Origin of the sequence: Pseudomonas endophytica, from assembly GCF_001411475.1 — a bacterium.
GTDB lineage: Bacteria > Pseudomonadota > Gammaproteobacteria > Pseudomonadales > Pseudomonadaceae > Aquipseudomonas > Aquipseudomonas endophytica.
Map to the genome: position 1 here is coordinate 1 of NZ_LLWH01000162.1, position 42,970 is coordinate 42,970.

26 protein-coding genes and 1 pseudogene are annotated in these 42,970 nt (G+C 55.6%); 12 read left to right on the forward strand and 15 right to left on the reverse strand.

All coding sequences use genetic code 11. The features are described from left to right. From AQS70_RS23280 to AQS70_RS11150, 11 genes and pseudogenes are all read right to left on the reverse strand, one after another. Positions 1 to 458 (reverse strand): PP2C family serine/threonine-protein phosphatase (locus AQS70_RS23280; protein WP_164488183.1); only part of this gene is annotated, 458 nt, incomplete at its 3' end. Further along, the gene (locus tag AQS70_RS11100) at positions 458 to 1,117 is read right to left on the reverse strand and encodes a vWA domain-containing protein (protein WP_055102823.1); all 660 of its coding nucleotides are present in this window, start codon (positions 1,115 to 1,117) and stop codon (positions 458 to 460) included. The genes AQS70_RS23280 and AQS70_RS11100, both read right to left, overlap by 1 nt. 288 nt (positions 1,118 to 1,405) lie before the next feature. Next, entirely contained in the window at positions 1,406 to 7,741 is a 6,336-nt protein-coding gene (locus AQS70_RS11105) for a DEAD/DEAH box helicase (protein ID WP_055102824.1), read from the reverse strand. Continuing rightward, positions 7,734 to 11,069 carry an STY4851/ECs_5259 family protein gene (locus tag AQS70_RS11110; protein ID WP_055102825.1) on the reverse strand — a complete coding sequence of 1,112 codons (3,336 nt, stop codon included), beginning with the start codon at positions 11,067 to 11,069 and terminating at the stop codon, positions 7,734 to 7,736. The genes AQS70_RS11105 and AQS70_RS11110 overlap by 8 nt, the downstream gene beginning before the upstream one ends. A gap of 537 nt (positions 11,070 to 11,606) precedes the next feature. Continuing rightward, positions 11,607 to 11,939 carry a hypothetical protein gene (locus AQS70_RS11120; protein ID WP_055102827.1) on the reverse strand — a complete coding sequence of 111 codons (333 nt, stop codon included), beginning with the start codon at positions 11,937 to 11,939 and terminating at the stop codon, positions 11,607 to 11,609. Positions 11,940 to 11,951: 12 nt separating this feature from the next. Beyond that, positions 11,952 to 12,924, reverse strand: a pseudogene (locus AQS70_RS24310) (5'-nucleotidase). 106 nt (positions 12,925 to 13,030) lie between these two features. Continuing rightward, the gene (locus tag AQS70_RS11130; RefSeq protein WP_055102828.1) at positions 13,031 to 14,215 is read right to left on the reverse strand and encodes a restriction endonuclease subunit S; all 1,185 of its coding nucleotides are present in this window, start codon (positions 14,213 to 14,215) and stop codon (positions 13,031 to 13,033) included. Next, complete coding sequence (locus AQS70_RS11135) at positions 14,212 to 15,816, reverse strand: type I restriction-modification system subunit M (RefSeq protein ID WP_055102829.1); 1,605 nt, start codon at positions 15,814 to 15,816, stop codon at positions 14,212 to 14,214. Before AQS70_RS11135 ends, AQS70_RS11130 begins: the two co-directional genes overlap by 4 nt. Positions 15,817 to 15,848: 32 nt before the next feature. Then, entirely contained in the window at positions 15,849 to 17,978 is a 2,130-nt protein-coding gene (locus tag AQS70_RS11140; protein WP_241492828.1) for a DNA recombination protein RmuC, read from the reverse strand. A gap of 2 nt (positions 17,979 to 17,980) precedes the next feature. Further along, positions 17,981 to 21,367, reverse strand: a complete 3,387-nt coding sequence (locus AQS70_RS11145; RefSeq protein WP_055102830.1) for a DEAD/DEAH box helicase family protein — start codon at positions 21,365 to 21,367, stop codon at positions 17,981 to 17,983. Positions 21,368 to 21,417: 50 nt separating this feature from the next. After that, on the reverse strand, positions 21,418 to 22,899 hold the full coding sequence (locus tag AQS70_RS11150) for a sigma-54 interaction domain-containing protein (RefSeq protein WP_055102831.1): 1,482 nt from the start codon (positions 22,897 to 22,899) through the stop codon (positions 21,418 to 21,420). A 442-nt stretch (positions 22,900 to 23,341) separates the two neighbouring features. On the opposite strand from AQS70_RS11150, the gene AQS70_RS11155 reads away from it, so the two are divergent. The 8 genes from AQS70_RS11155 (at position 23,342) to AQS70_RS11185 (ending at position 29,833) form a co-directional block, all read left to right on the forward strand. Next, positions 23,342 to 23,716: a hypothetical protein gene (locus AQS70_RS11155; RefSeq protein ID WP_241492829.1), complete on the forward strand. Its 375-nt coding sequence runs from the start codon at positions 23,342 to 23,344 to the stop codon at positions 23,714 to 23,716. An 11-nt stretch (positions 23,717 to 23,727) separates the two neighbouring features. Then, the gene (locus AQS70_RS11160; RefSeq protein WP_055102833.1) at positions 23,728 to 24,537 is read left to right on the forward strand and encodes a ubiquinol-cytochrome C chaperone family protein; all 810 of its coding nucleotides are present in this window, start codon (positions 23,728 to 23,730) and stop codon (positions 24,535 to 24,537) included. Positions 24,538 to 24,568: 31 nt separating this feature from the next. After that, positions 24,569 to 24,712: a hypothetical protein gene (locus tag AQS70_RS23850; RefSeq protein WP_164488184.1), complete on the forward strand. Its 144-nt coding sequence runs from the start codon at positions 24,569 to 24,571 to the stop codon at positions 24,710 to 24,712. Positions 24,713 to 24,740: 28 nt separating this feature from the next. Beyond that, positions 24,741 to 25,970 (forward strand): AAA family ATPase, encoded by a 1,230-nt coding sequence (locus tag AQS70_RS11165; protein ID WP_055102834.1) that lies wholly within the window; start codon positions 24,741 to 24,743, stop codon positions 25,968 to 25,970. A gap of 80 nt (positions 25,971 to 26,050) precedes the next feature. Continuing rightward, positions 26,051 to 27,079: a radical SAM family protein gene (locus AQS70_RS11170; RefSeq protein ID WP_055102835.1), complete on the forward strand. Its 1,029-nt coding sequence runs from the start codon at positions 26,051 to 26,053 to the stop codon at positions 27,077 to 27,079. Next, complete coding sequence (locus AQS70_RS11175) at positions 27,076 to 27,930, forward strand: histidinol-phosphatase (RefSeq protein WP_055102836.1); 855 nt, start codon at positions 27,076 to 27,078, stop codon at positions 27,928 to 27,930. The genes AQS70_RS11170 and AQS70_RS11175 overlap by 4 nt, the downstream gene beginning before the upstream one ends. Continuing rightward, on the forward strand, positions 27,927 to 29,060 hold the full coding sequence (locus tag AQS70_RS11180) for a hypothetical protein (RefSeq protein WP_055102837.1): 1,134 nt from the start codon (positions 27,927 to 27,929) through the stop codon (positions 29,058 to 29,060). Before AQS70_RS11175 ends, AQS70_RS11180 begins: the two co-directional genes overlap by 4 nt. Next, positions 29,051 to 29,833, forward strand: a complete 783-nt coding sequence (locus AQS70_RS11185) for a glycosyltransferase (RefSeq protein ID WP_082428086.1) — start codon at positions 29,051 to 29,053, stop codon at positions 29,831 to 29,833. The genes AQS70_RS11180 and AQS70_RS11185 overlap by 10 nt, the downstream gene beginning before the upstream one ends. Before the next feature lie 6 nt (positions 29,834 to 29,839). Here AQS70_RS11185 and AQS70_RS11190 read toward each other — a convergent pair whose 3' ends face one another. The 4 genes from AQS70_RS11190 to soxR all read right to left on the reverse strand — a co-directional run bounded on the left by AQS70_RS11190 (position 29,840) and on the right by soxR (position 37,408). After that, positions 29,840 to 31,360: a glycosyltransferase family 9 protein gene (locus AQS70_RS11190; protein ID WP_055102838.1), complete on the reverse strand. Its 1,521-nt coding sequence runs from the start codon at positions 31,358 to 31,360 to the stop codon at positions 29,840 to 29,842. A 449-nt stretch (positions 31,361 to 31,809) separates the two neighbouring features. Continuing rightward, positions 31,810 to 34,347, reverse strand: coding sequence for a hypothetical protein (locus AQS70_RS11195; RefSeq protein ID WP_055102839.1), 2,538 nt, complete (start codon positions 34,345 to 34,347; stop codon positions 31,810 to 31,812). Next, positions 34,347 to 36,494: an McrB family protein gene (locus AQS70_RS11200; RefSeq protein ID WP_241492830.1), complete on the reverse strand. Its 2,148-nt coding sequence runs from the start codon at positions 36,492 to 36,494 to the stop codon at positions 34,347 to 34,349. The genes AQS70_RS11195 and AQS70_RS11200 overlap by 1 nt, the downstream gene beginning before the upstream one ends. A 449-nt stretch (positions 36,495 to 36,943) precedes the next feature. Beyond that, on the reverse strand, positions 36,944 to 37,408 hold the full coding sequence (gene soxR, locus AQS70_RS11205; protein WP_055102841.1) for a redox-sensitive transcriptional activator SoxR: 465 nt from the start codon (positions 37,406 to 37,408) through the stop codon (positions 36,944 to 36,946). A gap of 166 nt (positions 37,409 to 37,574) precedes the next feature. Between soxR and AQS70_RS11210 the strand changes: the two genes are divergently transcribed. The 4 genes from AQS70_RS11210 to AQS70_RS11225 form a co-directional block, all read left to right on the forward strand. Beyond that, positions 37,575 to 38,060, forward strand: a complete 486-nt coding sequence (locus tag AQS70_RS11210; RefSeq protein WP_055102842.1) for a DUF2165 family protein — start codon at positions 37,575 to 37,577, stop codon at positions 38,058 to 38,060. After that, the gene (locus AQS70_RS11215) at positions 38,057 to 39,226 is read left to right on the forward strand and encodes an efflux RND transporter periplasmic adaptor subunit (protein WP_055102843.1); all 1,170 of its coding nucleotides are present in this window, start codon (positions 38,057 to 38,059) and stop codon (positions 39,224 to 39,226) included. The genes AQS70_RS11210 and AQS70_RS11215 overlap by 4 nt, the downstream gene beginning before the upstream one ends. Next, on the forward strand, positions 39,223 to 42,330 hold the full coding sequence (locus tag AQS70_RS11220; protein WP_055102844.1) for a MexW/MexI family multidrug efflux RND transporter permease subunit: 3,108 nt from the start codon (positions 39,223 to 39,225) through the stop codon (positions 42,328 to 42,330). Before AQS70_RS11215 ends, AQS70_RS11220 begins: the two co-directional genes overlap by 4 nt. Further along, a partial coding sequence (locus AQS70_RS11225; protein WP_162233900.1) for a TolC family protein occupies positions 42,327 to 42,970 on the forward strand: 644 nt, incomplete at its 3' end. The genes AQS70_RS11220 and AQS70_RS11225, both read left to right, overlap by 4 nt.

Below are 42,970 nucleotides of genomic sequence, written 5' to 3' on the forward strand. Positions count from 1 at the left end.
TAGCGTTCGTTAGAGTCTGCCTGCGCCAAGGTAGTGGTCTGATTGCTGAAGCCCAGACGCCGGCTAGTCAGCACCTTGAACACCCCCAGGCTTCTAACAAGCAGCAAACCATCGCCCACCTGACCAACCACACCTCTCCCAGAAGCATCTACCTGAGCCCAGAGGCATGTTGTTTCATAGTCCCCGTAACGGTCACCAAAGTGGGTAAGCCAAGCAACGCGCAAGGCTGAGGCTATCGCGCCATGCGGCACGCTTTGTCTCTGACGCGCTATTTGCCTGAAGAGCTGAACGACCTTTCGAGAGCCGAAATGGCTGAGTGGGCGACTGCCTAACCCATCTGCCACGGCAATACACCAACCGCCGCGCGCACCGCTGACACAAAGGGCGTCTTGATTAGGCGTACCGTCCAATTGATGCGCCGGACCTCGCACCGACGCCCCGCCTCCCAGCAGGCGCATCAGAACTCCCAGTCTTGGTCGTCTGCGCTTGGTATCAGTAGGGGGGTTGATTGATTGGGCGTAGCCGACTGACTCCGAGCACTGACACTCATGCTCACTGCACGAAAGAAACGGTGAATGTCTCGAGCATTCTCGGCACGAAACAATGGCGCTTCGGGGTCGTTGGCGAAGTCACGAAGCATCTGCTCATCCGCATCAGCGCCAATAGCCATGGCAAAGCGAGTGGCTTTAGAGGAGCGCTCGCCATTGATCAGGCGAGCAAAAGGCACTTCCCAATCATCATTGGGGTAGCCATCGGATACCAATACGACAACCGGTGTATAGACGCGGGTAGAGTCTTCGATCATTTGACTGGCCAGTGACAGGGCTCCACCCAACGGAGTTATACCCTCTGCCACCAATGGTGTGAAGCTCTGTAACTGATGAGCCGGTGTCAGCGGCAAATTCAACTCAGCCTGGCTACCACCAAAAGTGATCACACTAACTTGGATCTCTGCGCGAAGACGGCTCTCGCTGGAGAAGCTGGCGATCATGTCCTTGAGCCCTTTGTTCAAGGCTTCAATCTTGCCATCTACCGCCATGCTGCCGCTGGTATCAGCCAATACGATGATCGGCAACGGGCGTGCAGTTTGGACTTGGAATTTCTTGAGTTCTGACATTCGTATACTTCCTTGGTTATAAAGTGTTTACGTACCTGTAGCGCATTTCATGCCACAAACACAAAACATATAAATTTCAAATGCTTGTGTTCATTCCACTGCATTGAAAGACCGGAATGGAAGTAAATTTATTTATTATTTAGTAACTTATTGATCATTCTCCGTCAGCGCTGAGGCCTCTCCGCAGAACATTTTATGGGCATCCGAGCGCCACGATGCACTCGGGCCGAAGCTGAATCCCCGGCTACGAGTGCACGAGAATGGTGCAAGAAGGAGGCCCCGCGGGGGTTAACCGTTGAGCTCCACAAGCACATCCGTCGACCACTTCTGCTCTGAGTTCTGCACCTGAGCTGTTTCAACCACTTTAGCCATGTGCATCACTTGATCACGGGCCTCGAGATCAAAGTCAAACCATATATCTGCATGAGAGCGAAAACGAACCTGCCAATAGGCAATTCCTTGGTCGAACCTCACCGTTAGGCTTCTGCCATCTTCAAACTCCAAATCAAGTCGGCGCCGATGGGGGATGTCACGGTTTGAGGTCTCAAGCACGAGATTTACGGTTTGACCGGCCATCGCCGATAACCATTTACTGACGAAGAATTCGAAATCGTCTTTTCTGGACCAATCATCAAAAGCCTTGCGGCCTTGCAGCTTTCCAAGCTTGAACAACGTAGAAACCTGAAGCTCGGCATCATCAGCAATACGCCCTTTAAGAAACTTGAACAAAGTACCCAGAATCGCGATTACGGATGGGTTTTGGATATATCGATCCGAGTACCGGATTCTGCAGATGGTTGCAGTTTCCAGCACGTCCGCAATTTGCGCGTTCTCAGCGAGAAGCGCCCAGAAGCGATCGCCAAATGTCAGTAAAGGACCGTTGAGTTCTTGGTGAATCGGTAAGTCTATGATTAGGCTACTGTCGGCGGGTTTACTCCCAACTATTGTAAGGTCAAATGCGTTCCAACTGAGTGCTGGTTGAGACTGGGAAACCACCACCAGCGCATCACTCTGATGCCACCAACGACCTGGCATAGCTGCCAATTCTGAGCGCGAGGCAAGCGTAATTATCTGGCCCGCCTTGCTTGCCTGTACGAGGAAATGGTTTTTGTAATCAGACGAGTAGCAGCCGACACTTACACCAAGTAAAGAAAGGCGCTGCAGGTCCTGCAAAAGATCTTCATCGGTGATGCCATCCGGCACAAGAAGCTCGACCGCCACTTCATCAATATTCAAATAACGCTGGATTGCCTTACGGAATTGCGGGGCAAGTAGATCCCATTCATTCGGATCTCCTGCAGCTACCAGCGTAACCTTCTCCACGCCTTCATTGATCAAGCGACGCAAAACGCTTTCGATACTGCCAGGCGCATATTTTCCATCTGGCAAGGACAGCTTATCTTCCATGGAAAGGCCGACGTAGTGGGCGAAGTCATCGCCCAACCAGTCCTTGGCCAGTTTTCGATCCAGCCTGTCATGATCATGCCGGGTCTGAGAGTCCAATAGGCATTCACTGCAACCGCTCTCACAATGATCGCAATGCAAAGTTTTAACCATCCTGCTCAGCAGATTTTCGACATGTAAGGGAGCACTCGAGGCGAAGCCTGCACCACCACTGATCACGTCATAAAGCTGCAAAATTCTGATGGGCTGGCCGTTTTCCAGCTTGCTTGGTCGGGTTGCATAACCAAGTTCAGAGGCAGAAACCCCTAGTATCTCGGCAAGAGCTGAACGCATGGCCACAGCCAAAGTCATTGCGACACAACGCCCCTGGTCGTTATCTGCGATGTACTCTCCACTTACTGGATGATGCAGCATCAACTCGAACACGTCAGTAAAGGAGGTAACACCCAAGCTGACATTGGGAACGATGCTACCGCTGCCTTGGCAAGGCAGCCTTTTGTTGTCCTGGTCTTTATCAGCTTTGCTAGGCCGTGGTGGAAAGTGTTCGCCGGATGGGGACAGGCTTGGCGGGAACTCATCTGCTGACAGCATTGATGCCGCGCGACCGCAACTCATGCATAGTGCAAAACCAGCACCGTTCTCGCCGGAACTGTGATGAAAAACCTGGCCTTCCGTGCCATAGGCCATTGCTCCCACCGCCGGATTCGGTAGCGGGGTTTTCGCCGCCCTCACAAAAACCCATGCAGTTTCAACGGGTACAAATTTTTGATGCTGGATATCGTTCGACGCAGACTGATATGCATCTGTAATAAAACCAGATGGCTGCAGCACCTTGCGGATATTTGCCGACTTAATGATGGCGAGGCATTCATCGTTGGTACACGTCAGCTCATCACTTTTGACCAAGCCCTCCTCATAGCCGAGCTCGCCGCAGACGTCACAACGCCAAGCGATGTCCATCCTCTGAGCTTCATTGGTATCAGCGTTTAGATTGTGCCAATGCAAAGAAACACCAGCTGATTTAAAGACTCGTCCGTCCAATACAATCTCGGCTCCCGGCGCATACTCTCGAATGGCAATCGCCAGGTTGCGAGAAGGAAGTCCCTTATACCGGGACACATTATCATCACGGTCGCGCTTTACCTTCCTCTCGGCTCCTCCCTCACGGATATAATCCTCAATAGTGAAGTTATCGAAGTTGACTACATCAGTAGGAAACCCGTAGCCCGGTAGGAAGGTGCGAGCAGAAAGGTCACGCAACAGGTACTCATTGCAATGGCGTGCTTTCTCGACCTGAAGGCGCTTGAGGTAAGGGCTGTTAGGTTTTGCCTGCTGCTCTTCTGAAAGCAGATTGCGGTAACTCGCCAACCAGCGGCCTTGTAACGCCTTTAACTGATCTATTGAGCGCCTGCGCAGCTGATCAGGCGTTATCCCTGCCAAGGCGGTTCCCTTGACCAATAGCGAAAGCGCCTCATCCATGTCGCAAACAGCGAGCCCCAAACGTTCAAGAAAGCGGTCGCACTGCGAGCCGCCTTTCGTATCGTCATAGAACCACTGAGCGTTGAGACTGGTCTTCTCAGTTTGAGTCGGGCCAACGACATTGCAGAGGAAGTCAGACAGCACTATTGAATTCACATGCCGCTGCACAAGACGTGCGGAGTTTAGCGCTACCGCGGGCGCAGGGATTTTTGTTTCAAATGGCCAGCTAGGGTTGGCAAAAACCTGCTGGTCATGCGGATTATTTTTGCAAAGTGTATAAGCCAGTGCTCTGGACTCTTTGCTGCGGCCTGCCCGACCAGCACGCTGAAGATAATTAGCCGGATGTGGCGGTACGTTGTTCATCACCACAGCGGAGATGCCGCCAATGTCTACACCCATCTCCATGGTAGTGGAACAATTTAGGACGTTGATCTGCCCCTTTTTGAACATGTCTTCATAGGAGCCGAGGCGCTCGGAAGACTGCTGCGCCGAGTGCTCAGCAGTGCGGTAATAAAAGCCGCCTTCAACTGCCCTGTCATTGATATCTGTCCAAAGATTCCGCGTACGCAATTCGTTGATGGGAGCATCTGCCGCAACCTGGGTCCTGATTTTCGCCAGGCCCGGCGCATAGTCTTCCTGCGAACGATCAAACTCCCAAATACTGGGTAGCTCAACCTGCTCGCAAACAAAACTTTTACGCTTTTCATCTGTAAGCTTCGAAAAGTCCATGTGCGCAGGTAGGTAAGGCGTAAATCCCTTGAAGGTTGTATCAAGCAGTTTGTTAGTAATTGGACAAACAAATGCTCGATCAACCAACAAAAAAAGCATGTGCTCTCTGGGCAAATAGTACCGATTCTCATCAGACTTCAACGCCGCGCCAGGCCTGGTTAACTGTAGCCAGGCGTCTCTTAACCAGGCGTTGACCAAATCAACATCAGATGAGCTTGAGGGATTCAGACCTGCCCCCAACAGTAGTAGCTTAGCCAAGCGGTGTGAGTGGTTGCCGTTACGAATTTGCGGCCAGCGTTTCACTCGATTATCGTCAGCTTCTTTAGATTCGGGGTTGCGCAAAGTTTTGGAAGAGAAACGGCTACCAATCCAGTCTTTCCACTCCTCAGTCATTTGGATGAAGCTGCTTTCGCGCACATAAAAGTCCAGCGCGACCTTCAAGAAGTCGCGCCAATCGTCCGGCCTCAGGCCCTTCTGCTCCCAATAGGCTGGGGCTTCTTGAATTTTTTCTAACCCAAGATAACTGACCTTCACCAGCCCTTGAGTTTCCAAACTGTTTTGGCGCTTAGGCCTGCGCATGAACTCACGGAAAAGCAGCATCTCAGCCAGCTTTTGTGGTCCATCCGTCTGTTTAAATATCTCCGGCTTCTGATACTTGTTCGCAAGCAGCATAGGGCCTTTCTCTTGAAGATCGGCCCGTTGTTTTAGCTCATTCACAAGCTCTGACCAAGCCAAGGACACAAGCTCCGGCCGAACCTTTAACCCAGTGGCCGCAGCAAGCAGCGCCGTAAAGCGCGCGACCTTGTCCTCAGCAACCCTGACCTCCTCCTTGATACCTAGGCTGCGGTATAGCTTCACATCTTCCTTTGCTTTAGCAATTAGTTGCTGTAGAACCTCTGGTTCAACACTACTTGATGGTGTCTGGGCATTGCTGTGGCTTTTCTGATGCCAGTTCAAGATCTCAACAACAAGCCCACGCAACCTGCTGCGCTCGGCCTCTTGCTGCATACGCACTGCCATACGCGCCGTACCTTGGCGGCTATCTGTAAAGGTAATCAGTCTCCGTCCTCGCCCTGGCAAAGACTGCGGGCCAAACTCCGGTTTTTGCTCGTCATCTTGATAGTCTTGGCAATACTCAAGAACCGTCGGTACAGCGTTCGCTACATAAAAAGGGCCGCCCAACATCGCACGACGGAACGGGAAAGCACCTTGATATCCGTTGTAGCTGCAGTCTTTCCGGCTACAAACCACATCGAGGTCGTTCATGCGCAGCGGCACACGCTCGCCGGAGACACCCATAAAAGACCCTGCATGCTTATCGAACTCGACAGGGATATACGACGGGCCGTCACTGTTAACGGTACCGAGCACCAAAGGAGTCTTGGTTAGCAGATTCCCACCAGGACTATCTGCATCTTCCTCAACCGAGGCTTCAGCTTGGAGCGAAAACTCATCCCCAGCTGAACTCTCCCACTGGATTAGCTTTCCGCCATGATCTCGCGCCAGTAGATGGGGCTCATTGCAGTCATTGCAGAAAACCAACTCGAAAACAGGGCTGCCACAGGAGCACGCTTGTCGTTGGTTCACATAGACATAACCAAAGGGCCACTTCTCCCGTAGCGGCGTACCATGTTTGGCTGAACAGTGCTTATCGAAGCAAGCCCAAAGACCGTGGGTGGTGCGCTGGAAGAAGTGGGCCCGCAGTTTCAAGAACGCAGGCTCAGACTCATTGGGTCGAGTGCCAGAGCACAGATCCAACCAGCGCAAAATCTCATCCTGTGTTAACGACTGCCCCTGATATCGACTCATATGGCTGGCCATCTCGGTCAGCTTCAACGGTTTGGGAGCGCTTACCAGAACGTTTCTCAACTCATGAGCTATGGGCGAATGCACAAGCGCTTCATAACGGTCGGGGTGAATCTCCGGATCCTCTTGGTTTGCAGCTGGCATAGACTCGAGCTGCTGCAAAGTAACCGGTTTCTGCCGGCACGATGCAAGCTCAGGAATGACCCGCTTACCACCCCAGACGTCAATCTGAGTGACCGGAACCCCTGACAGATCAGAGAGGAACTGTTTCAGTTGCTCGGCAGCGTCATCGCCGGCGATAGTTGCTGAGGTTGCAACAAAGCGGACATCCTTAGGCATGACACCGAAGGCTGTCATCACGCGTCGTAACTGCAGCGCCAGCTCAGCAGCCTGCGAGCCTACATAGGTGTGAGCCTCATCCAGGACAATCCAGCGGAGCGACTTCTGCTCTCTCGATTTGCGCACTATAGGTGCATCAACCTGACGGACCATCATGTATTCAAGCATGGTGCCGTTGGTAACCAGGATCGGGGCTGGCTGCTCACGCATCAGCTCTCGCGACAGAATTTCGTTGGGCCGTTCAATCTGCTCGGTGCGTTTTTTGGCCTGCAACTCCTCGGTATTGCCGTTATATAAGCAATAACGTATCCCGGAACCAAAGCTCTGTGTCCAGGCATTCAGACGCTCACGCTGCGAGTTGATCAGAGCATTAAGCGGATAGAGAAAGAGTGCTCGAACACCCACAAGCGGCTTACTGCCGATATCGCGGTACTCCCGGTAGAGATCATCGAGTACCGGAACCATAAAGCACTCGGTCTTACCCGAGCCAGTACCGCTGGTGACCACCACTGAGTGCTTCTTTTCCAGCAGGGAGTGCCAACTTGCCAATTGGTGCGTGAACGGCCTCCAAGTCGATCCAAAGCGGTAGCGCCCGTTAGCTTTACCATTAAGCGACGCCACGATCTCTTTGCTAAGTAGCTGCTTTTGAGCCGCCAACTGCGCCATCGTAAAAGGCGACTCTTCCCAGCCGAAGGTCTGCTCAAACAAGGGTGGCGCCAGGAATGAGCCCTCCTTGCCACACTCGGCTCGCATGAGCCCTCCAAGGTGCTCACGCAAGCCCGGATCTGTAATGCTCAAAATACTTAAGGTGGATTCTGTGGTGCGGGACAGCGCCTGCTCGACAAGCGCAGAAAAATACTTATCCATTGACTGGTACCGCCTTATGCATACCCATGACATTGTTCAACAGACAATATTGGTAAATACTGTTAAACCAACTCGAATCAAAATCGCGAACCTGCCGAAGGAAAAATATTGCCTCGACACTATCTTTGAAAACATCGGAAAACTGTGCTTCACCGCTAGCGATAGCAGCAGCGAAAACAGGCAGGTAGACCACAGCATTTCGATAATCCATTTCTAGCCGAAAAGAAATTACCGAATCACTCTGTTTGTTGTGCCAGCGCTCCAACCTCTTGCCACCATATTTAGGCCAAGTGGCGTCACTCCGATCTCGCATCAATTGGATATACCAGCCGTGAATTACAGCCCTGAATGTTTTGAGATCCATGTGGATTTCCGGCCCAACAGGTTTTCCTGAAAGATAGCGCTGCACACTCTCCCCATAGGTTGGGAAGGCCTCCCCTAATCTAGCGAACATTCTGCCAACCAATGCAGATACGGCTTCATCAGCAACGCCCTTAACCTTAAGGAAAGCGCCGAAACGCCTGGCAGCTAAATGAATTTCAGTGACCGGGAGAAACTCCCAGAAAATGGGAAACTCGGACTCAATTCTACTAAGAAACTTCGTTTCCATTTCAAACTTGAACAGCGCCATCGACAACGCACGGGGGTGTCCCACTAGCGCTCTCCAAGCCTCAAACGTCGCTAAAGGAAGATAACCATAACCGTCATACAGCGCTCTAAAGAATTGCCATCCGCTGTGCATGGGGCTCACTGACATGGAATCCAGAACAGGCGCAAAGGAGCTGAAGGGAGAAGCATGATCAAAGGTCAAAACAGCTTTCTGCAAACTATGGACGTCGTCGCTTTGCGGTACAGGTTCCCAACCACCGGCAATAAACAGGGGCCTGAATGACACGGGTGATCCTTGCTTGGGCAACAACAGCCAAGGACCGTTTCTTTCAACCAATCCCGGTAGCTCAAACTCTCCGGTGGGAACACCTTCACTCAAACGCGAACCGAGGTGAACGGCACCACGCATCGGCTCATGCAGCAACATCAAAATCGGCTCAGGTAAGGCGGTATTGCAATCCTGAAGGTTGGAGGCGAGAAGCACCTGACGATCGCGATCCAGCACCATCTCCGTTGCGTACTTGCGAACTCGGAAATTGGCGTCTTGGCCGTTACCAAACACCCGCAGTTCCACGGCCTGATCGATGCCAGACTGCAATGAAAGCAGATCAACAATCTGCTCACGAATGTTAAACAGGCTGATATCTACAGGCTTTTCAGTAGCCGTATAAGACCAACTGTAAGAAGCGTTCTTTGCGGTATTACCCTTGAGAGTCAACTCAAGCCCGAACTTGGTAGGCGCGCCATGGCGACCAAACAAATAAATACGCCCGCCGAGCAGATCATCAACACTGATATCACGCTTGAGCTGCTTACCTCTACCATCAATCGCCAGACAGCCCGAGTTGGGGAAGGGCAGCTCAATCTCAACTGGATCTGACAATAGGCTTGGCGTGACTGAAAGACGGACCCTGATCGGCGGCAAACCCTCTGTCGAAAGTTTTAGCTCGACATGATCCTCCCGCTTGATCTGCTGAGTGTGAAGACCGTCGCCTACTATTCTCAACAAGCAACGCTGCTGGGTATGCACTAGAATGCTGCCCTGACCAGGCCTTTCGCCACTGCGCAATTCAAGACGGAGGTCAGCCGGTAGGATACCGATCTTACGACGCAACAACGTGTCGCCACCGCGGTTGCGAACTGCTACATATTGGGCGCCAAGCATTTCCTGTAATGAGCTGTTACCGGGTTGCTTGCCGCCAACGAAAAGATCCCCACCTTGTGTTTGCAGCTTATCTGTAGCTCCAGGCCATTGCACCTTGGGCAGACCTAAAAAAGTAAGTGCGGGTTTTGTAGCCCAGCCTAACTGGCTACCCGCCAGCTCCAGTCCGAGGCCCGAACCAGCTGAGTGTCCTGTGCGAATTCTGTACAGCCCTTCGCAATCAACTTTGAACTCCGCTTTACCCTGTACGTTGAATGTACGCAGAGCTAGCACCGAAGATATCTCGGTGATGCTGACATCGCCCGGGTCATCTACCTGGCCCAAAGCGCTGTCGGGCGGTAGCACAAGCAATAGATCTTCACTGAGGCTATTGAATGATGCCTGACCACATAGCTGCCAGCGGTCATTCACCGGTTCAAAGCCCACAGGAACCTCTCCTAGTGCTACGGTGCTATTCTCAATGGGTAATGAAGCGACAACCATGCCACCCGCCATAGCCACCAAGCTCAGTGGCAGAGAGCAATCACCACGCCGCCCCATTACCTCACGCTGCCGCAACCTAATCCGGGCGGCACCCTTGTCTACAACTGCATAACCGGGGCCAAGGCGAGCAATAGCCTCACCGCCTTCCAAAATCGTAAGTTCGAAGCGCGTGGTGGACGGCGGTATAGCTAATTGGAAAACCACTTCTGCTGGCAGCGATATCTGAACCTTCAGCACATTGGGTTCTGCTTCGTGCAAAAAGTGTCGACAGGCCCAACCGCTAGATTCTTTGCGACGTTTTCCATCCTCGACCGTGGCAGTCTTCAACAGCCCGTTAAGCAACTCACTGCCGGTTTGGTTATCCAGCGGCAGTGGGAACAGCTCACGCCATTTCGGATTCATGGCATCCAAGCGAGCAACAGGCTCGGCTGCCTGCCCCAAGCCATAGTCGCGCACCAAGGACACCAGCTGATCGGCCATATGCGCAATCAGCTCCACCGAAGTCTGCGAGGCGAATACCTTCGGTAAGTTCGCCTTCTCCAACTGCTGCTCTACTTGCTGCGCCGTGCTATAGCCCAGAATATGCCACTGGTCATACTGCTTGAGGATTCGGTCGAACAATGCGTGAAAACGGCTTCCACCTTCACGTAGTACTTGAAAAGGGAGCCCGCCCTCACTGAACAATGAGCCGAGAAAATCCCTACGCTCAGACTCGTAGAAGTGCATCGGCCGCTTCCAGTAGTGCTCCAACCCTTTTGGAATCGTTTTGCCTAGATCGCCCGGCGATAGACTGAACCCCAGCGTCTTCCATATCGGTTCCCAGCTCCAGCCATGATCGCGCTGGTACTCACGCCGGTACCATTCTGAGCAGAAAAGAACCAAACAGGCGCTGGCAGCTGTGTCATTTACTGCCTTGTCGAAGGTTCCTAACTCCCTGAGCTGGTGCAACAGGTCTAGATACTCTTCATGACTGCAGTGATAGGCGTACAAGCCGCGATAGTCAGGGACCTGAACACCTCGGCGCAGAAGAAATGTACCGAGCCAGCTAGAGAATTTGAATACAGATTGAGGCATGAGCTACTTCCTTGATTGAGCCACGACCTAACAAAGGCGTCGAAACTTGCAGCTCGCTTTACCCCTGTAAACGCCGACGGGCCGCGATAACCCTGCCGTAGGCTCTCACACCCCAGTAATATTGCTTAATTTTCTGGGCCATTAGCCGACGGCGTTCGACCAGGAATACTTCGAATAGCTCGGGTTGGAGGTGGCCGAATCCTCTGGGAGGCAGTTGAAGGCCATGTTGGTTTGAGGTCATCCAAGCGGGTGATCGCGCCATTTCGCGCCATGTCGCGATCACACTAGCAAGCATGTCAACCGCGCCGATGATGTAACCGAGTGGGAAGCATGATCCAGGCTTTCCATTTGGCCACGCACCGTGGAGGTATCCCATAGGGGAGGGCGCTGAATTTCCGGAATGGCGATCTCGCAGGATCAGCTGCTGATTGATGGAATACTTTTGTGAAGACATGAATAACATCCTTGTTGGGCGACTTTGTCAGATTGAGAAATTCAGATCATCAGCGTTTTCGACTACGCACAGCGAATCAACGGTCAAGTCAGTCTAATCCACTCGCCTTCTCCGACCCCTGAGCGAATAGATCTGATCATCTGCTCGACTGCGGCTCGCTCAATTCGCTGGGGATTTCCGGCCTGATAACGGGCTTGAAAATAGTCATGCCCAAGGCGAGTCAGTCGGTAGCCATCAGGTTCGCTTTCGATTCGCCCACCATCCAGATGAGTTTGAAAATTCGCCATGAACCGCTTCAATGGAAACGGTTTTCCCTGGGTCATTTCTGTGACCTCGAGGATGGCAGCCATATATGTCCACAGCCGTCGACCTGCGGGGGTTACGGCAAGCTTGTATAGCCGATTATCGCTGTCCATTCCTGATTCCTTTCACTCCACCGAGCTGGCAATACCTGAGCCGATATTGGGTCTCGTTAAGTATGGCACTTTGCCCGAGGGTACCAGATTTGCCGCCGCTTCCAAGTGCACGTCCTGGTCATCGAAGAAAATGTGGGGGTTGAAGGCCGTCAGCACTTTGGGCTTGCCCACACCGCCGAGGAAGAAAGCTTCATCAACGTACACGCCCCAGGCTCGCAAAGTGTTGATCACGCGCATCTCAGATGGAGAGTTTCGAGCGGTGACGATGGCGATTCTGATCGGTGAATCCTTGCTACCGGTGGGTAAACGCTCCTGCAACTTGGCCAGTTTAATGAGCAGGCTGGCGTAGGGTTTCTCTTCCATCGGCGTATGCTGCAGTGCATCTTCCTGCGCCTGAAAGGCATCCAATCCTGGGGTTTTGTAGACCAGTTCACTGGCGTCGGAAAACAGGACTGCGTCACCGTCGAAAGCGATGCGTACCTGGCCTTTGGGGATTTGCGGAGCGTTGGCTGGAGGCGCCTTTAGGATCGCAGCGGCGCATTGCCGGGAATCGATCACCTTTTGCGCGTCGTCCACGTTGGTAGAGAAACAGATCGACATCGAAGGCATCCATGTAGTCAGCCACTGACTCGCCACCGGTGAACGCCGAACGCGTGATCGCCAACTGATCACGGCGAATGGTCTTGAGTACGCGAATACCCGTGTCCGGGCTGTTGCGAGACATCACCACTACTTCGACCAGAGGGGATAGTTCGCCACTTTTCATATGTCGGTTGAGATCGAGCAGCGCCTTAGCCAAATGATAACCGGTGCCAGGTGACAGCGGCTCGTCCTCGTGCTCCTCCATATAGCGACGATAGCTGTCGATCACGCTTTCGGGGTCAGCCTCAAGCGCCGTCTTGAATATCTGATCGGACTCGCTCATGTCAAAAAGCGCGGTGGCTGAGATGCCCACCACCAGGGTGTTGCTCAAATCAAGTACCATCAAACCCACCCCTTCATAGCGGAAACACGGAGAACAACAGCAATGGCCCTGTAGCTTCGGAAGTGATTGAGCTTGAAAGCCTTGGGGTACATGTGGACTTCCTTATTTACAGCTGACCAGTGAAAGCCTTTTGGCTCATAGACCCAAAGGCATCTCCAGCACGCATAGCCGCTTCCTGCATACCAGCAATGGCTGACTTAACTTTTGCGACCACTTGATTGTATTTAAGAAGTGACGCCGTATCTGGGATCAAAACCTCATAACTTCTAAGCTCGACGGGCGAAATATGAGGAACCGTTGTCTCTGTTGGACAACAGTGCGCTTCAAAAGCCATTGACTTAATGCAAGAATAAACATATTCGGACAACGCTGCTTCCCTAGGTCGCAGACGCGCCACTCGCTGTACCAAGTAGGTATCTTTCTCTCCCCCAGGAAATACACAAACCTTTAATCCGCTTGATATCCACGGACGATCCATAGCCAAAATCACATCACCACTCGAGAGTAGATATCTCTCCAGACCATTAAGCTTATCTTTAGGCCAGTAAGCTGTATCACTCCAATCAAAATAGCTAGTCAGTACATTAGTTCCTCGACAAAGCCGTACAGCATCTACTGAATCACCAATGTAGTCATCACTTTTGAATGCGTTACCAGTGATAATCTCTGCCAACTCGGTGATAGAACCTTTTCTGAGGCCGTACGGATTGGTCACCGAGTCGCCGAAAATATCCAGAAACACTGCGCGGAGGAAGTCGTCGGCGAGCTGGATGGCTTGCTGGCGTTTGCGGCGGATGGTGTCGGCCTTGTCGAGGATGGCGGCGATGCGCTTCTGTTCGGGCAGAGGAGGAAGCGGAAGCCTTAACTCCTTCAGTTTGCTGGAGTTTACCCCAGGTTGCGCCGCACCGCTTGCCATCGTAGATATCTGATGCCAATACATAGACGATTTAAGAAAGTACGATAAGTAAATCGGGTCCAGACTTTGACTAGGCCGAACCCTAATCAAATATGAGGCAAACACTGCTGGCTTGCTCAGGTGTCGTATAAGGAAGCTTTTCCCTGTGGTAGCCCCTGTCCTCGCAAAAACAATATCGCCAACAGCAAGCTTATTCTGGTCATACTCGCGCTCGCTACATTCGCATGACGGCACAGTATCCCAGTCCACCGTATCGTCCTGCATATCGGTAATTCTAAGAAATCGTGGCCCGTGTATCCGCTCAGCCGCAGATGCTGTGAGGCCATAATCCACTTTCTGGCAAACATCTCCCAAATTAACTATTGGCCAACTCACAGCATCCCCTCCAGCGCATCCAGGTCCGCCAAAATTTCCTCTTCCAGCTCTTTTAGCCGTCCCAAAATCACCTTTGGATCTTCGTACTGCTCTTGCTGGTACTCCACCTCTCTATAGCGATTGATAGACAGGTCATACTTGTTAGCAACGATGCCTTCAGCAAGCACGATAAACGCTTTTTTGCGCTTGTCGCCGAATAGGGTGTTGATGGTGCTGGCGCTGACATTGCCATCGACCATCTGACGATATTTGTGCCACTGGGCAATAGCGTCGGGCAGGTCGTTGCCGCCCTCACCTTTGAGCTCAGTGCGTTTGTCGTCCAGCGAGTAGCCGTCGGCCTGGAGGTCATAGAACCATACGCGTTCGGTGGTGCCGCCCTTGGTGAAGATGAGGATGGCTGTGCTGACACCAGCATAGGGTTTGAACACGCCGCTAGGCAGGCTGACGATGCCTTCGAGCTGGTTGTTGTCGAGCAGTTCCTGGCGCAATTGCTGGTGAGCCTTACTGGCGCCAAAGAGCACGCCGTCCGGCACGATCACCGCCGCTCGGCCGCCAAGTTTGAGCGAGCGCAGAATGTGGGCGACAAACAGCAGCTCGGTCTTCTTGGTTTTCACCAGGCCCAGCACATCGGGGTTGGTGTTGCTTTCGTCAAGCGTGCCTTTGAACGGCGGATTGGCGAGCACCACATCGAAGAAGTCCTGCTCCTGACGCGGGTAGTACTCTTTGATGGATTTGCTCAGGGAGTCCTGATAGCGAATGTTCGCGCCATTCACCCCGTGCAGCATCATGTTCATGCTGGAGACGCGCAGCATGGTGGTGTCAAAGTCGAAGCCCCAAAACATTTGTTTGTTGATGTGCTCACGGTACGGCTCAAGCAGGTCACCGCTGTAGTGCGGATTACCGTCCTCATCCTTGAAGATACCGGCGTCACTGGAATGCACTTTGTTGAGGTATTCCATGGTACGAGCCAGGAAGCCTGCGGTGCCGCAGGACGGGTCGCAGATGACATCGGTGGGCTGCGGCGCGATCAATTCGATCATGGCATCAATGATATGCCGCGGCGTGCGGAACTGGCCGTTGATGCCGGCGGTGGTGAGTTTGCTCAGCAGGTATTCGTAGATGTCACCCTTGACGTCGCTCTGGGTCAGCGGCAAGTCGTTGACCATCTCGACAGCGGAGGTCAGTACCGACTCGTTTTTAATCTCCAGGTCAGCGTCCTGCATGTACTCGCCGATATGGCCCAGGCCTTCCAGCGCACTGCCTTCCTCGCCCAGGCCGTCCGCCGCATCGGACTTCTTGCCCAATTTGGCGAAGTACGGATAGACGTTTTGCTTGAGATGCTTGTGCAACTCCTTGCCACTGAGGTGGTGGAAATTCTTCCAACGCAGCAACTGGCCTTCAGGCGTATTGGGGAACAGACGATCGAAAGACTTGCCGGTACGATTGGCCTTACGCTCAGCCACGTCTTCCTGCATGTCGAGCATACGGGCGAACATCAGGTAGCTGATCTGTTCAATCACGGTCAGCGGGTTGGTGATACCGCCAGTCCAGAATTTCTCCCAGAGTTTGTCGATATCGTTACGGATTTTGCCAGTAAGCATTTTTTGCTACTTCTCTTTATCAGAATTCGGAATTACTGCTGGGCGGAGACTTCGCCAGCAACAGGATCATGTGCGCTATGGAGCAAGGGCTCGTTTGACGCAGGGGCGTCTTCAATGGCTTCGAAGATGAGGGACAGTCGCTCCGCCTCGAAATCCATATGTACTGGCTCGAGCTGCGGCAGAGTCTTGCTGACCTTTGCGGACAGTTTGTCAAAGCGCTCTACCTTGCCGTAGAGGCCCTGCTGCCCCGCCAAGGCTTTTACGGTGTTGTTGTAATGATTGCTGGCTGTGTTGAGGCTACCGCCCAATTTGCTGAGGCGCTCGGCAACGATACAAACCTGGTTATAGATTTCCCCGGCCTTTTCACTAATCTCACGAGCATCGGCATTGCTGCGTTCAAGCATCCATAGGTTAGAGACTGTGCGCAGAATTGGGATCAGCGTGGTATGCGAGACCAGCACGATACCCTTCCTGTAACCATACTCAAACAGATCTTTGTTGTGCTTCATGGCCTCGATATAAGCTGGCTCGATGGGCATGAACATCAGCACAAAGCTGGGACTGCGCATACCAATCAGGTTGGTGTAATCCTTGGAGGCCAAGTCGTCGATGTGCCTGCGCACAGACTTTACGTGCTCCACCAATGCCAGTTGATATTCTTCCGGCGTGCTGGCTGAGACAGCCCGATCATAAGCGACAAGCGAAACCTTGCTGTCGATAATCATGTGCTTGCCGTCTGGGATCTTGATCAGGTAATCGGTCTGCTTGCTCTTGCCTTCGGCGTCCTTGAACGCGCTCTGCACTTCGTAGTGCGCCTCCTCGACCAGTCCACTCATTTCCAGGGTGCGACGCAATTGCGCTTCGCCCCAGGCGCCACGTTGCTGGGAATCACCCTTGAGAGCCGAGGTCAGGTTGTTGGCCTCACTGCTCATCTTCAGCCCAATATCCAGCACCTTCTTGATTTCAGCATTTAAGCTGGTGTTGCCTTGCAGAGAAGCATCGTGAACATCGTTGATGCGCTTCTGAAAGCCCTCGATCTGATCACGGAAGGGTTTGAGCATGCCGTCAATGCTGGTCTGGCTAGTCTGGGTAAAAGTTTTACCTTTCTCCTCAAAGATCTTATTAGCCAGATTTTCGAATTCCTGAGTCAGCGATTTGCGGGTATCGGCCAACTGAAGCATCTGCTCCTGGAAATGCTCTTCGCGCTTCTGCAGCGTAGTCTTGAGCTCGGTATGCTCGGACGACAGCGTACTGAGCCGCTCCTGTAGCGCATTGATTGCCTGCGCTCGCTCGATGAGCCCCTGCTTGGCCTCGCCTAACTGCTCGCGCACATCACGCTCGGAGGTTTCCAGCGATTTGGCCCGCTTGCCTTCATTAGCAAGCTCATCCTTGAGGCGGTCACGGTCTGCGTGCAACTGCTCGTTGGTAGTCTGAGCTTGGCCCAGACGATCACGCAGCTCAACCACCACTTCCTCTCGTTTTTGCAGCGACGTATTGAGCTCCGCATGTTGATTGCTAAGCGGCTGGTAACGCTCAAGCAGATCGTTGTATCCCTGAACCTGTGAGGCCAGCTTCTGGCGTGACTCAGCGAGCTGTTCACGTGCCTCACGCTCACTGGTTGCGGCTACCTTGGCACTGGCATCCAGGTTAGCCAGTTCGTCCTTGAGGGTGCCGCGCTCGCTTTGCAGCGAGAGAACGGACGTTTGCGCAGCAGCTAGGCGATCACGCAGATCGGTCACCTGCTCCTGGAGCGCTCGCCCCTCAGCTTGGACGGTATCCAGCCGTTTGGCGGCTTCATGATGCTGCCGATTCGCATCTTCCAACTTCAGCTGCACAGTAGCAGTGGCGTCCTTACTCTGCTGTTGCTCCGTGTTCAACCGAGTCACGTTTTCGAAGGCGGACTGTAGTTGTGCGTTCAACTTGCTTTCTGCAACTTGCAGCTCATGGCTACGTCCTTCTGCCGCTTTGAGTTGCTCCCCGAGAGCAGCCTGCCCTGCGATTGCCGATGCCTGAGTCGCGTGAGCCTGCTCAAGCTGGGCTGTCAGTTGGCTCAACTGCCGACCTTGGCGCAAGGCTGCAACGAAGTACCCAAGCAGCGCAAAGACGACTGCGAGCACCGCAGTGATAACAATGATGTCCGTTGTCCATTGACTGGCTTGCATGGTCACTCCTGAATGCCAGATGGCGAGTTGTTCTCGCGAAGAAATGGTTTGAGCACTGCGACCAACTGATCAATATCCGTCGGCTTGAAAACGCCATCGATTCCCTCATGGGAAATTCTGTTGAAGGGTGCGTCGTAGAGTTTTTCGATAACGATGCTGCCGTGCTGGGCGATGTAGTTCTTCAGCAGGTTCATGAAACTCACCTGCTGAGCAGTGAGGGTTGGGTGGCTGTGAAGAAACTTCTTGAAGTGCTCTTCGATTGCCTGAGCATCCTGTCCGATCATCTCGCGAATCGTGACGTGTAGCTGCTCTGCGGTACGTCCATAAAACTCATTCAGCAAATCTAGGCTTACTCCGGGATGGCTGGTAAGAATAGTCGAGGTCAGGGTTTTCAAGTCTGGCTCAGCGATTGGCTCGCCTTTGTGGATTTTTTGCAGAATCGGATTGGCGGCGAGCATATCTGTGAGAATTTTTTTCAGTCGACCACGATACTGCATCGCCTCACTGGCACCCGAGATCACGACTCGACGCTCCTCAGCCACCACGTTGTCATCCTTGGCCTTGGTGACTCCAACTCCGTAACTGACCGCGCTCCCCGTCTGCCGGTATTTCATGATGCCGCGCAGTTCCTGGCGGGCGTTCTCCAGCTTGCTAATGCTCGGCTGCTGCCAGAAAGCCGCACTGCGCACCTCGGCGAGAATCTCATCCTTCTGGCGCACGGCCTGGATATTCACAGCAAGCTTGTCCAGCTCAGCCAGAAGGGCGATCTTGCCGTCCTCGAAACAACTGGCCTGCTCCACCAGACAGCGTTCAATGTTGGCGACCAGCTTGTCGAGCGCGGTAGCGTGTTTGTCGTGCAATACCCGAGCGGACATCAGCGGGGCAATGGTGTTGCTCAAGAGATGCTGGGTATTGGCCTCGAAACGTTTTAGCAGATCGGTCTGCTGCAACTGGTGCACGTTACGCAGCTCGCGCTTGACCGCCACGTTGGTTTCCGGAAGGTCATTGATGTCGGCGCGCAACAAGTCAATGGCGGCATCGAAAGCTTCGGCATGGTTGAGTGTCAGCGCTGCCTGGGCCAGTTCCAGCCGCGCCTCGAAGGTAGTTTGCAGCAGGGACTTGCTACCAGTGTCTTCCGGCTCCTGGTACTCCTGCTCGAAGAAGTCGAAGTTGCCATAGTGATCGAAGATCAGGAACTCTAGCTTGTCTTTGCCCCGACCAAACAGATTAGGACGCAGACGGGTGCCTCGACCAATCATCTGCCAGAATTTGACCCAGGACTTCACCGGCTTGGCGAACACAAGGTTCACCACCTCTGGCACGTCGATACCGGTGTCCAGCATGTCGACCGAGATGGCTATCCGAAAGTCGTTATCCGGCTTTTTGAATTCCTTGATCAACGAGCCCACATGAGTGATCCCGTTATGGATAACCTTGCAAACCTTGGTCCCGTACTGCGGGTAGAGTTTGCAGAAGAGCTTTTCGAGATGCTCGGCGTGATCCTGGCGCTGAGCGAAGATGATTGTCTTGCCTACCAGAGAGCCGGTTTCATCCTTGATGCCGTTGTCGATCAGGTTTTCCAGAATGATGCGATCGGTGTCTTCACTGAAGATCTTACGGCCAATGTCCTTGCCGGCGATGGTCGTGCGCTGGGCCTCCTCTTCGCCGAGATCTTCCTCAAGCTGGGCCTTTTGTTCGTCACTCAGGTCTCTGTAATGAATGCCATCACGCAGAAAATCGGTGGTTAAATCCTTGACGCGAAACGGCACCAGATAAGGCGGCTCGTTGTTGATGGCGGCATCCAGACCAAACTCAAACGTAGGGTCGGTGGTCTCGCAATCGAAAATATCGAACGTGTTACGGCTGATGAATTTGACCGGCGTGGCGGTGAGGCCAACTTGCAGCGCATCGAAGTAGTCGAAGATATCGCGATATCTGTTGTAGATACTACGGTGGCTCTCATCGGCAATGATCAGGTCGAAGAAGCCCACGTCGAGCTGAGCGAAGCGGTTCATCATTCCCGGGTAAGTGGCAATGAAGATTCGCGCCGTCTGATCCACCTTGCTGGTTTCACCGATGACGCAGCGTGGCTCGCTCGGCAAGTTCTGCTTGAAAGCATCGTCAGCCTGAACACGCAGCTCTTTGCGGTCGCAGAGAAACAACACTCGCTTGGCCCAGCCGGTGCGCAGTAGCAGCTCAGCCAGGGCAATGGCCACACGGGTCTTGCCGGTACCGGTGGCCTGAATGATGAGGGCTTTGCGCCGCTGATTTTGGAAATGCGCGGCAACGGTCTTGATGGCCTCGATCTGATAAGGGCGGTCGGCAATGTTCAAGTCGGGGTTGTGCTGCTCCAGCTCGGCGATACGATACTTGCGCTGATACGACAGGTACTCGAGGCTGCTCTTGCTGTAGAGGCCGTACACCGGGCGGTAGGTATTGTACTGCGCGTCATCCCAGATGAAGGTTTCGTAGCCGTTGCTGCAGAAGATCACTGGCCTCTGCATGCCCATGCGCTCGAAACCATCGGCGTACATGCGCGCCTGCTCGCGACCGGCCTGCAGGCTGACGTTGCCGGTCTTCTTGGCCTCGATCACAGCCAACGGCTGGCCGTTATCACCCCACAGCACATAGTCCGCACGGCCCTTGCCACTGGCGTTGTCAGGGAAATCGACGTCGACCTCCTGCCCAACCTGCGCGGAATCACTCACATCCCAGCCGGCTTGGCGCAGCATTAGGTCGATCATGAGCTTGCGAGTCTTCGACTCGCTCCATTGCAGGCTGTCAGAAACCTGCTGGCTCTGTTGCTGGCGCTTTTCTTGATCGGGCCGGGCTGGCGGATCGAGCTTGTAGAGGTTGCGGACGCGCTCTTGCTCAAGCTTGTCCATCACACGCTGAAGCTCTTCCTGCTGCTGGCTCAGTTCCTTTTCATAGCTGAAAACAGTTTTCTGCAGCGTCGCTAGCGCAGCAGTTGGGTCCTGAACATCGGCAAACTCGGGAATCGCAGCTTGGGCAACCCCGTAGTATTTGATAGCCATGTACATAGCCAGCTGATGGGCAGTTTTCAGCGCCTGCTGGGCGTTATGCAGATTACCTTCCGCACCATGGGCAGTGTCGTTGCCTTGAACGCGCAGAAAATTGATCTGGTGTACAAGAGGCTTGCTGACGCAGTCCGTGAAGACCGAGTTTTTCACCAGGTCGTAGAAGGTTGACTGCGGCATACGCGGCAGCAACTCTTCCTTGTAAACGGATTTGGTAAGTTCCTCAGCGAAGCTGCGAAGGCGAGTCAGCGCGCTGCCCGGATCGATATGCAGCACCGCCTCGGCCAGGCCAGCAAGATTCGCCAGTAATTCATTGCCGGAGCGGAGGAATTCGAAGTTGACTGATTTCATAAAGGCTATTCTGTCCATATCGATCCTATAGCGAGGACCGTGCCAAATTTTTAGTCGATACCGTACTTGCTCATCCAGTTGCTCAGCGTCTGCTGGCTTTTGAGGCCTAGCAGGCCCGCCGCCCGGGTTTTGTTATTACCCGTAATCCTAAGTGCCTGGCGAAGATAATGATCAGCCACGCCAGACATTACTTCTTGCAAATCAATGCCTTGAGATACATCTAGGGACGTTGGACTTTGCTTATCCTGAGGCATCTGAAACAAAGCCTGCTCGATGTCAGCCGCGCCTATCACGCTGCCAGAACACCAGAGCGCTGCTCGCAATAAAGTCGATTGCAATTCCCGAACATTGCCTCGCCAAGGGTGGCGAATAATAAGATTTTTTGCATCTATGGAAATTCTCTTACCTTTAAGGGAATTATCCTGAGCCGTGATTTCCTTCAACAGCGAATCCGCCAGCAGCAGCAGATCTCCCTCTCGCTCACGAAGCGGTGGTAGGTGCAAGACACCTACGGCTACGCGGTAGAACAGGTCTTCCCTGAAGCGCCCGTCCGCCACGGCCTGCATCAGGTTGCGATGGGTCGCAGTAATCAAACGCACATCCACCTTAATGTCCTGACTAGCTCCCACCGGAGTTACAACACCCTCTTGCAGCACCCGTAGCAGGCGTACCTGTGCGTCTGAAGTGAGTTCACCGAACTCATCCAAGAAGAGAGTTCCCCCATGAGCTTGCTGGAAAACACCGACTCGATTCTCGACAGCCCCGGTAAACGCTCCCTTGCGGTGACCGAAAAGCGTGGAGTCGATCAACTCTGGCGGGATGGCACCACAATTGACTGCGATAAAAGGCTCGGATGAACGAGAGCTGGCATTGTGTAAGGCCCTGGCGAAAAGCTCTTTTCCCGTGCCAGTTTCACCATAAATAAGCACCGGAACCTGCTTTTGCGCCAAAATCTGGGCTTGAGATTTTAGAATCAGCATGCGGCTGCTTTGCGTAATAATGCTGTCGAAGGCCGCGTTGAACGGAGCTTGCCCCTCGGAAAGCTGTAGCAGTTTGTCACCGGTGATGGTGTTAGCTGCAGGCACATACTCCGCAGTGATCTCGAATGGAACATCAACTGTCTGAACGCCCTGCTCTAGAGAGGACTGATAAAAGGTAGCTGGATAGCGTGTTTTGCCTAGCAGAATCCAGATTGCCTGCATCGCAGGCGTGCCAGGGCTGATCAGTATTGAAAGATCTGTTCGAGGCGAGGACAGCCGTTCCAAATGCTTATTCGCCGCCTTGTAGATTTCACCGAAATGCACCGGGGAGCTCAGCGACTCATAGTGAAGCTCAATACCTATGTCCACACCCGCTTTAAGCCAGGCAAGGTAAGGCTCAACACGTTCTGCAGGATATGAGCTGAGCAACTCAACACAGTCAAATGACGCCGATTGTAAGGTCGATAAAATCGGGCCGACCTCACCCCCCCCTGGTGCCTTGAGATCATTCCCTCCGACCCAACAAGTCAATACACGCTGCTTCTTGGACACGGTCCTTGTTCCCCCGACTCATACTCCCGCTGGATCCAGACAGGGAAATTTGTGCTGCGACTCATGGGTCGGATACTAAACTATCGGGCCAGGTTGAGCTTCGTAAACCGAAATACCCTCAAAAAACATTGGTAGGGGCTTTCGGGCCCTGCCAAGCCGCGCGGACGGATTAATGGATTGTCTACGCTCCACCTAAATCCTTAGTTCGCCTTACGCCTGCAAAAATGGAGCTCATGCGCTCCACTAGCCTCTTTCAAATCGCCAACCACTTAACTAAAGTGCCATCATCTAATAGCGAGATGATGGCAATGAATACCCTCACGCCGCAATCTACTCAGTTATCACTCAGCCAATGGTTTAGCCGCAATCTGTCCGCCGTTATCGCGGTCGCAGGCGCGCCACGGACCTGAGCACGATCGAGCGTCTTGCCGAGGCTCTAGGTGTGCCACCAGCTTTCCTGTTAATGCGCCCTCAGGACTGGGCACTGCTGGCCAGCGCGATCGACAACAGTGGCGATTACCTGGCTGCAGCTCACAAGTTGGAGGCCGAAGATAGCCTTCAGGCGGTCAATCCAGTGGAGAAGGTCCTGCGCGAATGCAAGGTCCACCCGGATCAGCGCCCCAGCCTTTTGGGCGCCTCGCCAGAAGTTGCCAGAGCCAATGCCCGCGATGAGTGGCGTAGACGCGCCTGTCTCAAGCTCGATGCGCTGATGCTGCGCGAGATTTCAAAATCCGGCCCACGCAAGTGGTTGGCCGCGATAGCGGGCGCCTGGGTCAGCCAGACCACGCCACACGATCCTTCTTCTAGCGAACAATAAGGAGTGCCGGGATGCCGATCATTCACGACCCCGATCTTGCCGATGTATTGATGAGTGCCAGCGCCGACGACGTGGGCCTGTTGATAGATGTGATCACCGACAACGGCAAGGGCCGCATCTCCCTGTCATCTTCAGTCTGTCGTCAGTTGATGGCCGACAAGGACAAGGGTGTCGGCGAGTCGACCCGGGCTATTTTCGCCGAGGAGCTGACTCGCTTTGGCGGCAACTCACTGGTCAACTTGTTCCGCGGCGGCAGTGGTGTGCCGTACCGCGAGCTGTTGGCGGATGTGGCCGGGCACGTCGGCGCGAAGAACAAGGCGAGCGCCAGCTGCGCCGAGATGGAAATGGCAATCATCACCAAGGTATTCGCCCAGTCCCTGGCGCGGATGAGCGAGGAAGACCGCAAAACACTGTTCGAATCCCTGGGCGGACTGGCGTACCGACCCGGCATGGGGCCGGGGGCATTGGCGGCCTTGCTGGCTTCACTCGGTAGTTCCGGGTTGGCTTCCTACAACGTGGCAGCGGTGGTCGCCAGCGCGACCATGAGCAGCCTGGTAGGGCGTGGCGTGGTGCTGGCGGGTTCGAGCACCCTGGGTCGCGGTCTAGCAGTGCTGGCTGGCCCGGTGGGCTGGGCCATCACCGGGATCTGGACGGCATTCGACCTAGCAAGCCCGGCGTACCGGGTCACCGTGCCCTGCGTCATCCAGATCGGACATATGCGCCAGAAGATGTTGCTCAAACCCACCTGTCCCGGTTGCCACGCGATAGTCGCGGCCGACGCCAACTTCTGTGGCAAATGCGGGATACGCCTGGGCGCCTGATGCCCTCTTTAGACGACCAAGGAGTGAGTCCATGAACCCTGTGATTTCCCCTCTCGAATTTCTCCTGACCAACGTCATCTGCTTTGCTGCCGGCGCGGCCACGGTGGTCGCGCTGAACCTTGCGGCGAAAGCCGTGCATGCCTCCGGCAAACGCGCCGCGCAGAGCGCCACCTGAACCAACGGATTGAGTAGGAGCGAGAACCGTGTACAGCAACCATCACGCCAAGCGACTGGTATCCCTCAAGGGGGAAATCATAAAGATCAATGCAGACATCCAGAGTCTGCGTGCCGACCTCGAATGGTTCGAGCGATTCGACCAGGAGAGCAACCATAGCAGGCTCGCTCAGGTGCAACGGGAAACTCTCGCCGCGCGGGAGCAGCTTGCCAGGGTCGAACAGAGCATCAAGGCCAGCCGCGCTGAGCTGAACAGCGCCAAGGGCGTTGCCGAGGCGGGCTGGTCGCCGTTGCACTGGTTTTCCAGTGAACGGTGCGTGGCTGAGCGCCAGGTCAGCACCCTGCTGGAGCGGCTGGCGCAGTTCAAGAGCCGGCAAGAGGGCTTGGTATCCGGGCTCGGCGAAAGCGAACGGGAGCAGCTGCGCCTGAGCGCCAATTCGCGGCGATACCAGGGCTTCGATTCATTGCAGGCCAAGGCCACCATCACGCAACTGGACAATGACGTGCAACGCCTGCAGGGCGTCGCCGACGAAGTCAGAAAGGACAGCGCCCACTGGGAGGCGGTGGCCGGAGAGGTGTATCGCAATTGGAAAATTACTCATGACCAGTTGCGGGCGACGGAGCGGGACCTCATCGATGCCGAATGCTTCATCAACCAGTTGGACAATGCGCAAAGCTCATTCGATAAAAGGATGGCCCATGACGAATGTGAAAACCGCTTTGGTGTCGGGCAACGCAGTCCGGATAGGGTGTTGAAGGATCGGCAATTCCACCAGCGCAAACTGGAACGGGAAGAGGAAAAACGCAAGCGGCGCCTGCGCGACACCATTCGCCTGCTGGAAAACGAAATCCGCAACTTGGTGGTAGATGGCAATAATCTTTGCTACCTGAACGAAGCGGGCGCAAAACGGCGCTTCATCGGTCTGGAGGTGCTCAAGACACTTGTGCCTCACCTGGCCGCGACTTATGGCGTGACCTTGGTCTTCGATCCGGGCATCCGCCGCCAGCTCGATATGAGCGACAACGCACTCCAAGCGATGTTTCCGCAGGCCCGGGTACTGGTTATGCCGCCCAGCCTCACCGCCGACCATCCGGTGCTGGCCGCCGCGGAGTTCGATGTCGAGACCTATGTGATCAGCAACGACCACTACAGCGATTACCCGGACATGGCTGCGGTCCGAGAGGATCGGGTACTGCATACAGTGGTCCATCGCGACTCTGTGCAGATCCCGCAACTGCAGGTATTGCAGCCTTACTGATGCCTCACGCGTCCGGTGCCTACCGGTCATGTACAACCCACGCCTGTGCGCTCGTACAGGCTAGCAACGAGTCAAGAAAGATGGATCTGAAAGGCCACCTGCTGTACATCGATATCACCCAAATCTGCGGCATCGGTTGCGCGTTCTGCATGTACGCCGACAAGCACAAGACGGGGATGAGCATGGAGTTATCGAGCCTCGCCCGGGAGAACCTGGCGGCGCTGATCAACGCCCCCGACGTCAAGCGCATCTCCATCAGCGGAGAGGGCGAACCCCTCAACAACGCCAGAGTCTTCCACGAGATTCTTGAGCTTTCCCAGGGCGGCAAGCGTTTCGAGTTCATCACAAGCGGCTTCTTTCCCCACGAGAAGATGGCGGAGTTCTATGACACCACCAATCGAATCGTGGTCAGCCGGGGCGACACCTGCAATATCAGACTGAGCTCGGACAGCCACCATATCGAAAAGGTGAAATGGCGGGCTCATGGCTTCAGCCTGGATTACCTGCGACGAAACAAACCGGCCGGGCTGAGCTTTTCGTTTCGCTCGATCGACACTGATCGGGAGTTCACCCGCGACTACCTCCGGGAGGAACTGGCGCGCTGGGGCCTCGACGCCGGGATCGTCGCGGGCAATGCCCTGGAAGATACGCTGGTGGTCGGCGAGGAACGGTTCGGTATCGACTACAAGAACCTCGTCCACCCGGCGGCCGACACGCCACCGGGTTACCTGGATCTGCATGGCTACATCGACGCGATCGAAGCCCGGGTCAACAAGCGCTTCACCCTCGGCAGCCTCAACCCGCCTCCCCACGCCAACGGCATGGACCTGACGGTGAAACCTAATGGTGACGTCTACCTGTACGGCATCGAGCACCAGCGCTTGGGCAATATCCACTTTGACCGGATTGGCTGGGAGCGACTGGCCAGCCATGTACGCGACACGCCCCTGGTCCGCGCCCTTTACAGCAAACCGCTGAGGGATCTGCTGGCGCGTCTCGACGACCTCGAACTGGTGCACAAGATCCTGCGCAAGGCGAATAACCCCTACTGGCTGGTCAAGGAACTGGCTAATCACGATGGTCTGTTGGAACGAATGGTGCCGGCATGATCGACTCCCACAGCCATACCTTTTATTCCAAGCATGCCGTCGGTACGGTGGATGAGTTGGTGCGGGCGTCAATCGCCGCCGGAGTGAAGATCCTCACCATCACCGATCACGCGCCGTTCCCGGTGGACAGCGACAATCGCCTGCTGGAGGCGGAACTGGAGCGCTATTTCGCCGATATTGAGCGGGCACGACAGGAGCACCAGGGGAAGATCAAGATCCTGCGCGGACTGGAGTTCGACTACATGCCGGGTGCGAATGCCTACAACCGCGAGATACTGGCCCGGTACGAGCTGGATTTCGCCATCGGCTCGATCCACTACGTCGAGTTGCCGGGCGAGCCCATGGCCAAGGTCTGGGAGTTGCCCCGGCTATCCGCGCCGGCCTTTCTCGACCGTTATTTCGCCCAACTGCACGCCTTACTGGAGTGCGGGTTGTTCGACGCAGTTGGGCATGCCGACACGCTGCTGCGCGGCGTGGCGGAAGACGTAGTGCTGCGCCGGATGGAACCGCTGCTGCCGCTGTTCGCCCGCAATGGTGTGGCCTACGAACTGAATGCCTCGGGTATTCGCAAGTCGAGCCTGTTGCCCGGTTCGACTCGTGAGGTTCAGGGCGTCTGGAGCTATCCATCACGCACCCTGCTGCCCCAATTGATCGCCCACGGCGCGGCCTTCACCATAGGTTCCGACGCCCACGATCCGCTGGACGCGGGGGCCGGCATCCGCACCCTGGTCGATGAACTGCAACCGCTGGGCCTGGACCGGATCAGCTACTTCGAAGGGCGTAGGCGCATCGACATGCCCCTGGATTTCTTCAGCCTGTCGTCTGGCACCGATACAAGGACTGTCCCGTGAACTCCCGATCGAATGACTGGAAACTACTCGCCACGGCTCCTGTCGACGAACAGCTGGCGCGCTTTCGCGAGGCCGTAGCCCGGCCGCAGGCGGAGGACGTGAATAGAGGTCTGCGCGCGTTCGCTGGCGGCTTGCTTGCGCAAGACCTGATCGATATGGACAGCTATGTCGCGGTGCTCGGTGGTCATGCACTGAACTGTCTTACGCCCGACGACACCAACGGATTCCGCGACATGAGCAGTGGTGCAAGCGCCTCCGAGCTTACGGCCATCTATAGCCGTGCCAAGTACGGCAGCCAGAAGGACATCCTTTTTCTCGCCGGCCTGGTGATCAACTATCTGGAGCGGCAGCTGGATGACCCGGAGTCACACTGGGCACGGCTGTTCACCAGCGCGCGGGAGCACGACGACAATGTGGTGCTGATGACCACTGGCTGGCGCAACGTGCCTTCGACGGCCAACGTGCTCTACGACATCGTGGTGGAGGAGATCAACGTCAAGCTCGCCCATATGGGCCTGCCCACCCTGATCAACGTCAAGCTGCCGCGCATCGCCCCTCCCTGCGAGAACTACGCAAGCCTGAGTACTGAAGAGCGTGAGCGGGTCAATCTTGTCCAGGACCATGTGATTCCCTCGGAAAACTTTTATCGATGGAGCGGCGTGCACGTCATCTTCGGTGACGATGTGCTGGTGACGGGATCAACCGCCGACAAGGTGTTGCGTGAGTCGCTGCTAGCCGGTGCCCGCTCGTTCCAGGCGATCTACCCGGTTGCCATCGATCCGCGGGTCGCCCTGACGGATGCCACCGTCGAGGAGCGCCTGAACATGGTGGAAATCAGCCACCAGCTGGACGACACATTGGCCAAACTGCTTGGGGCCGAGGATTACCAACCGATCCTGCGCACGTTGCGTCTACTGTTTTCGACGGAAAATTACCAAGCCTTGCCGGCATTTCTGGCGCGGGTGCCGGCGGCCAATTGGTTGCGGCTGTACAAGGCGGCTCTGGGGAACGAGTTCCTGCGCCAGGTCGAATGCATACCCTCGCTGACGCTGCTGCGGCACTACCTGGAGGACCTCGGGCTGCTGGGCAGTAGCGGCGTGACGGCAGAGAGGACCCCGTTGTGCGTGTGAACTACGTGAGCTACTGGGAAACGGCGGCGGGGCAAAGCATGCCGCCGTGGATCGCCTTGGCCCTGGTCTCCATGCAACGAGCGCTGGGGGACAATTTCACCCTGCTAACCCCGGGCAGTCTGGAGCATTGCATAGATGCTTCTATCCTCGGCAAGAATTGGCGCTTCGAGCCGCTTACCTTCAGCATGGACAAGGGGATCGAGGCGATCGTCGCCAGGAGCGACTTCATCCGCATGGCCTACGTTCATCGCCATGGCGGAGCCTGGATAGACGCGGACAGCATCCTGCTGCGCGACCCGACCTCCCTGTTGTTCCCGACGGGACTCGACGAGCGACTGCACTGGCACAGCGAATGCCTGTTCGCCTCACTGCCGGGAAACGCCGATCTCGCTGAGGCACTGGCGACCGGGCTCGCGGTCGAGACACATGCCTGGGGCAACCCGGGAGGGATCAAGGAGCTTGTCGCCAGGTCGCCGCATCAGCTGGTGCCAATTTCGCCCTCGGTATGCGACCCGGGTTATCGACCGGTTTACAACTTCGACAGTTGCGCGGTGATGAGGCGCACGGACATTGCAGTGAGCGATTTCCTGCTCCACGACGTAAGCCTGCTGAAGCTGTACAACACCTGGTTCAAGCGGACAGTGACACGCGACGAAACGGTGGCGGAATTCCTTGACGAGGGTACCCTGCTGTCACGCATCTTCCTGCATATCCAACCCGATCGTGGCTATTGGCTGGGGGAGAGTGAGCGCTTGATCCAACACTGTGGCTGATAGTGTTTAGATAAGTTCCACCGCATGCGCCGGCATGTGCACGCGGCAACGTTGAGCCCCGTTTAGCTCTAGGCGAGCAGCGATTACCTCGTGCACGGTCGGGGTATGCCAGTGTGGCGAGCCATGGGCGACGTACAGCCAAGCCGGCACGCGGTGGGCAAGGTGGTCGAACTCCAGCTCGATGCGCAGCAAGTCGAACACCTCCTTGGTACGTCCGCTCGGTGTCCAGGCGAGCGGCGCGGTGCGATGATGGGGATTGATCAAGCGCAGCGGCTGTCGCAGTTGCAGGTTCAGTGTGCCGGGATGACAATCGGCGACTTCAGGAAAAGAGCGGCTAATCAAGGGCAGCTGGCGGGCCAGTGTGCCAGTGGCCACACCCAGACCTGAAACGATATGCGCATCCACTGCGAGAGTCTCAGCGATCGACTCTTGCAGCAGTTCGGCGACTGGTTGAATCACGTCAACATCAGTGAATTCGTTCATGTTTTTCTTGCCGGTATGCGTGTGCTGACGTTGTCCCTGGCGACTAAACACAATCCGGGTATGGTGTGAAAGCGGCGGCAGCCAGGGATTGGAAGAGTTGCTGGCCGGATAGATCGCGACCAATGACGCCTTCAGTCCGACGGCCATGTGCACGATGGCAGTATCGACACTCACAACCACTTTGGCCCGCTGGATTGCACCCCCGACCGCGCGGGGCGTATCCAGTTCGACCAGTGTTCGGACGTTGCAGCGGGCGATGGCGTGCTCGAGCTGCAGTGCCTCAGCCCGGCTGGCGGGACTGCACAGAATGCCGATATGGTGCTGCGGCCAGGCATCCGCCAAGGCCCGGACCAGCGAGAGCGCTTTGGCGAACCCAAGGCTTTTATCAGGTCTGCTGGCATAGGGGTTGATCAGGATATGTGTAATGTTGCTGCCGCCCTGCCGTTCCAGGAGCGGGAGCGGGAGCGGGAGCGGGAGCGGGAGCGGGAGCGGGAGCGGGAGCGGGAGCGGGACAATATAGTCGCGGTTGATCAGGGTCGCACCAAGGTCGAGCAGGACCCGGGTGTAGCGCTCGACCACGTTGAGCTGCGCGGTGGCATCACCCAGCTTGCCGCTGACGCAGTGCAAGGCGTCATCCAGCGAGTAGACCCGGGCGGGCTTAAGCAAACGGATGAACAGCATCTCGATGGGTTGGATACGGCCAACTAGGTGGACAAACACATCGACCGATCCCAGTTCCCGTACCAGTGGGCCCAGCCCGGCCAGCGTAGGTGCGCCATTGACAGGTATGACCCGGTCGACGCCAAAATCGAGCCTATGCAGGTCGACCAGCTCCGGTACGGTGAGCACAGTGACCCGGGCACCGAGCTTACGCGCTTCGCGAAAGAAGAATGAGGAAACGATCGCGTCGCCCAGTTTAGCGTCCCAGCGGGGAAGCACGATATGCAGGGGATTGGCAAGGTCGCGAGCTACCAACTCGCGGTCTACCAAGCAGCGCATCAATAGGCGCGCGATAGCTTTCCGATGGTTTTGAATAATCGACATCAGCTTTTACTTTCGGGACTAGCTACCGATGGTATCCGTAGCGCATGGCTACTACCAGGCGTTGGCCTAAGGAGGAATTTGGAACAATAGAACAGCAAGATGTACTCAATCGCCGGCTACTCGAAAAGCATAGGTTCCACTTCAAAAGTGTAAAACGCATGATGCTTGGTGAATGTAGCCCTGGTTTTCAGTCAAGATTTTTGCGGGCACCACTGAGGAAGTCCAGCAGCGGTTAGGTTTAGGCATAGACGCAACTCAATCGTCTCGATCTGTTACCGTATCTTTCCTAAAGGGCAGCGATAGAGGCATTGCTCGCAAGCAAAGACTGGCTAGGGACACGGCTTCGCTTGAGTGTCGGCGGCCTTGTATGAGCCCATATCTCGGACTGCACTGCGAAATATCCCATAGATTAACCTCACGCCAAGCTGCAGATTGCAAATATCCAACATCTACTCAAAATCCTTATCAAAATACGCGCCGCAGCTGGGACAGATCACATTCGTCACTTGATCAGCGATAGTGGTGTGGTACGTCCAGACGGTGCCGTTTTTGAAAAGAGGCGTAGGGCAGGAGTAGCAGTGGGTTCTGGTCGTCCACACACCACAGTGTCTGCAGTCCAGCAACCATCGCATCGCACCACTCTTGGTGCGCTTCGCTTTGATTGATTGATTGTCGTGGCGCTCGCCACAGCCGATGCAGAAGCTTCGGGATTCCCAGATGGTGTCATCCTGATCCGAGCTCAGTTGCCTCGGCGCAGGGAATGAGCTCTGGAATGCCAAGGCGAGCAGGCGTTTGAGGTGTTGAGTGGATTGGGCGCCGGAGGAGGTGACGCCTGCTTGTATCCAGCCCTGGCGGTGAGCGTTCGTTCTGCTGTAATCGCTATGAGCGCCCCATTCGAGTGGTGATTTGGCCGGACGTACGGTGAGCCCGCAGGGCTGGAGAATGAAGACCTTGGCATTCTCCAGCGCCTGGTCGTAGCCCTTAATGAGTATCAGCTCATCGAGCATCTGGGTAAGCTCGCCCTTCCTCCATTTGCTTCTAAACTTAGCGTCCATCACAAGCCCGATACGCCGTCCTTTGGGTGGGTTGTAACGTGTCGACTGTTCGTCTTCGGTGTGGGTGATGTCGAGGACGAAATCAGGCCTGCGGCCCGACAACATTTCTGCTTGGCAGGTGAGAGATGCACTGATTTTCAAATCATGGCGCAAGCATTCAAACCTGACGTTATTTGATCGTGCCAGCGTGCTGGTAATGAGCTTTTCTTCCCATCCGATTTCAGGCTCGAAGCGAAAGTCGTGGATCAGCAGCGTGAGTATTTTGATGAGGCACCATTTTTCATAGATTTCACTCGCATGCAGTATTCCGATGTTATTGATTTCGTCCAGCTTGGACAGGTCTAGCCCACCTCGATTAATCAGCTGACGGATTTTATTGAATGCCGATACGCATGCGGAGTAGTCCGGGTTGGACACGAGCCGCATTCCGAGCGGAAAACTCGAACTCGGTGCGACCCCGAATTTTGCCAAGCTGGCATCTGTCGCTTGCAGCAGCCCAGCCTCTCGGGCTATTTCCTGTATAGAGGATGCAATGGCTATCCTCTTCTCGGACGAGCGCTTCGCTCGTCGCTGGGCAATGGCTGCCTCACGCTTTAGTTCGCGCAGTTCATTGGTCGAGAGCGCAACCTGCCAATCTTTGACCTCGAGGTATTTGCGCTTCGCAGCCCGGTTTTCGAGCGCATGGGTTTGTGCCCAAATTCCGTGCACCGAAATGAACTTGAGTTCGCGATATCGTTTCCCACTAGAGGTAATCTTCACAGAAGTTTGCGCGCAGCCTGCCAGTGTCAGGTCTTTGCAGAAGTGATGAGCTGCAAGGATCAGCTCGAACACATCCTCAGGCAATACCACAACTCTATAATCGATCTCTGCGTCGCCGGAAGCCTGTTGGCCGTCCTGACGCTCGTAGAAAAAAGCACATTTGTCTCCGTACCTTTTGCCCAAGCGAATCGGGAAACGAGCTATTTGGTCGGGATATTCTGTAGACGGCCCGGTGAAGCATGTAAGTGCTTCGAGCCGACGCGCAATGTCTTGCGTCTGATGATCAAAAACTTCGGGATCGACAGCACGCGATTTTATTGCGCTGTCACGCGAGGCACGCTCGGCCTCCTGTGAGGTCAGTCGACGCAGGAAGTCAGTCTGCAAAGTGGCTGCGGACATATAAGCAGCGGCCACCTTGAGGGCCACCGCTAGCATATGACGCACGTACCGATTCTCGGGAATATCTGCTGACTCGTTGAACACCCGACCTGTAAAGTATCGAGCCGCAGGATTGCGTAAGTACTCATGAAAAGTAGCTGCGTTTGGCCGCAACTTCGCGATCGACTGCGGCGCCTGCCCTTCTCGAATATCGACTGCGGGAGATGCCAGCACTCTGTTGGAGGCAGCGTTCAACGCTTTCAACGCGACAGCCAACTCGGCACCTGACCCAGGACCTTGGCCTGAGGCAGTAGCTGCGGCGGCATCGTTCATGATCATCCAGAGAAGATCACCTCGAAAGTCGTTGATGTAGGCCTGGATGTCGGCGCGACCGAAACTCGAGAGTCTGTTCTCAATCCGCAGCCTCAAATTGCCGAGCCGAATGAAATAAGCGCCCGCACTACGATGAAGCTCGCTGAAGTGACGTTTGTTCAGCGGATCCCAACCGTCGTGCTGCAACCACCACTGGCCGCAGCCCTGCTGATCGGCAATGCGCAACATGGGGGTTTCTTCACCGGATGCACTGACGAAAACAGGGATTGTATTGTCGAGGGCGGACTCAAGGCGTATGCCGAGCCAGGGATGGAAATCGTTGAAGACGGTGCTCTCAACAGATAACTCGCCGCTGGCATCCCGCTCTATCTCCAGCGCGTGAGGTGCCGCCTTAATGTCCCGCGCAACGCCTTCCGATTGCCAGTTAATCATTAGGTATCGCACTTCGATTTGCAGTGACATCAACGGGTCCAGAAATTCGCGATGCCGTTGTTACTCTCAGAGCGCGAAATCAGCTCATCCAGAGACTCGACCGCTGACTCGGTCACTTGGCTTCGGTCAAGCTGTACCAATGTTTGAGCCAATGAGTCGCGCAATCCGATCAGTAAATCACGTCGCTTCTGCCCGTTGGATGAGGCCTTTTCGACATCCAGGATAATTTTGGGCAGAATTTTGTGCACAACGACATTGTTCAACGCGGCTATTGTCCCGATGCCCGCTTCGGCTGCCTTCAGGATGTAATTCAGCGACTGCCTGATAGCGCGCATACCAAACTCAATGCCAAGCGGATCGAGATAGTCTCGTGACAGGGAAATCAGCAGTTTTACCTGAGCATCGGATTGATCAAATGCCGGATACTCAGCGCGCGAACCGATATCAGTGCTCAAGATATTCATAGGCAGCTGCAGATCGAGATCGAACGCCTGCAGCTCACTCTCGACTTCATCCCAGTCCATCAATACGGGATTGCGAAAGCGCATGACGTGGGCACGATCAAGAATTTTAGGTGAGAGATAGTGGGTGGTCTCGTCCACGTTGATTGCCCCGATGATCCAGACGTTCTCCGGAAAACGGAAACCGGCAGGTATATCGATCATGCCCGATAGCGAGCGCCTGATCTTCGCGTGGTAGTTGAGTAGGGTGTCTGCCTCCTGAAAGCCCGCCAGCCTGCGAAGCTCGAGGTTCGCCTGATCATTCATCAATATCTCGCAAAACGAGGCATCGTCTCCAAGGCCGGCGCGTTTTCTGGCCTCTTCCTCGAGCGTGAGGAAAATTTTGTTATCGACAATTGCCTGCCGTTCTTCAGTTGAAGAATAAAGATGTATCCAAGGCGCCTGACTCCTCGTTTCCAGCAAACTCAGAAAATCGGCAAAATAATATTCCACCCGCGCGAGGTTCATTTCGTCTAGGCAGATGAAGTGAGGTATTTGCGGCTCACGCGCCGCCTCCAGCAATGCCAGTAAAAACTGCGATGGGTGATAACGCCGTTCAATCGGGTTGTAGTAGCCAAGCAGGTCGTCCGACCCAGTCCAGTTGGGCTTTACGGGTACAACGGTGCAACGCCCCCCTACAGCCTGCGCAAACGACTTCACTAGGCTGGTCTTGCCCGAGCCTGAATCCCCCGCCAGAACAATTAAGTCATTAGTGCGTAGTAGGGTTATGAAGTCGAGCAACTGAGCACGAGTAAATAGAACACCCTTGCGCCATAGGAAAGCTTGGATGTACGAAGCAAGCCGCTCAAGACTGCCTTCAAGCTCTTTGCCGAAGTGATAGCCGTTGCGTGCATCAAATGTCGTTTGAGAGGGCAGCACTTTCTCTATGTCAGCCCTGTCCACAAGATTGAGTGCGACCATACGCTCGCCTCTTTCACGGAAAAAGGATTCCAGCTCTCCAAACTTGTTCTGCAAGGTAGACGTCCTCTGTGCAAACTCTGCTTCTAACGCTGCGATGCGGTCAGTACGCTGACCGATCTCGACCTCGATGCGCCTGTATTCATCATCAAGTACTGCTTTTCTATCGACGGTTGCCTCGACCTCCTCGCGCATAGCCTGAAGTTTCTCCCCGGCTTGTGCGGTCTCTCTTCGCACTAGGTCTTCCACGGCATCGCGCACCTTGGTAACAATAAAAGGCAACGGTGCTGATTGGATATCCTGAATATGCCACCAACTTTCGGGTATGTGGCTTAGGGGCTCTAGGGTGTTAGGGCGGACCATGCAGGCTAATGGGTCAGCGCGGCTTGTTCGCTCGATCAACGGCGAAAGATCCAACTCGGCGACAGCGAAGCCATCCACCTGCCCCGTTTTCAGATAAGTGCGCAGTTCTGACGGGGGCACGAAAACAGACATACTCGCGCCTGGACTGGCAACTGCCGAAGGAAGTCTGTTGCCTGAGTCGGGATGATGTAATTCGTTAAGAAATCCGAAGTTTTTTCCTTCAGCGCGAGATACACGACCTATTACTCGTAGAGTCGAAGAGCTTTTCTGCTGCCATCTCTGCGCAAGGTGGGTACGTAAGTCCTCGTCTGACCAATCTAATGTGGGTACAAACTCAGTATGGCCTCCTTCGTCGTTGCCGCTCATACCACTGTGATGCGTTTCATCAATCGCCACGTGCTTTCCTGCTCACAACGCTAAATTTAAGCTCAGCATGAGCTTGACGCCCGGATCATGCCAGCGAATCAGAAGCACGTGTATTTATCATGGAATGATAATGTTTGGGCTTACGGCAAGCCGAGTAGCTACGCTGTCGGACATCAAATGCCACAAATTTGCCACACTCGCCCCACTAATCAGGGCGAAAACTCGCTAACCCCAGCTAACACAACCCGTTGATTTCCCAGCTAATCCCCGCTAACGTATTGATTCTAAACGCCGACTTTTAGGACTCCGAAGGCAGGGGTCGTGGGTTCGAATCCCGCCTGGTGCACCATCTTCTTTCCCTTGTGTCACAAGGGATCCGCGTTTCTGATACGTACCTTTCCCCGCCCTGAACTCCCAGCCCTGAAAGTGCTTTTTTACCAAACATTTCCCCTCTTCCTAGGCATTGCAACGTGTGGCCGCTAAGTCCGCTCTAAAATCTGCGGACCGGGTCCCTTTTTGCCGAGTTCATCATTGGGATTGCGCAGCGGGCAGTCGGCTAGGGAAAGACATCCACAGCCTATGCAGCTGTCCAACTCATTACGCAAACGCGTGAGCCGATGGATGCGCTCATCGAGATCTTCTTTCCATTGCGACGACATCTCTTTCCACTGCGCAGCTGTCAGTTTGCTCGCCACGGGGTAGCGGCTAAAGGCCATACGGATTGATTCCAAGGAAATACCGGTGCGTTGCGCCACTTTGATGATGGCGATGTAGCGAAGCATGTTCGCCGGGTATCGCCGCTGATTGCCGTCGCTGCGCGAGCTCACGATCAACCCTTTGGATTCGTAGAAGTGCAGCGTGGAGGCCGCTACTCCGCTGCGCTTAACCACCTCGCCGATCGTCAATGTCCGGTCGGGGCCGACCGTTTTTGATTCTTTGTCCATGCCTCTTGACCTCAAGTTAACTTGAGGTATTAGGGTGTGTCTCGCTGCGTTTGGCAACGCTTTTGAGCAAATAAGTTTGTTCGAAGGCCGTGCGACGTATGGGGTGGCCCCCATGGCAACGGCCAGCAAGACCCATAGGCGATAGTTTTGAAAGAAAGGCGCTTACATGAGTGTGCAGAGTTCACTGTGGCTGTTTCAGTCGGTGTACGCGGTCGGTTTGGCTGCGTGGTTGACGATTGCTGTCATCGATAACGTCAGGGGATTTCGGGAGTTGGTCCACGCGGTGGGCATCACGATGTCGATGACGCCTCTACAACGCTCTCCCGTTATCCGTTCGGTGCTGTCGGAACGTGCGGTGACATCCGTCCATTGGCATCGCTTGGCAGTGTTCTTGCTGTTGGCACTCAAGCTCCTTGCCTGTGTCACCTGCTGGGTCGGTTGTTACCAATTGCTTGTCGGTGGCGACTTAGCGCACGCACGCCCTTGGCTCAATATCGCCTTGAGCGCATTCAGTGCCTTGCTGTTTGCCATGCATCTTGCGGGCCTTTGGTTTGCCTATTGGATACGTGAGGACGACCTTCAACGCGGGCATTTGGCGCTCTTGATCTGGACCTTAGGCGCCTTCTTTCTGTTCAACGGAGCTTGGGCATGAACCGGAACGTATCCCAACCCGAGAACCCATTCGCCCGGCATAAGAAAAAGCTCAAAGGCCTCGCCGTTATCGCCGCGGGCGTCATCATCGCCGCTGTTGTGTACACAGCGGTTAGCGTCGAAGACACCACGCTCACGGCTACAGCACCCACGCCCAAAACCAAGGTGGCACTCGCGACGGTTGAACGCAGCAACGTCCCGCGCTTCATCTCGGGAATCGGCGAACTAGAAGCCGCTCGCCAAGTGCAGGTCGCGGCGGAGGTCGGCGGTAGGGCCACGAAAATCTTGTTCGAATCGGGACAATCGGTCGCCGCGGGTCAGTTGCTGGTGCAACTGAACGATGCTCCCGAGCAGGCCGAGCGCATACGGCTCCAGGCGCAACTGCGTAACGCGCAGAGCGTACACACGCGGACTCGCAAATTGGTCGCCGCGAACGCCGCCACTCAAGAGCAACTTGATACCGCACTGGCCGCACGCGACATGGCGCTGGGTGAGCTTGGTCAAACCCAAGCGAAGATTGCTCAAAAGGCTATCCGCGCGCCGTTTGCCGGTGTTATCGGCATTCGCCGTGTGCATGAAGGGCAGTACCTTAACGCGGGTGATCCCATCGCAAGCTTGGTCGATGCCCGCACGCTCCACGCCAACTTCTCCCTCGACGAACAAAGCAGCCCAGCACTTCACATCGGCCAGTCGGTGCAGGTGTTGGTCGATGCCCTCGCGCACCGCAGCTTTAAGGCCAAGGTCAGCGCGATTGATCCGTTGATCGGCCAGTCTCGTACCGTGCAGGTGCAAGCCACGATGGCCAACCCAGACAGCCTGTTGAAAGCGGGTATGTACGCGAGCATCCAAGTAGCACGTCGGGATACGCAAGCGGTGCTGACTGTCCCTGAAACTGCTGTGACCTACACCGCCTACGGTGACACGGTATTCGTCGCCCATCCTGACGACCAACAGACGCTGATCGTTAAGCGCGTCGCCGTTACAGTCGGCGCCCGGCAAGAGGGGCGCGTGGAAATCGAACACGGCCTGCACGAAAACGAGCAGGTGGTGACGTCCGGGCAGCTCAAGCTGAGTGACGGCATGGCCGTAGAGGCTGTGAAGGAAGACACTTTGGCCCTACCCGGTCGTACCCCGCTTTCCAGCGCCATGATGGATAAATCGCGATGACATTTACCGATGTGTTTGTACGCCGCCCGGTGCTCGCGCTGGTGGTGAGCACGTTGATCTTGTTGATGGGCCTGCTGGCGCTCGGCAAGCTCCCCGTTCGCCAATACCCCACGCTGGAAAGCTCCACCATTACGGTTACGACCGAGTACCCGGGTGCTTCGTCCGAGCTGATGCAGGGCTTCGTGACACAACCGATTGCACAGGCGGTTTCGTCCGTCGAAGGTATCGACTATCTCGCGTCATCCTCAGTGCAGGGTCGTAGCGTGGTCACCGTTCGCATGGAGCTCAACCGCGACTCGACTCAGGCGCTGACCGAGGTCATGGCCAAGGTTAATCAGGTTCGCTATAAGCTGCCGGAGCAAGCCTACGACCCCGTGATCGAGCGTTCGTCTGGCGACTCTACAGCCGTTGCCTACGTCGGCTTTACCAGCGAAACGCTCTCCACACCTGCGTTGACGGACTACTTGGCACGGGTGGTGGTGCCGATGTTCTCCACCCTAGAAGGTGTTGCCAAGGTTGAGGCGTTCGGCGGGCAGCGGCTCGCGATGCGTCTATGGCTGGACGCCGACCGCTTGGCAGCTCGCGGCTTAACGGCCGCCGATGTCGCTCAGGCTGTGCGCCGTAACAACTTCCAGACCGCCCCCGGCAAGGTCGAAGGCCAATACGTGGTGTCGAATATTCGCGTGAATACTGACTTGGCGAGCGTCGCTGAGTTTCGCGAGCTGGTCATTCGCAACGATGGCAACGGCCTGGTGAAGTTGAAGGATGTGGGCACGGTCGAGCTCGGATCTGCGGCCTCAGAAACGAGCGCGCTGATGGATGGCAAGCCCGCTGTACACCTAGGTCTGTTTCCAACGCCGGCCGGCAATCCGCTGGTCATCGTGGCCGGCATTAAGGACATGCTCCCGCAGATCCGTAAGACGCTGCCGCCTGGCGTGCAGGTCGAGCTGGCCTTCGAAACCTCGCGTTTCATTGAAGCGTCCATCGACGAAGTCATGCACACCTTGCTTGAAGCCATGCTCATCGTTGTGCTGGTGATCTACCTTTGCCTCGGCTCTTTGCGCACCGTGCTGATCCCCGTGGCGACCATTCCCCTGTCGATGCTGGGCGCAGCCGCGTTGATGCTGGCTTTCGGCTTCAGTATCAACTTGCTAACGCTGCTGGCCATGGTGCTGGCTATCGGACTGGTAGTGGACGATGCCATCGTGGTGGTGGAAAACGTTCACCGGCACATTGAGGCAGGTAAACCCCCGGTGGTCGCTGCACTGGTGGGGGCTCGCGAAGTGGCTGGGCCGGTGATCGCAATGACGATGACGCTGGCGGCCGTCTATGCGCCCATTGGGCTGATGGCCGGTCTGACGGGCGCACTGTTCAAGGAGTTCGCATTAACGCTGGCGGGTGCGGTGGTGGTGTCGGGGGTAGTGGCATTGACGCTATCGCCGGTGATGAGTTCGTTTCTGTTGCCGCCCAAGCAGCAGGAAGGCCGCATGGCGCGGGCCGCCGAGCACTTCTTCAGTGGTTTGACGCGGCGCTATGGGCAAATGCTGGGGGTTTCTCTAAAGCATCGTTGGGTCAGTGGCGCTCTCGCGCTGTTTGTCGTGTTAAGCCTGCCGCTGCTGTATCAGATGCCGCAGCGGGAGCTGGCACCCGCCGAAGACCAGGCCAATGTACTGACTGCGATCAAAGCACCGCAGCACGCGAATCTGGACTACGTGGAGCGTTTTGCTTACAAACTCGATGCGGTTTACTCGAGCATCCCCGAAACCGTCAGCACTTGGATCATCAATGGCAGTGACGGGCTGGCATCAAGTATCGGCGGTATCAACCTGTCGCCGTGGGGCGAGCGCGAGCGGCCCGCTGAGGCCATCCAGTCGCAGTTGCAAGGTGCCGTCAACGAGGTCGAAGGCACCCAGATTTTTGCCTTCCAACTGGCAGCGCTGCCCGGTTCCACGGGTGGCCTGCCGGTGCAGATGGTGCTGCGCAGCGCGCAGGGGTATCCCGTTCTGTACCAAACCATGGAAGACATCAAGCAGCGCGCCCGAGACAGCGGTCTGTTTGCCGTTGTCGACAGCGACCTCGATTACAACAACCCGGTGGTGCAGGTGAGTGTCGACCGCGCCAAAGCCAATAGTTTGGGCATTCGCATGCAAGACATCGGTGAATCATTGGCCGTGCTTGTCGGTGAAAACTACCTAAATCGTTTCGGCATGGAGGGCCGCTCGTATGACGTCATTACGCAAAGCCTGCGCGATCAGCGGTTAACGCCGCAGGCGCTGGCCCGCCAGTTCGTGCGTACCCAAGATCAAACCCTTGTGCCGTTGTCCACAGTCGTGCAGATCTCAATGCAGGTCGAACCCAACAAGCTAACGCAGTTCAACCAGCAAAACGCCGCGACCTTGCAGGCCATCCCTGCCCCAGGCGTGTCGCTGGGTGAGGCGGTGGCCTTTCTCGATGACGTGACAAGCCGTCTGCCCGCAGGCTTCAGCCATGACTGGCAGTCAGACGCCCGCCAATACGTGCAAGAAAGCAGCGCACTGGTGTTCGCCTTTCTGGCCGCTCTGGTGATCATTTATCTGGTGCTGGCCGCGCAGTACGAAAGTCTGATCGACCCCTTGATCATCCTGATCACGGTGCCGCTCTCGATAGCCGGGGCATTGCTTCCATTGGCGCTGGGCTTCGCCACCCTGAATATTTATACGCAAATCGGACTCGTGACCCTGATCGGCCTTATCAGCAAGCACGGCATTTTGATGGTCGAGTTTGCCAACGAACTGCAGGCGCGAGAGGGGCTGGGCCCACAGACGGCTATCCTACGCGCCGCGCAGATACGCCTTCGGCCCGTGCTGATGACTACCGCCGCCATGGTGTTCGGCTTGGTGCCGCTGCTTTTCGCCAGCGGTGCGGGCGCTAACAGCCGCTTTGGGCTGGGGGTGGTGATCGTGTCCGGGATGCTGATCGGCACGCTCTTCACCTTATTCGTACTGCCCACGGTTTACACCCTGCTGGCCCGTAATCATTCGACCCATGCCATGACTCTTCGCAAGCGCCAGCTGGCTGAAGCGGATGCTTGCGAAGACGCTGCGCGGCCACGGAGAACCTCATGAAAAAGTATCACGCATGGATCGTCGCCCTAGGTGCCAGCACGGTGCTGACCGGCTGCACGGTGGGCCCGCACTACGCCAAACCGACCACGCCGCTCATTACACTGGCGGGCACGTCAACCGACGAATTTAACGCGTCAGCTCGCGCGGCGCCGTGGTGGTCATTCTTCGATGAGCAACAGCTCACGCAGCTGATCTCCACGGCACTGGTGCACAACCATGACATTCGACAGGCGCGGGCTAATTTACAGGCGTCTCGTGCGGTGTTCGATGAACGTAATTTGGATCGGCTGCCTACCGTCACCGCGCAGGCGGACTTCCAACGCAGCATGGCGCAACAGGCCGACACCAACGGCGACCCCGAACGCAGACTGTCCGAAACTTGGAGGGCAGGTTTTGATGCGCAATGGGAGATTGATCTGTTTGGACGATTGAACCGCTTAAGTCAGGCGGCTCAGGCTCGCTCGGAGGCGGCGCAAGCAGAACTGGACTTGGTCCAGCTCACCATCGCGGCCGATGTTGCGCGCGCTTACTACGAAGGCCAAGGCTTGCAGCGCAGATTGGACGTGGCGCAGGCGCAGGCGCAAAGCTGGCGAGAGACGCTGAAACTAGTTCGGGCGCGTGTCGCGCTGGGCAGCGGCGC

Coding starts and splice junctions, on each gene's coding strand:
- AQS70_RS11175 (WP_055102836.1), top strand. CDS start 27,076: ATGATCGACTCCCACAGCCATACCTTTTATTCCAAGCATGCCGTCGGT.
- AQS70_RS11220 (WP_055102844.1), top strand. CDS start 39,223: ATGACATTTACCGATGTGTTTGTACGCCGCCCGGTGCTCGCGCTGGTG.
- AQS70_RS11145 (WP_055102830.1), bottom strand. CDS start 21,367: ATGAAATCAGTCAACTTCGAATTCCTCCGCTCCGGCAATGAATTACTG.
- AQS70_RS11195 (WP_055102839.1), bottom strand. CDS start 34,347: ATGTCACTGCAAATCGAAGTGCGATACCTAATGATTAACTGGCAATCG.
- AQS70_RS23850 (WP_164488184.1), top strand. CDS start 24,569: ATGAACCCTGTGATTTCCCCTCTCGAATTTCTCCTGACCAACGTCATC.
- AQS70_RS11170 (WP_055102835.1), top strand. CDS start 26,051: ATGGATCTGAAAGGCCACCTGCTGTACATCGATATCACCCAAATCTGC.
- AQS70_RS11215 (WP_055102843.1), top strand. CDS start 38,057: ATGAACCGGAACGTATCCCAACCCGAGAACCCATTCGCCCGGCATAAG.
- AQS70_RS11110 (WP_055102825.1), bottom strand. CDS start 11,069: ATGCCTCAATCTGTATTCAAATTCTCTAGCTGGCTCGGTACATTTCTT.
- AQS70_RS11160 (WP_055102833.1), top strand. CDS start 23,728: ATGCCGATCATTCACGACCCCGATCTTGCCGATGTATTGATGAGTGCC.
- AQS70_RS11105 (WP_055102824.1), bottom strand. CDS start 7,741: ATGGATAAGTATTTTTCTGCGCTTGTCGAGCAGGCGCTGTCCCGCACC.
- AQS70_RS11100 (WP_055102823.1), bottom strand. CDS start 1,117: ATGTCAGAACTCAAGAAATTCCAAGTCCAAACTGCACGCCCGTTGCCG.
- AQS70_RS11135 (WP_055102829.1), bottom strand. CDS start 15,816: ATGCTTACTGGCAAAATCCGTAACGATATCGACAAACTCTGGGAGAAA.
- AQS70_RS11140 (WP_241492828.1), bottom strand. CDS start 17,978: ATGCAAGCCAGTCAATGGACAACGGACATCATTGTTATCACTGCGGTG.
- soxR (WP_055102841.1), bottom strand. CDS start 37,408: ATGGACAAAGAATCAAAAACGGTCGGCCCCGACCGGACATTGACGATC.
- AQS70_RS11120 (WP_055102827.1), bottom strand. CDS start 11,939: ATGGACAGCGATAATCGGCTATACAAGCTTGCCGTAACCCCCGCAGGT.
- AQS70_RS11210 (WP_055102842.1), top strand. CDS start 37,575: ATGAGTGTGCAGAGTTCACTGTGGCTGTTTCAGTCGGTGTACGCGGTC.
- AQS70_RS11190 (WP_055102838.1), bottom strand. CDS start 31,360: ATGTCGATTATTCAAAACCATCGGAAAGCTATCGCGCGCCTATTGATG.